The 50,402-nt window shown below is 42.9% G+C and carries 37 protein-coding genes; 24 read left to right on the forward strand and 13 right to left on the reverse strand.

Annotation, left to right across the window (positions count from 1 at the left end; all coding sequences use genetic code 11):
* Window positions 1-203: 203 nt before the first annotated feature.
* Together DSL64_RS26370 and DSL64_RS26375 are read right to left on the reverse strand one after the other, a co-directional pair.
* Complete coding sequence (locus DSL64_RS26370) at window positions 204-1,157, reverse strand: ISAon1 family transposase (protein WP_115833962.1); 954 nt, start codon at window positions 1,155-1,157, stop codon at window positions 204-206.
* A 10-nt stretch (window positions 1,158-1,167) separates the two neighbouring features.
* Window positions 1,168-1,524 (reverse strand): ISAon1 family transposase N-terminal region protein, encoded by a 357-nt coding sequence (locus DSL64_RS26375; protein WP_115833963.1) that lies wholly within the window; start codon window positions 1,522-1,524, stop codon window positions 1,168-1,170.
* A gap of 673 nt (window positions 1,525-2,197) precedes the next feature.
* Here DSL64_RS26375 and DSL64_RS26385 point away from each other — a divergent pair.
* From DSL64_RS26385 to DSL64_RS26410, 6 genes are all read left to right on the forward strand, one after another.
* Window positions 2,198-2,758 (forward strand): RNA polymerase sigma factor, encoded by a 561-nt coding sequence (locus DSL64_RS26385; RefSeq protein ID WP_115833964.1) that lies wholly within the window; start codon window positions 2,198-2,200, stop codon window positions 2,756-2,758.
* A 109-nt stretch (window positions 2,759-2,867) separates the two neighbouring features.
* A complete protein-coding gene (locus DSL64_RS26390; RefSeq protein WP_115833965.1) occupies window positions 2,868-3,995 on the forward strand; it encodes a FecR family protein in 1,128 nt (375 codons plus the stop codon).
* Window positions 3,996-4,201: 206 nt separating this feature from the next.
* Complete coding sequence (locus DSL64_RS26395) at window positions 4,202-7,852, forward strand: TonB-dependent receptor (RefSeq protein WP_115833966.1); 3,651 nt, start codon at window positions 4,202-4,204, stop codon at window positions 7,850-7,852.
* Between the two features lie 12 nt (window positions 7,853-7,864).
* Window positions 7,865-9,679 carry a RagB/SusD family nutrient uptake outer membrane protein gene (locus DSL64_RS26400; RefSeq protein ID WP_115833967.1) on the forward strand — a complete coding sequence of 605 codons (1,815 nt, stop codon included), beginning with the start codon at window positions 7,865-7,867 and terminating at the stop codon, window positions 9,677-9,679.
* A gap of 128 nt (window positions 9,680-9,807) precedes the next feature.
* Window positions 9,808-12,639 (forward strand): PQQ-dependent sugar dehydrogenase, encoded by a 2,832-nt coding sequence (locus DSL64_RS26405; RefSeq protein ID WP_115833968.1) that lies wholly within the window; start codon window positions 9,808-9,810, stop codon window positions 12,637-12,639.
* 38 nt (window positions 12,640-12,677) lie between these two features.
* Window positions 12,678-13,622, forward strand: coding sequence for a sugar phosphate isomerase/epimerase family protein (locus DSL64_RS26410; protein WP_115833969.1), 945 nt, complete (start codon window positions 12,678-12,680; stop codon window positions 13,620-13,622).
* 342 nt (window positions 13,623-13,964) lie between these two features.
* On the opposite strand, the gene DSL64_RS26415 is transcribed toward DSL64_RS26410, so the two are convergent.
* From DSL64_RS26415 to DSL64_RS26425, 3 genes are read right to left on the reverse strand one after another with little or no spacing between them, the layout of a single operon-like run.
* Window positions 13,965-14,801, reverse strand: coding sequence for a D-2-hydroxyacid dehydrogenase (locus DSL64_RS26415; protein ID WP_310587882.1), 837 nt, complete (start codon window positions 14,799-14,801; stop codon window positions 13,965-13,967).
* 1 nt (window position 14,802) lies between these two features.
* A complete protein-coding gene (locus DSL64_RS26420) occupies window positions 14,803-17,166 on the reverse strand; it encodes a M1 family metallopeptidase (protein ID WP_115833998.1) in 2,364 nt (787 codons plus the stop codon).
* A gap of 41 nt (window positions 17,167-17,207) precedes the next feature.
* Window positions 17,208-17,816 (reverse strand): HupE/UreJ family protein, encoded by a 609-nt coding sequence (locus tag DSL64_RS26425; protein WP_115833970.1) that lies wholly within the window; start codon window positions 17,814-17,816, stop codon window positions 17,208-17,210.
* A gap of 185 nt (window positions 17,817-18,001) precedes the next feature.
* Between DSL64_RS26425 and DSL64_RS26430 the strand changes: the two genes are divergently transcribed.
* Window positions 18,002-18,367, forward strand: coding sequence for a hypothetical protein (locus DSL64_RS26430; protein ID WP_115833971.1), 366 nt, complete (start codon window positions 18,002-18,004; stop codon window positions 18,365-18,367).
* Between the two features lie 103 nt (window positions 18,368-18,470).
* Here the strand turns inward: DSL64_RS26430 and DSL64_RS26435 are convergent, their stop codons facing one another.
* From DSL64_RS26435 to DSL64_RS26445, 3 genes are all read right to left on the reverse strand, one after another.
* Window positions 18,471-20,141, reverse strand: coding sequence for an IPT/TIG domain-containing protein (locus tag DSL64_RS26435; protein ID WP_115833972.1), 1,671 nt, complete (start codon window positions 20,139-20,141; stop codon window positions 18,471-18,473).
* 63 nt (window positions 20,142-20,204) lie between these two features.
* A complete protein-coding gene (locus tag DSL64_RS26440) occupies window positions 20,205-23,099 on the reverse strand; it encodes a TonB-dependent receptor (RefSeq protein WP_115833973.1) in 2,895 nt (964 codons plus the stop codon).
* Window positions 23,100-23,296: 197 nt separating this feature from the next.
* Window positions 23,297-24,787 carry a M14 family zinc carboxypeptidase gene (locus DSL64_RS26445; protein ID WP_115833974.1) on the reverse strand — a complete coding sequence of 497 codons (1,491 nt, stop codon included), beginning with the start codon at window positions 24,785-24,787 and terminating at the stop codon, window positions 23,297-23,299.
* A gap of 462 nt (window positions 24,788-25,249) precedes the next feature.
* Here DSL64_RS26445 and hisH point away from each other — a divergent pair, with 462 nt between their 5' ends.
* The 13 genes from hisH to DSL64_RS26510 all read left to right on the forward strand — a co-directional run bounded on the left by hisH (window position 25,250) and on the right by DSL64_RS26510 (window position 37,158).
* The gene (gene hisH, locus DSL64_RS26450; RefSeq protein WP_115833975.1) at window positions 25,250-25,837 is read left to right on the forward strand and encodes an imidazole glycerol phosphate synthase subunit HisH; all 588 of its coding nucleotides are present in this window, start codon (window positions 25,250-25,252) and stop codon (window positions 25,835-25,837) included.
* Between the two features lie 53 nt (window positions 25,838-25,890).
* Window positions 25,891-26,613 carry a 1-(5-phosphoribosyl)-5-[(5-phosphoribosylamino)methylideneamino]imidazole-4-carboxamide isomerase gene (gene hisA / locus DSL64_RS26455; RefSeq protein WP_115833976.1) on the forward strand — a complete coding sequence of 241 codons (723 nt, stop codon included), beginning with the start codon at window positions 25,891-25,893 and terminating at the stop codon, window positions 26,611-26,613.
* Between the two features lie 70 nt (window positions 26,614-26,683).
* A complete protein-coding gene (hisF, locus tag DSL64_RS26460; RefSeq protein WP_115833977.1) occupies window positions 26,684-27,454 on the forward strand; it encodes an imidazole glycerol phosphate synthase subunit HisF in 771 nt (256 codons plus the stop codon).
* Window positions 27,455-27,500: 46 nt separating this feature from the next.
* On the forward strand, window positions 27,501-28,145 hold the full coding sequence (gene hisIE / locus DSL64_RS26465) for a bifunctional phosphoribosyl-AMP cyclohydrolase/phosphoribosyl-ATP diphosphatase HisIE (protein ID WP_115833978.1): 645 nt from the start codon (window positions 27,501-27,503) through the stop codon (window positions 28,143-28,145).
* Between the two features lie 13 nt (window positions 28,146-28,158).
* Window positions 28,159-28,494, forward strand: coding sequence for a phage holin family protein (locus DSL64_RS26470; RefSeq protein ID WP_115833979.1), 336 nt, complete (start codon window positions 28,159-28,161; stop codon window positions 28,492-28,494).
* Window positions 28,495-28,555: 61 nt separating this feature from the next.
* Entirely contained in the window at window positions 28,556-28,894 is a 339-nt protein-coding gene (locus DSL64_RS26475; protein WP_115833980.1) for a phage holin family protein, read from the forward strand.
* Between the two features lie 96 nt (window positions 28,895-28,990).
* Window positions 28,991-29,410, forward strand: a complete 420-nt coding sequence (locus DSL64_RS26480) for a hypothetical protein (protein WP_115833981.1) — start codon at window positions 28,991-28,993, stop codon at window positions 29,408-29,410.
* The gene (locus tag DSL64_RS26485; protein ID WP_115833982.1) at window positions 29,391-30,164 is read left to right on the forward strand and encodes a phosphoglycerol geranylgeranyltransferase; all 774 of its coding nucleotides are present in this window, start codon (window positions 29,391-29,393) and stop codon (window positions 30,162-30,164) included. Before DSL64_RS26480 ends, DSL64_RS26485 begins: the two co-directional genes overlap by 20 nt.
* Window positions 30,165-30,315: 151 nt before the next feature.
* Window positions 30,316-30,498, forward strand: a complete 183-nt coding sequence (locus tag DSL64_RS26490) for a hypothetical protein (RefSeq protein ID WP_115833983.1) — start codon at window positions 30,316-30,318, stop codon at window positions 30,496-30,498.
* A gap of 68 nt (window positions 30,499-30,566) precedes the next feature.
* A complete protein-coding gene (locus DSL64_RS26495) occupies window positions 30,567-31,184 on the forward strand; it encodes a SprT family zinc-dependent metalloprotease (protein ID WP_229217239.1) in 618 nt (205 codons plus the stop codon).
* The gene (gene porU / locus DSL64_RS26500; RefSeq protein ID WP_115833985.1) at window positions 31,162-34,542 is read left to right on the forward strand and encodes a type IX secretion system sortase PorU; all 3,381 of its coding nucleotides are present in this window, start codon (window positions 31,162-31,164) and stop codon (window positions 34,540-34,542) included. The genes DSL64_RS26495 and porU overlap by 23 nt, the downstream gene beginning before the upstream one ends.
* Before the next feature lie 106 nt (window positions 34,543-34,648).
* Window positions 34,649-35,803: a type IX secretion system outer membrane channel protein PorV gene (porV, locus tag DSL64_RS26505; protein WP_115833986.1), complete on the forward strand. Its 1,155-nt coding sequence runs from the start codon at window positions 34,649-34,651 to the stop codon at window positions 35,801-35,803.
* Between the two features lie 74 nt (window positions 35,804-35,877).
* Window positions 35,878-37,158, forward strand: coding sequence for a M16 family metallopeptidase (locus DSL64_RS26510; RefSeq protein ID WP_115833987.1), 1,281 nt, complete (start codon window positions 35,878-35,880; stop codon window positions 37,156-37,158).
* 37 nt (window positions 37,159-37,195) lie between these two features.
* Here the strand turns inward: DSL64_RS26510 and DSL64_RS26515 are convergent, their stop codons facing one another.
* The gene (locus tag DSL64_RS26515) at window positions 37,196-38,509 is read right to left on the reverse strand and encodes a cryptochrome/photolyase family protein (protein ID WP_115833988.1); all 1,314 of its coding nucleotides are present in this window, start codon (window positions 38,507-38,509) and stop codon (window positions 37,196-37,198) included.
* 244 nt (window positions 38,510-38,753) lie between these two features.
* Here DSL64_RS26515 and DSL64_RS26520 point away from each other — a divergent pair, with 244 nt between their 5' ends.
* Window positions 38,754-39,611: a 3-keto-disaccharide hydrolase gene (locus DSL64_RS26520; protein ID WP_115833989.1), complete on the forward strand. Its 858-nt coding sequence runs from the start codon at window positions 38,754-38,756 to the stop codon at window positions 39,609-39,611.
* Window positions 39,612-39,687: 76 nt separating this feature from the next.
* Here DSL64_RS26520 and murA read toward each other — a convergent pair whose 3' ends face one another.
* The 4 genes from murA to DSL64_RS26540 all read right to left on the reverse strand — a co-directional run bounded on the left by murA (window position 39,688) and on the right by DSL64_RS26540 (window position 46,339).
* Window positions 39,688-40,995 (reverse strand): UDP-N-acetylglucosamine 1-carboxyvinyltransferase, encoded by a 1,308-nt coding sequence (gene murA / locus DSL64_RS26525; RefSeq protein ID WP_115833990.1) that lies wholly within the window; start codon window positions 40,993-40,995, stop codon window positions 39,688-39,690.
* Between the two features lie 107 nt (window positions 40,996-41,102).
* A complete protein-coding gene (locus tag DSL64_RS26530; protein WP_115833991.1) occupies window positions 41,103-41,828 on the reverse strand; it encodes a DUF4290 domain-containing protein in 726 nt (241 codons plus the stop codon).
* 61 nt (window positions 41,829-41,889) lie between these two features.
* Window positions 41,890-45,852: a putative type IX secretion system sortase PorU2 gene (porU2, locus tag DSL64_RS26535; protein WP_115833992.1), complete on the reverse strand. Its 3,963-nt coding sequence runs from the start codon at window positions 45,850-45,852 to the stop codon at window positions 41,890-41,892.
* Window positions 45,809-46,339, reverse strand: a complete 531-nt coding sequence (locus tag DSL64_RS26540; RefSeq protein ID WP_115833993.1) for a dihydrofolate reductase — start codon at window positions 46,337-46,339, stop codon at window positions 45,809-45,811. The genes porU2 and DSL64_RS26540 overlap by 44 nt, the downstream gene beginning before the upstream one ends.
* Window positions 46,340-46,578: 239 nt before the next feature.
* On the opposite strand from DSL64_RS26540, the gene DSL64_RS26545 reads away from it, so the two are divergent.
* The 3 genes from DSL64_RS26545 (at window position 46,579) to DSL64_RS26555 (ending at window position 50,286) form a co-directional block, all read left to right on the forward strand.
* Window positions 46,579-46,941, forward strand: a complete 363-nt coding sequence (locus DSL64_RS26545; RefSeq protein ID WP_115833994.1) for a PadR family transcriptional regulator — start codon at window positions 46,579-46,581, stop codon at window positions 46,939-46,941.
* Between the two features lie 33 nt (window positions 46,942-46,974).
* Window positions 46,975-49,506, forward strand: coding sequence for a PspC domain-containing protein (locus tag DSL64_RS26550; RefSeq protein ID WP_115833995.1), 2,532 nt, complete (start codon window positions 46,975-46,977; stop codon window positions 49,504-49,506).
* Window positions 49,507-49,599: 93 nt separating this feature from the next.
* Window positions 49,600-50,286, forward strand: a complete 687-nt coding sequence (locus DSL64_RS26555; RefSeq protein ID WP_115833996.1) for a head GIN domain-containing protein — start codon at window positions 49,600-49,602, stop codon at window positions 50,284-50,286.
* Window positions 50,287-50,402: the final 116 nt, after the last annotated feature.

Consider the following 50,402-nt stretch of genomic DNA (forward strand, 5'->3'; position numbering starts at 1 on the left):
ATCTAAAGATAATCAATTTCGAAAAAATAAACAACCCAATAAAAGCAAAAAGAGGCTGCCCTTTTGAGACAGCCTCTTTTCGCGTTATATCGTTCTAATGTTCAATCGTGATAGAAATTAGATTTGCCTGGCTACTTCTATTGCGCCGTGAAGGAAGGGAGAACCAGGAAGTTCCGGATCAAGCAGAATTCTTGGGGGGAGAGCTAGGCATATATTTTAGCTAATCTGAACATGAAGAAAGGGATGCCTCTAACACCTCTAAACTGGCTTCTTAGCGCTTTGATCTTAGCATTGAAGGATTCTGCTGAAGCATTCGTGGCCCTGTTATCGAAAAAATTCAGGATGGTCTGGTAGTGATTCTGAATAGTCCTGGCCAGTGTTCGAAAAGACTTCAATCCTGCGATTTCCACCTGATTGTACCATTGTGCCAATCGGGTAAATGCAACTCCTTTGTCTTTGGTGGAAGTAAAAATATGCGACAATTTCCTGCTTAGCTCGTAAGCCGTCTCCAGGGTTGGATACAACCGGAAGAGGATTTCAGCCCGGTGTTGTTGAGAAGGCGTCCATTTGGATTCGTCTTTAAACAGCAAGTGCCTACTTCTGGCAAGCAATTGTTTAAGAGAGTCTCCATTAGTCAATACTTCCGGAATGTATTGATTTCCAGTTTCTTTGGCCAGTTCTATTTCCTGATTCTCCCGCTCGATGGCTTCCCAGCGGTACTCGATCCGGATCTGCTGGACAGCGTCTGAGGCCAATTGCTGGACATGGAACCGATCAGAGACCAATCTGGCTTTAGGAAAGCAACGCCTGGCAATCCGCTCCATAGTCGCGGCAAGGTCCAAGGTGACCTCTTTTACCTTCTTACGCCTGGCGCCCCCAATCTTACTCAACACGTTAATCACTTTTTCACTCTCTACGCCCTTGACCATTGCTACCAATGCCCCCTTTTTACCCTTTGCCTCTTTATTGGTGATTACTGTGTAAAGCTCTCCGTGTGACAGGCTCGTTTCATCAATGCTTAAGTAGGGACCTATATTGTCCGGAAAAAGAATCCAATCCTGAGCATGGCCGAACTGATCCCATTGCCGAAAACCACTCAGATGGCCAACATATTGTTCTTCAAGCAGTTTACCGTCTAACTGGTAAAAAAGGCCCACGGTCTTACAGCTAACCGGGTAGCTGTCGACCAATATCTTTTAAAAAAGTGGCGAACTCCTTGGTCATCCGAGTCCCCTTTGCCACTTCATCCCATTCATGAAAAACGATTTGCCCCGTATCATGATTCAACCATTTACGGCGCCTCAGATGAAGAAAACAGGCCCGGCCCCGTAGCGGAAAGTCGCGGATCGTAATCGACTCAAAAAAACCTTTTGATTCTAATTTATGCCCTTCAAGGTCGTTAGGAGGGATATTTTTCTGAAATAAATACAAGTGATAGCCGTCTGGCAGGGTTTCTACCTTCTCCAATTCAAACAATTCTACTAGACCCGATGGCAACAATAATGAGAGTAATTCTTTTTCCAAAACCTTCTGTTTGGAAACAAAGCTAATCCTTTAATTTGCTCCCCCCAAGAATTCCGCTTGATCCGAAGTTCCTGAAGACTGATACGTGCGCGAAATTAGGGTTCTGATAAATTTATCAATAAGCCGTGCTATCCTGGTGGGATCAGATATTCAACTAAGAGAGGATATCTGTAATGTATTTAACGTAATAAAATTTTAAACAGCCAGATTCTGGTTTTGATCAGGCAAATACATGGCTGCCCATTGTAAATCCTCCGGTGTGGTGATTTTGATGTTTTCATAGGATCCGTCTATTAGTTTAAGCGACGTATATAAGTTGCGTTCTTCTATATATCGTCAATCATGTTTTATATACTGCATATGATGAGAAGTAGCAGTTTGTAATTACTTCGCTGAGATACAACAGGATTATTGGGGAGCATATCGTATTTTCTTGTACGGTTCAGGTTATACGTATTCAGTTTGCATCACTTGTTTGGACAAGTTTTTATTTAAAACATTATATTGCTGCCACTTTTGTTGCGCTTTATGCGTAATGGGAATAATTGACTTCGACTTGCAAGGAGACTTAGTTGCTCAAAAAGTATATCTGATAATATTAAATTGTAAAATTTTATAAAAAATCGTAGGATTGTATAACCTAACTTTAACGATCGAAACTTCTTTACTTTAAATGCTCCCTCATTCTGACCCTTCAATGGACGACTCTGAACAATGGAATGCCTTTCGTGCAGGGAGCGATGTGGCTTTTGGAGCAATTGCACGCCATTACTATCGCAGCCTGTTCAGTTATGGCCTTAAGTTTTCCAAGGACAGAGAATTTGTAAAGGACTGCATTCAGGATTTATTTCTTGAATTATGGGCTAAGCGCGAAACGCTTGGGGATACTTCTTTTGTCAAGTTTTATCTTCTAAAATCTCTACGGCGAAAGATACACCGTGAAAGTATGAAGCGTAACTGGATGGCTGATGAAGAAGAGTTGGATTTTGAATCGGAAATGACTGGTGAAACTTCCATCGAACAGCAGATCATAGAATGGGAGACATCGGAAGAGTTACTCGGAACACTGAATCAGCAAATTGTGCTGCTTACTAAGCGTCAGCAGGAAATTATATATCTGCGCTTTTTTGAGAATATGGACAACGAGTCTATTGCGCAGGTAATGTCGATTTCCAAACAGGCTGTTGCCAATCTTCTCTACCGCACTATTCAGGAGTTAAAAGATCGATTATAACTTTTTGAAGCCTCAAAAATCACTTTTCTAAGATTTTAAAATAAAAGTGAAATATTTTGATTATTTCATGTTTGGCACTGCCTATGTATAGGTAGAAACCAATTTAAACATGAATCAATACAAAGAATACGCGCTTGAAGATTTTGTATTGGATGCCCGATTTCAAAGTTGGGTACGCTATCAGAGGCAGCCGGATGTAATCTTCTGGCAAAACTTCGTGAAAGAAAACCCCTTTCAGAAAAGTGATGTCGTGCAAGCTCGTGCACTGCTTGAAAGTGTGTACCTACATTACAAAACCGATATTGATGAAGCTGAGTTGGATGAAGAAATTCAGGAGTTGCTGAATAAAGTGCGCAGTCAGAAAGCAGACGAGGTGGCTTCTCAAAGTAGGGATGATTATAATTTTTGGAAAAAATCCATTTTTTCTAACCTGTCTGCCTATCGTATTGCGGCTGTGATAGCTGTGGTCATGGGATTTGGTTTCTTATACCATCACTATAACTTTCGCAATAGTAGCTATCAGAGGCTGGTAGCCGGTAAAGAATTGGAGGAGATAAGAAATGATACAAGGACCGACAAACTGGTAAGCCTGTCGGATGGAAGTAAAGTGACACTCCGGCCAGGTTCTATGCTGAGTTATCCTGAGAGCTTCGTGGCGGATAAGCGGGAAGTGTATCTTTCGGGGGAAGCATTCTTTCAGGTTTCCAAAGATTCAAAGCGTCCATTTTTGGTATATGCTAATGAATTGATCACCAAAGTACTGGGTACAAGCTTTACGGTGAACGCAGCACGTGTGAATTCCAAAACTACAGTGGAGGTACAGGAGGGGAAAGTATCTGTTTTCAAGCAACATGATTTTCAGGCTTCGGACTTGAAAAAAACCTTTCAGACGAAAGGACTTGTGTTAACGGCAAATCAAAAGATGGTTTTGGAGAGAGAGAACGCGGAAATGCTGAAAACACTTAGTGACAAACCAGAAATTGTAATAAAAGGAGCGAATGCGGGTGTATTTGAATTTACTAATACGCCTGCCTCTCAGGTGTTGACTGACCTGAAAAGTGCCTACCAGATTGATATTATTTTTGATAAAGAATTGCTTTCAGAATGTCCTGTTACTGCGCTACTCAACAGGCAGTCACTATTTGAAAAGCTTGATATTATTTGTGAAGTGATAGAAGCCCGGTACGAGATTATCGATGGGCAGATTGTGGTGTATAGCAAAGGCTGTAAAAGTTAATCAATTATTCAATCCATAAATAAGTTTACTTAAAAACCAGAAAGCTTACCATAACTGCAAAAAAAGAGTCGGATAATGCTACCAACATCTCCGACCCCTGTTACCCCCTAATGTTGCCTTCGAACTCAACGCACATCCATTCTTTCAGAAAATGGATGCAGGGGATTGTTTTACCAAATCTAACCTTAATAAAACGTATCAAATGTATGAAAAAAGGGTACAATTATCAATTACTGTTACGGCTCATGCGCATCTCGCTGTTTCAATTAGTAATCGCTGCCTCAATAATGGGCACATCCTGGGCAAGGGAGGGCAATGCTCAAACTTTGCTTGCAAAAAAGATCACCCTGAATGTTCAGAATATTGAAGTAGGCGAATTTCTGAAAAAAGTAGAAAAGCTTACCAATGCCCGCTTCGTATATAGTGCAAGGGTGATTCAGTCCAATCGGAAAATAAGCATTTCTGCAGATCAGCAGACTGTTTCCAGAGTATTGGATGAAGCGCTTATACCACTTAATCTTAAATACAGGATTTCCGACGACCTGATCATTATAAGCCGTGTGCAAAAGGACGATCCTATTCAGGGAATCGATAATCCGGCATCTGTACAAATGAACCCGGCTTACAAGGGAAAGTCCCTGGCAGAGCGAACCGTTACTGGTACCGTAAAAGGCGACAATAACGATGCGCTCCCAGGTGTGAGTGTTGTATTAAAAGGTACACAGAAAGGGACGACGACAGATGTGGATGGTAAGTATTCCCTTGCTATTCCTGATGGTGGAGACGCAATACTTGTATTTTCTTTTGTAGGTTCTACTACGAAAGAGGTTTCCGTAGGTAGCAAAACAGTACTGGACGTGGTACTTGAATCCGATACAAAGGCATTGAACGAAGTAGTAGTTGTAGGTTATGGAACAGCGAAAAAGAAAGATCTTACGGGTGCTGTAGCGATCGTAAATGTTTCTGAGTTGCAACAGCAGCCAACTGCTCAGATCACAAGTCAGCTACAAGGCCGTGCGTCAGGTGTTACAGTTTTGGGCTCTGGGCAGCCTGGAGAAGCGCCACAAATCCGTATCCGTGGTATCAACACTTTTGGAAACAACGCTCCTCTTTACGTAGTGGATGGAGTCCCAACACAGAATATTAACGATATCAACCCGAATGACGTCGCGACCATGCAGGTATTGAAAGATGCAGGTTCGGCTTCTATTTATGGTTCACGTGCTGCAAACGGTGTAATCATTATCACTACCAAACGCGGAAATGGTAAGATCAAAGTACAGTACGATACTTACGTGGGAACGCAACGTCCACAGGGGGGAAATGTTTGGAACTTGTTAAATCCACAGGAAACTGCCCAGCTGAAATTTAATGCAATCAGAAATGTAAATCCTAACGCAACAATTGCTGATCCTTTGTACGGCAGTGGCCAAACTCCCGTACTCCCGGACTACATTACTCCTCAGGGGTTGAGCGAAGGAGATCCTCGGGTTGCTGAAGCACTTTATAATGTTAATCCTAATTATACCAGTACAGACTCATATAACAACTTTTACAGAATAGTACGTGCCAACAAAAGTGGTACAGACTGGTTTCATGAAATTTTCAAACCAGCATCAATCCAGAGCCATAACCTGGCTGTAAGTGGTGGAGGAAATCAGGGAAATTATCTTGTTTCTTTCAACTATTTCAACCAGCAGGGTACATTGCTAAATACATATCTTAAGCGATACACGATCCGTTCCAACAGCCAGTTTAATGTAAGCGAGAAGATTCGTGTAGGAGAGAATATTTCTTTCTCGGTAACGGATAACCCGCGTGTTAACTCTTCTACTGAGGGTAGCGCCATTGGTATGGCATTCCGTCAGCAGACAATCATCCCGGTATACGATATCATGGGTAATTTTGCAGGAGGTTACGGGCAAGGGCTTGGAAATGCTAAAAACCCGGTTGCAATTCAGAATCGTACCAGAAATAATACAGGACAGAGCAACCGTCTTTTTGGTAACATGTATGCAGAAATCGACTTCCTGAAAGACTTTACTTTCAGAACCAGTTTCGGTGGAGAATTATTCTCTTCTGCCTACCGCTCGTTTGCTTATCCTGAATATGAAAACCAGGAAAACCTTACTGTGAATTCATATACTGAAAATACCATCAATGGTTTTAACTGGACATGGAGTAACACTGTGAATTATCAGCATACATTCAATGATATTCATGATCTGAAAGTACTTGTTGGTGTAGAAAACTATAAAAACAGAGGTAGCATTCTTGGAGGAACCACCACAGGCTATTTCACTTTTGATCCTGATTTTACGACGCTTACGACAGGTTCAGGAACGCCTACGAACTACAGTGCAAGATTTAAGGATGGTCTGGCTTCGCTGATTGGTCGTGTAGATTATTCTTTGATGGACAAATACCTTTTGGGAGCGATTATTCGTCGTGATGGTTCTTCACGTTTCAGTACTTACCGTTATGGATGGTTCCCTGCTGTAAGTCTTGGATGGAGAGTTTCAAAAGAGCGTTTTATGGAAGATGTTACGTGGATCAACGATCTTAAATTCCGTGGAGGTTACGGGGTGATGGGAAATCAGATGAACGTAGATCCGGCAAATGCTTTCACTACTTTCGGACAAAATCGTACATCTTCTTTCTACGATATTACAGGTTCTAACTCTTCTACGATCATGGGACTTCAAAGAACCAGAATCGGGAATGCTAATGCGAAGTGGGAAAGAAACATCAACAGCAACATTGGTATTGATGCGTCGCTTTTCAAAGGCAAACTTGATCTGACTGTAGATTATTACAGAAAAGAAGTTAGAGATTTGCTTTACAATCCTGAGATCGCTGCAGCGGCTGGTTTAGGTGAGGTACCTTATATCAACATTGCAAAAATGAGAAACCAGGGTATTGACCTTGCAGCTTCTACCAATATTGACGTAACGAACGATCTTAAATTCAACGCTACTTTAACATTCACAACCTATAACAACAAGATTGTGAACCTGGCTGACGGCGTAGATTACTTCGATCAGGAAGGTCGCCGGTTCAACGGGAGTTATGTTGTACGTAATTCAGTAGGGCATTCAATCGGTCAGTTCTTCGGATACAAAGTTGATGGTTTCTGGAATTCACAGGAAGAAATTAACACAGCTAATACGCAGGCAAGACAAGCTACCGGAAACTCTTCGGCACTTTATCAGGCAGATGTAGCTGTAGGTAGATTCCGGTATGCAGATACAAACGGAGATGGTATCATCACTGCTGACGACAGAACTTACATCGGAAATCCTAATCCGAAGTTCAGCTACGGTATCAACCTGGGTGCAAACTACAAAGCGTTTGATGCAAGTATATTCCTGTACGGTTCACAAGGAAACGATATCTGGAACAATGTGAAATGGTGGACAGATTTCAATTCTAACTTCCAGGGAGCAAAAAGCCATACAGCGCTGTATGATTCATGGACACCGGAAAACCATAACGCAACAGCTCCTATCCAGGAAACTGTGGGTTCATTCAGTACATCCAATGTTCCTAACTCTTACTTCGTAGAAAAAGGATCTTACCTGCGTGCTAAGAATGCACAGATTGGCTACACGTTGCCAGCCGGATTGCTTAAAAAGGTGAGAATTGAAAAGATGCGCGTGTATGTACAGGCGGCCAACCTTTTCACTATTACCAAGTACTCTGGTCTGGATCCTGAAATTGGTACAACATCGAATACCAACAACAACGGCGGAGGAAGCTCAAACCAATCCTTCTCTTCCGGAACTTCATTCGGTATTGACGAAGGTGTTTACCCTAATCAGCGCCAGTTTTTGTTAGGACTTAATTTGACATTCTAATTCTTGATAGATATGAAATTTAAAGGTTATATACTGGCATTGTCGTTGCTGGCGACAGGTGCCATTCTGGAATCATGCAGTGACAGTCTTCTGGATATTAATGCACAAGGTGCTTTGAGTGAACAGCAGGCTTACAGCCGCGCTGGTGTGGATGCGCTTCTGGTAGGAGCTTATGCAGCATTAGATGGGCAGCAATTTGTAAACGGAGGTGCTCAGAACCTAAGCGGTACAAGTGGTTGGGAAGCAGCACCAGACAACTGGACTTTGGGAAGTATTGCCGGTGGTGATGCACATAAAGGTAGTGATGGTAGTGACCAGCCTGCTATTGATGCGATTGCTAAGTTTTCAGCTGACCCAAGTAACGGGTATTTCAACAGTAAGTGGAGAACTGTTTATGAAGGGATTAACCGCGCGAATACAGTGATCAGAGTATTGGCGCTGGTTCCTGAAATATCAGATGCCGACCGTTCTAAATTGAATGCAGAGGCTCGCTTCCTGCGCGGCCATTATTACTTCGAACTGAAGAAAATATTCAATAATGTTCCATGGGTAGATGAAACTATAGCAACTGTTGACGCTGCTAAAGTGCAGAACAACGTAGATATCTGGCCTAAAATTCAGGCTGATTTCGAATTTGCCTATGCGAATCTGCCTGCTACACAGCCATCAGTTGGTAAAGCAAACAAATGGGCAGCTGGTAGCTATCTTGCTAAAGCGCTGTTGTACCAAAAGAAATACACTGAGGCAAAAACCGTTTTCGATGCGGTGATTGCACAAGGGGTAACCAGCAATGGACTGAAATATGCACTGACGCAGAAATTCAAAGATAACTTTGATGCTGCTACGGAAAATAATTCAGAGTCGGTGTTTGCGATTCAGATGGCTGCGAATGACGGAACCAACAATATTGCGAATGCGAATCAGGGCAGTATGCTAAACTTCCCTTACGGAGACAGCCCATTCCGTTGCTGCGGATTTTTCCAACCTGCGCAGGATCTGGTGAATTCTTACCGTACCAATGCAACTGGTTTGCCACTTGTAGATGCTTATAACAATGCTGCAAACGTAGTAAAGAGTGATCAGGGAATTGCTTCCAATCAACCGTTTACTCCTGATGCAGGAACTTTGGATCCTCGTTTGGACTGGACCGTTGGTCGTCGTGGCTTGCCTTATCATGACTGGGGATACCACCCTGGCGCATCATGGATCCGTAGCCCGGGACAATCTTATGCTGGTCCTTATTCTCCGAAGAAAAATATCTACTGGCAGGCAACTCAGGACATCTACTCTGATCAGAGTTCATGGGCGCCTGGTACCGCGATTAACCTGAATGTGATCCGTTTTGCTGATGTAATTTTGATGGCAGCTGAAGTTGAAGCACAATTGAACAACCTCGCGCAAGCGCAGACTTACGTGAACCTTGTTCGTGCAAGAGCTGCTGAGCCAACTGGTTTCTTGCACAAGTATGCAAATGATGCCACTCCGGTTGCAGGTTTCTCTGCAACTCCAGCTGCTAATTACAAAATAGCAGTATATCCTGCCGGTACTTTTGCTGGTTTGGGTAAAGACGGAGCTTTGAAAGCAATTTATTTCGAGCGTAAAATAGAATTGGCAATGGAAGGGCACCGCTTCTTTGACCTGGTACGCTGGGGTATTGCTCAAACTACGCTAAACGCCTTCTTCGCTTACGAAGGAACTGTTACCAGCGATATTCGCGGAGGAAACTTTGTAGCTCCTAAAAACGAATATTACCCGATTCCACAACGTCAGATTGACCTGAGCACGCAAGGTGGAACTTCTGCACTGAAACAAAATTCCGGTTACTAATCACCGGATCTGAGAATTTAAATACTGATGGATGATTGTTGAGAGAGCCGGGTAACTTTACCCGGCAACTCTTTTTAACAGCCCATTTGTTGCGAATATTTCTCCTACTGTTAACCCGATACTGCACGATGAAAAAGAATAATCTTATTTCTACTATCAGTCGCAGCACCTTGTCTTTTACTTCATTCATTTTCATAGGATTTTTACTGGCTTTTACTATTCAGGATGAGCCACAAAAACCAGACGAAAGTCGTTTCACTCCCGTGGTGATGGCTGACGATCTGGACGAACCTATGGTGTTTGAGGTACTCAAAGACGGGTCTGTATACATTGCCGAAAGAAAGGGAGCTGTGAAAAAGTACAACCCTTCTACTAAAACAACCGATTTGATCGCTACCATTCCTGTTAATACCAAATACACCAGTGCTGAGGGTGTAGTAAGGGAAGCAGAGGAAGGACTGATGGGATTGACCTTCGATCCGAACTTTGAAAAAAATCACTGGATTTATCTGTATTACGCGCATCCGACTGAAAAGAAACATATTCTTTCCCGTTGGGATTTGGTGGATGACCAATTGGTTGAAGCTTCGAAGAAAGATATTATTGAAGTGGAAACCCAGCGCGAAGTATGCTGCCACACAGGCGGTGGTATGGTTTGGGATAAAGCAGGTAATCTGTTCCTGACTGTTGGAAACAATACAGGAAACCAACAGGCAGCACAAACAGATGAACGGCCCGGACGTGCAAGCTGGGATGACCAGGGACATGCAGGTAACACCAATGATCTGAGAGGTAAAATCCTGAGAATTCATCCTGAAGCAGATGGCTCTTATACCATTCCGGAGGGTAATCTTTATCCGAAAGGAACGGCTAAAACAAGACCGGAAATCTATTCAATGGGGCATCGTAATCCGTGGAGGATTTCGGTAGACAGTAAAACAGATTTTATCTACTGGGGCGAAGTAGGTCCTGATGCAGGAGAGGATTCTGAGATCGGTCCAAAAGGATATGATGAATTGAATCAGGCCCGGAAGCCAGGTAACTTTGGCTGGCCATGGTTTGTGGCAGATGATCAGGCATTCCCTGTTTTTGATTATGCCAATGACAAGCCTCTCGCTAAAAAAGATCCGAAAAACCTGATCAATAATTCTCCGAACAATACCGGACTGGAAAAGCTGTTACCTACCGAACCGACCTTTATTTATTATCCCTATGGAGTTTCTGAAAAGTTTCCGTTGGTGGGATCCGGTTCAAGAAGTGCAACAGGTGGGCCTGTTTATCATCGTTCTGATTTCAAAAATCCTAAACGTCCCTGGCCGGCTTATTACGAAAACAAATGGATCGCTGCTGATTTCTCCCGTGGCTGGATCATGGCCATTTCAATGAAAGAAAATGGTGATTACGAGTCTATGGAGCGCGTATTGCCGGGTTACCATCCGGTTCAGCCTATTGATATCAAATTCGGTCCGGATGGTGATTTGTACATCCTGGAATACGGTAGTAACTGGTTCCGTAAAAGTGATAACTCCCGACTAGTCAGGATTGAGTACAATGGTGGCAACAGGAAACCTGTCGTGTCTGTAGCTACTGATAAAAAGGGTGGAACTGTTCCTTTTAAAGCCAGTTTATCATCTGCAGGAACGAGAGATTTTGACGGTGATGCGCTAAAATACAGCTGGAAAGTGACCGGATCGGGTACAGCTGCTCAAACATTTACTGTTGCAAATCCTTCGGTAAGTTTCAATAAGCCTGGTGTGTACACTGCCACTTTAACGGTAACCGATTCGAAAGGGGCGAGTAATGCGCAGTCTGTTAAAATTATAGCTGGCAATGAACCTCCGAAAGTAAGTCTGGATCTCGCCGGAAATAAAACTTTCTTCTTCACTGAAAAGCCGATTGAATACAGTGTTGCGGTGAGTGACAAGGAAGATGGAAGTCTGGCAGACGGGAAGATCAAACCGGAACAAGTAGCGGTGAGTATAGATTATACTGCCGAGGGTTTTGATTATGCCGAGGTTATTCAAAGTCAGCGTAGTGTGGATGCTTCAACCCAGTTTGCTGTTGCACAAATTCTGATGAGTAAAAGTGATTGCAAGGTTTGTCATCAGCCCAATACAAAATCTGTAGGACCGTCGTTTGCTGAGATTTCCAACAAATACAAAGGACAGGCGGGTGCATTGGATTTACTGGTTCAGAAAGTACTTAAAGGAGGATCCGGTGTTTGGGGCGAGGTAGCCATGGCGGCTCACCCATCACTGCCGGTGGCAGATGCCGAAGTGATTGTGAAGTATATTTTACATAGTACAGATAAAACATTGAGCTCACTTCCCGTACAAGGGAAATATACGCCTGAAATTCCCAAGGGAGATAATGGTCATGGCTCATTGATTATCCGCGCTGCGTTTACAGACAGAGCAGTAAGTGGGAATAAAGCTATTCCTGCGCAGACTTCCGAAGAGATGATCGTATTGCGTAGTCCGGAAGTAAACGCAGCAGAAGCGCCGATTGTGAAAGGTGCCGAATTAAAGGCTCTTGGTGTAGCAGGACTTGGTTTCAGTGTGGTTGCCTATGCCAATAATCATTTGGGTTGGAAGCAAATTGACCTTGCCGGTATTTCTCAGATTGAACTGAATGCTTCTGCTCAGAAAAGAGAAGGAAGTGTAGGAGGAAAAATTGAGATCAGGCTGGACTCTCCAACAGGACAACTCATTGGTGAACAACAGGTGGAAATGGCACCGGAAGTGGATATTGCCAAAGTGATGGCTGAAATGGAAAGTGAAAAGAAAAATGCAAAACCTGGTGAGGTTGTAAAGCCGCGTAATCCGTTTGCCCGTCCGCCTGTGTTTGTAAAAATCAAAAGTACAGCCGGTAAGCGCGATGTGTATTTTGTATTTAAAAATGACAATGCAAAGGCCATTCAGCCGCTGATGTCATTCTCCAAAGTTAAATTTATTCAGTAGTCTTAATTCAATTTCTCAAACCTAATTCGAGCGAAACAATGAACACAGACAGAAGACATTTTCTAAAGCAGGCCGGAGCTGTTATGGCAGGAGGCCTTATGTTGCCAGCTATATCCAAAGCGGCTTTTCTGACAGGAGAGACGGCGGAAGCATGGCCGGTAGGGATACAGTTGTTTACGGTGTTCAAGCAGATGAATGAGGATCCGGAAGGAACGCTGAAGAAACTGGCATCAATAGGAATTAAAGAAGTAGAATCCGCTTTCAGTACACGCGGAGGCTATTACGGATATAAACCGAAGGAATTCAAAAAGGTGGTAGAAGGTGTAGGTTTGAAATGGCGTGCGCACCATGCTACCGGCGCACCTTTCAAAATGCCTCCTCCTGATAAAATGCCGAAAGGTGCAGATGGGAAGCCAATTTCTATACCAAAAATGCCTGCTATGCTGAATTTGAGAGACAACTATCAGCAGTTGTTGGATGATGCAGCAGAGGCCGGTTTGAGTTATCTGGTGTGTGCAAGTACCCCTGTAGGTAATCTGGATGAGATCAAAAATTCTATAGAGGTCTTTCAGAAAACCGGTGAAGCCGCTAAAAAGGCAGGAATTGGTTTTGCTTACCATAATCACGCAACAGAATTCGATGCGGTTGAAGGTGGAAAAACGCCTTATGAACTTGTGTTGTCACAAACAGATAAAGACCTGGTGAAAATGGAGCTCGATCTGGCATGGGCAACTAAAGCGGGTAAGGATCCTGTAGCACTTTTCAAGGAACATCCGGGCCGGTTCCCGCTGTGGCATGTGAAGGATATCAAAAGTGATCTGCAAACGATAACGGAAGTGGGTAATGGTGTGGTAGAATTCAAAAGGATTTTTGAGGCAGCTAAGATTGCAGGGCTGAAGTATTTCTTTATTGAGCAGGATATGGTTCCATCTATTGATAGCGTGGATATCGGTTACAAAAATTTAGTAAAAGTGATCGGTTAAGTATAGCCCGTTATATTCTGATTTTCTGTTTCGATTAGAATAAAATTAGAATTCTGATAAGTGCTTTTACCCTTGTAAAATAGGTATACATTGCATCAAAAAGTTTGGTTGAAACAAATCAGAGGGTTCCTTACCCGGTTTACCTCATTTGTAGGGTGATATGCACAAATGGCATCGGAAGTCAGCTTCCGATGCCATTTGTCTTTGTGCTGTATCTGATTCAAATCACGAAACCACACTCCTCGGATTCCCCTCCTGAAAAGCTTTCAGATTATCCGCTACCATTTGCAGCAAACGTGCTCTTGCTTCCAGTGTTGCCCAGGCTACGTGCGGTGTGATGACTCAGTTGGGTGCAGAGAGCAGGGGATTGTCTGCCTTCGGTGGTTCTGCGGAAAGTACATCTAATCCCGCTCCTCCAATGCGCTTCTCCTTCAAAGCGGCCGCGAGGTCTGCTTCGTTAATCAGCGGTCCACGGCCTGTATTGATCAGGATGGCGGAAGGCTTCATCCATGCAATTGTATCAGCATTGATCAGATCCTTTGTTTCATCCGTCAGCGGACAATGCAGACTGATTACGTCGCTGTTTTTGAAAACTGATTCCAGGGTTACCATCGTAATATCCGGATTGATGGTCTGCGCCGGGTTCTTACGGTAGGCAATTACTTTCATGCCTAATGCAACTGCAATTTTGGCTACCTGTGATCCTATATCACCTAGCCCCACCAGTCCCATTGTTTTTCCTGCCAGTTCGGTAAGGGGTGTTTTCCAGTAGGCAAAATCCGGAGATGCGACCCAATCTCCTTTCGCTACACTCTGGCTGTGTGTTTCGATACGGTTAACCAGCGCCAGCAATAACGCAAACGTATGCTGGGCAACGGATGCCGGGCCATACGCTTTTACGTTGGTGACAATGATATTTCGCTTTTGGGCTGCTTCAATATCGATATTGTTAAAACCTGTCGCCTCCACACCGATATACCGAAGCTTGGGAAGTTGCTCTAATATAGCTTCGGTCAGCACTACTTTATTAACAAGCAAGGCATCTGCATCTTTTGCCCGGTCAACAATTTCATCGGGAGCAGAGCGATCATATTTGGTGACATTTCCAAGTGCCTCTATAGGAGCCCAGTCGAGGTCACCGGGATTCAGGGTATAGCCGTCAAGAATTACAATATTCATACTAATCATTTTTAGGACTTGCTCCGATTTTTCCTGCACCTTCTGTTTGCATAGGGTTGGTCGGACGGGCACTTTGTTGCTGTTTGAAAATCTGGAAACGGGTTGGTTTCGGTTTTCTCGGGAAGGAATTATTCTCTGTATCAATATCAGCGATCTGGAAATAGGGATCCAGCGTCCATTGTACGACTTTCTTTTTTGTCAATACGACTTTACTGAACTGTGCATCATTAAATCTCCAGATTTCCGCCGGATAAGTTACAGTAGAATCCGTTCCGTCTTCAAATTCCATTTTGACAATCACAGGCATTACCAGCCCACCTTTGTTTTTCACGGAAAGCGTATAGAAATTGGTATTTGCTCTTACGAGTTGTCTCTCATTTTCAGATAGCCCCGACAGGTACTGCTCATATTTACTGCGATCTTTTTCTGTAACCTTGTATGGATCATACGTGTTGTAGAAATCTGCCATTGTGGAATCCTGCGCTACAACAGTCTGTCCTTTTGCAGCAAGGTCACGCTGTTTGCTGATTGTGTTCTTTTTTAGGGCAGCATCTTTTCTTGCTATCTCTTTTTCGATTTCCGGGTTTTGTGTATCAACGCTGAACCAATCCACAGACACCAAATCCTGATCTACCGGATCAGTCGTGTAAAACCATCCCTTCCAGAACCAATCCAGGTCAACTCCTGATGCATCTTCCATCGTTCTGAAAAAATCGGACGGAGTGGGACTTTTGAAACGCCATCTGTTGGAGTATTCTTTAAAGGCATGGTCAAACAGCTCTCTTCCCATCACGGTTTCGCGAAGTATATTGAGCGCTGTAGCAGGTTTGGAATAAGCATTCGGCCCGAGACCAATTACGTTTTCCGCAGAGCTCATCACCGGCGAAAGTACCGATGGGTCAGAAGACATGTATTCTACGATCTGACTCGGTTCTCCGCGACGTGTAGGGTAGTTGTAATCCCATTCTTTCTCTGCCAGGTACTGGCAAAATGAATTCAGACCCTCATCCATCCACGCCCATTGTCTTTCATCCGAATTCACGATCATCGGAAAGAAGTTGTGACCTACTTCATGTATAATCACGCCGATCATTCCGTATTTGGTCGCCTCCGAATACGTACCATCTTCTTCCGGACGACCACCGTTGAAACTGATCATCGGATATTCCATTCCGCCGCCTGAAGTTGCATGGCAGGAAATAGCAACCGGATAAGGATATTCAAATGTGCGGCTTCCGTAAGACTTCAGCGTGTGCTCAACGGCTCTTGTAGAGTATTGCTCCCAAAGCGGATTTCCCTCTTTAGGATATACCGACATACACCATATTTTTTTCCCGTTTTTGTAAACATCACTTTGCATTGCATCCCAGATAAACTTCCGGCTGCTGGCAAAGGCAAAGTCGCGTACATTGTCTGCTTTGTAAATCCAGGTCTTTTTGCCTGCATTTTTATTCTCTCTTTTCTCAGCTTTTTCCGCTTCAGCCTGTGTTACGATTAGTACAGGATTTTTGGAAGTTTCAGCCTTTTTTAAACGTTGTTTCTGAGCAGCAGACAGTACCTGCGCATAGTTCTGGCACTCTCCGGTAGCAGCTACAATATGATCTGCAGGAGTGGTAATGGCCACTTTGTAGTTACCGAAGATCAGAGCAAATTCACCCTGTCCCAAAAACTGTTTGTGGTTCCAGCCATTCACATCGTCGTATGGAGCGAGGCGAGGAAACCAATGTGCGATGAAATAGTTGAAATTACCATCTTTTGGAAAATACTCATATCCGCTGCGGCCGTAGTAAGGCGTAATGTTATAGGCCCAGTCAACGCTGAATACCAGATTGGTTCCCGGCTTCAGAGAGACTGGCAAGTCAATACGCATCATGGTATTGTTGATGGTATAAGGAAGTGCTTTACCTGCCTTGTCTTTTACTGAAGCAATTTCGTAACCATATTTCTTGTCAGGATCGAGAGCAAGATTCTGGCCCGTAGTAAACGTCTGTATCTGCGCAGAACTCATTCCTCTGCTATTGACTGTACCTGTTTTGGAACTCGCACCGATCGCATCATTTTTGAAAAGATTCTGATCCAGCTGCATCCAGATATACCGGAGCTCATCAGGGGAATTGTTGTAGAAAGTGATCGTTTCAGAACCTATAATACGGCGTTTGTCGTCGTCCAGTTCCGCTTTGATATCGTAGTCAGCTCTTTGCTGCCAATATTCCTTTCCCGGAGCGCCGGATGCAGTACGATACGTGTTCGGTGTGGGCAGGGTGGTGCCCAATTGTTCAAATCTGTCATTGGCTTTTAGCGCAGGAGACTGAGCCAATGAAGCCGTTGAATACAAAAAGATGATAAAGTGAAGGAGTCGTTTCATTGTAGCGAATACAGAATAATTGGTGGTCGAGAGGAATAACATTAAATGATGGTTGATAAAAATTCATTGTTGATGATCAGAGACAAGGCCATGCCGGCGATGATCCCCGAAAGGATATGTACCCAGCTGACTCTCGCTACACGAACAATTTCAACCAGTACAAAAGCGATGGTGAGTACTATAAAAACAATGATCAATTGCCCCAGTTCCAGACCGATATTAAAGCCTAATAACGGATTGACAATATCGGCTTCCTTGCCCAGCAGCGCGCGGAGGTAATTGGAAAATCCCAGCCCATGAATAAGACCGAATAGCAAAGCCAGAAAATAGCGGCCATTTACACCTTGTGATGCATTCCGGTTTCTGCTTTTTATGTCTTTATAGCTAAAATTGATAGCTGCCGTAATCACAATAGTAATTGGTATCAGCAGTTCGATAACATCCGGATTGACGCTTACAAAACCTAATGTAGCAAGAGCGAGTGTCACTGAATGCCCTAGTGTGAAGGCGGTAACCAATATGATGACCTTTTTCCAGTCTACCAATGTGTAAACCGTACAGAGGGCCATGATGAAAAGAATGTGATCGTATCCTTTGGAATCGGTAATGTGTTCAAAACCCAGTTGGAGGTAAGCCAGAAACTCGGACATGTCAGGAATTTAGGAGTAGAATATTACTTGTCAGGACAAAGATTGATTACCCGAAGATATTGCATTCCGTTTAGTAATGCAACCGAAGGTTAGATACATAAAAAATATACTTCCGGTTTTTAACCGTTAGAGGAGAGGGGATTGTTTTTGTAAATTGTCTTAAGTAATATCTATCAAAAACATCTATGAAAAGAACATTTCTGCTCATTGCATTACTTACATCCAGTATTCTTTCCTTTGGTCAGGTGATTGTTGGGGAAGTGGATATTAATCAGATTGATGACCTCGAAGTCATAGAAGTTCTGGTTGACAACCGATCTCTGATCAGATCAGTAGACGTTATGGTGGATTACGGACATTTGCAAAATGAAGTGAACGCTTGGGGGAAAAGGTTGGAATCAAGGATTACAGATCCTGATACCAAAGAAAGGATGGTATTTAAGTCTTCTGCCCATGTGATCAATTTTTTGGAAAAACGTGGCTGGAAGAATTATAGTGTAGTCACAAGAGAAGGCGTTTTTTACTATTATTTCAGATGGAACAAGGAGTAATTCTCTAAATCGGACAGTGAAGAAATAAAAAAAAACCGGAAGCATGTGCTTCCGGCTTTTCTGAATTCTGACACCAATTATAAGATTTTTATATCTCTCCTTATTAGTTGTAAGGAGTATTTTGAGGATCGAAGTTAGTCCAGCCTGTAGTCCAGTCTGTAGTTCCGAATGCACCTCTGAAAGTTTCTTTCGTGAAGAATGCATCAGCTCCTTTTCCTTCCCATACTGCATCTTTCAACAATGGTGAAGTTGCTTGTGGCAAGAACTTAGGACCAGCCAATTTGAAGTTATCAGCATTCAATAGAAGCGTTGAAACATCTGTAAGGATTGTATTCTTACGAGCTGTTGCACCGAAGTAAGCCTGAGCTTGCGCATCAGAAACTCCTGTTGCTCCTCTGTCGCCACGTACTGGAATAGTCGTGTTAGCAAGTACAATGCCTTTCAAATCCAAAGTACCCGCAGTTGCGTGTGCCAAAGTATTTGCACCATCCAAACGAAGTCCTTCAGGGTATCCTGCAAATACAGAGTTGAAGATTGAAATGTCTGTATTACGACGAAGGTGCATTGCTGATTGATATGGTCCGCTACCTGAGATTGTATTTGTGTGAGGCGTTCCTGTGAATGCGAAGTTACTCACGTTTGCAAATACCGGAGCTGTCAAAGGCAATCCGTTGTTAGGACCTGTAGCAGGTTCTCCTGAACCACTGAAGTTGTCTGACTCGAATCCGTTTGATCCTGACTGATCTGCAAAATCCGGGTCACGAAGTGAAACTGCATACTGTACTTTACCAGTATATCCCCAGTCTGTATCCCAGTCATCATCCCATCCGCGGAAAGCCACAAGGTGTTTTGCATTTACAGTTCCACCGAACCATTCGAAAGAGTCATCACCACTGTAAGAAACCTGAACGTTGTCTACTACTGTACCTGAACCTACTGCATAGAATGTAATACCGTTGATCTCGTTACCAGCTGTCAATGCAATACCTGGGAATTCGATACGTACATATTTAAGAATACCTGAGTTATCGTCTGCGATATTATCAGCACCCAATTGACCTGAAATACCACCTTCAGCACCTTGGCTGGCCAAACGGTTGTGAGGAGCTTTACCCATGATCACAACACCACCCCAGTCACCATGCTTACGTGCACCAGGAGCTGCGTTAGATGTGAAGACGATTGGCTCAGTAGCAGTACCTTCTGCGATTATTTTTGCACCAGCGTTGATGATCAAAGTTCCGCCTTTGCCAAGTCCGCTTGGATCCAAGGCAACACCGCCTCCTTTAATGATTGTTCCAGGTTCAATTGTCAACGTAGCACCTGATGTTACGTATACAAAACCTTTAAGAAGATAGATTTTATCCTTCGTCCATTTTTCACTTGCAGATATGTTACCTTGTTTTTCAATAACTGCACGAGCTGACAAATCAAAGTTAGCAGCACTCTTTACAGTTTTACCACCAACTGTTACTGAGATTAAACCAGAAGTTGCTCCAGCAGGAACAGTTACCTCAAGAGTTGTAGCAGTTGCTGCGCTTACTACTGCCGGAGTTGTATTAAATAATACGGTGTTGTTAGCAGGAGTTGTATCAAACTTTGTACCTGTGATCACAACTTTGGTACCTACAGGACCAGATGCAGGTGCAACTGTTTTAACAGCAAGTACTTCTTCAATTGGAGTTGGTTTCTCTTCGTTGTCACAAGAGGTAGTGGCAGCGAAAAGCCCTCCCAGAATGAATAGGTAATACAACCGTTTTTTTAGGATATTCATAGCGAATTTAAATTGGTTTGCAAAAGGGGATAATTGTGGAAATATTTAAGTACTCGTGTTGATTTAAGGTATTACTGTTCTTCTTCCGAATGTATAGGCGGCAGTCAGGGTGAAGTAGCTGCCACGTCTGAACTTGCGAATGTCCTGATCAGCGTTAGCAGAGAGAGACGTTACGTCTTTTCCAATTTTACCGTCGCGGTTGAAGTCCTGAGCAAAACGAACCGGTTGGTTCAGGATATCCTGAATCCCTAATCTGATTTCCAGGTTCTGTTTGATTTTTTTGCTGATGTTCAGATCAATTACGTTTCTTGGAGTTTCATATACAGTTGGATTGTTCTGGTTTCCTACTGCAAATATTCTCTGACCAAACACGTTATAAAGCAAGTTCCACTGCCATCCTGATACCGGATCAGCATAATATACTCCGGCATTGATCAAGTAAGGAGACTGGTTAGCCATAGGACGTTTTTTGTCTGTTAAGCCAGTCAGGTCGTAGTTTTGAATTTCTCCACCCAAGTCAGGGCCCTGTACAAAATCTCCCAGATTTACAGTACTCTTAATCACAGATACGTTACCAACCAGCGTAAGGTTTTGGATGAAAGGACTCACAGAGTTAGCAAAGCCTTTACGGATTTCCATTTCAACTCCATAGTTCTGTGCTGTTCCTGCATTGATGAATGTGTAAGCAAGTCCGTTACCACCCACTGGCAGAAGGAATGATTCAATCGGGTTTTTAAAATGTTTGTAAAATCCTGTTACCGATATCAACTCATTAGCAGTTGGATAAAACTCCCATTTCGCATCAAGGTTCTGAATTTTTGCGGTTTTCAAAGTGGTGTTACCTCTGATGTCAGCCTGCAGGTTGAAGTCATAATAGGCGTAAGGAGCAAGCTCGCGGAACTCAGGACGGTTAAGCGTCGACGAGAAAGCAAGTCTGAAATTCTGCTTTTCGGATACTTTGTAAGTGAAGTTGATAGAAGGAAGAGGGATAAAGATTTTGTTGTTTACCAACTCTCTTTTCTGATTAACTACTACTGAGTGAAGTTGCTGATTGTTGTATTCTCCACGAAAGCCAATTGTCATAACTGCTTTTCTGCCGAAATTCAAGTCTCCGCTCAGGTACGCAGCTGTATAATTGTTGATACCTTGGTACGAGTCCAGATCTCGCGTTCCATCTCTCATAGTCAATCCCCCAGTTTGTCCGTTTATATTTTCAGGATTAAAAATGGAGCCAATGCCTTGTGTCAATATTGCACTTGCATTCCCGATATTATTGTATCCGTAGAAATGAGCCTCATAATCACGATCCTTTCTTTCTCCGTAAACTCCGAAGCGGATACGGTTTGGTTCACGGTCTGAAGGGTTGCCAAAAGCATGTTCACCATTTACAGAAAGTGTAAGTACGCGTTCACCCAATTTTGAGAAGAAGTGACCTACTTCATTTGCTGTTGGATCGTTAGGTGTTACAGCCTGGAAAGGTGCAGGTTGTCCATCGGCCCCTACCGCATCGGTCAGGCGTTGGAAGCGAATTCTTTTCCAATCAGGTTCCCAACGACCCGTGTATCCGAATCCTGTAATCCAGTTCAATTTTGTAAGTTCTCCGAACTTGTGATCACCTGAAACCTGCGTGGTTACAATCGTTCTGTTTTCAAATCTCTGAGAGTAGCTAAGAGCATCGTATCCGTCAACTACTTTTTGTCCGTTACGAACTACCGTTTCAGTATTTCCAAGTTGATTAAACAATGTTTTCCATTCCATTGTAAAATCCGGGTTGAAGCGTAGTGTCCAGTTATGAAGTACGCCTATTCTTGACTGACGTTGGTAGTTTGAGTCTGTATATTTTTCGAATATTTCGTTCGCCAATACACCGTTTTGGTAAAGTTTCAGATCTACATCTGCAAGTTGGTTTGTTAGCGAGTAGTTGACGTTTGTGATGTTACTTACATCGATATTACCGATGTTAAAACGTTTCCCCATGTTGAATGCAAGACGCATATCAGGAGCAATGTTAATGTCTTTCAATGCCCAACTGTTTGGGAAAAGTCTTGCGAATGAAGCTCTTTCCTGATTATTCAGAACGTTGAAATCTGCTGAACGTGTAGGGAATGCACTTGAACGCATCTGATCCTTTCCCCAAAGTCCAAGGAAATTTGCGCCGCTTCTGGTGTGGGTCTGGGCACTCTGTAGAGTAGTATTTTGACGGTAACCTATGGTTGCGGCCGCATCAAAGAAGTTTTGGTCAGGACGACGTTTTGTATAAATCTTGATAATACCTCCTGCAAAGTCACCAGGCGATTCAGCAGATCCGGATTTGTAAACAATCATTCGGTCAATGATATTGCTTGGTACAAGATCAAATGAGAATGAACGGGTATCTACTTCCGAAGAAGGAGTAATTACATCATTAATCAAAACCGCATTGTATCGTGAACCTAGTCCACGAATCATCACGAAGCGGTTGTCTACAATGCTTACACCTGGTACACGACGAATTGCCGCAGCTGCATCACGATCCTGTGATTTCTGAATTTGTTGTGCTGAAATACCTACCGCAATTGGCTTAAGTTGCTTTATTTCACTGATAACAGCTACCTCTGTGTTGGTTGCGCGAGCACCCCGTACAACTACTTCCTGGAGTGCAGTTCCTTCTTCATCCATCTCAGTATCAATTACTGTAATGTTTCCGGACTCTACTCTGACATTTGGTATTTCCTTGGTTTTGTAGGAAACAAATGAAATGATAATCTTGTGTGATCCTGATGGTACCGCAGCTAAGCTAAAACTTCCGTCAACGTCAGCAGCTGCACCAATTTGAGTTCCTTCTACGAGAACTGTGGCACCGATAAGTGCATCTTTAGTTTTTGCGTCTTTGATAAAACCGCGGATTGTACCCGTCTGAGCAAAAGCAAACGACGCGGAGAGGAAAAACAAGAGGAGTGTGGTAATTCTGGTTTGCATACTTTTTTTAAGGTGTCATTTTGATGACACAAAAGTAGACTGCCAATATTACCTCAATGTTAACTGTATGTTACGTATCGATTATTAAAGTTCTATGTTTTTTATTGAAAATCAGTGCTTTATATTTTTGTCCTTAAAAGTATATGTACCTTATATGGCCTGAAACGCTTGTCAGGCCGTATTTGAGGGTTTTTGTACTATTCAATTATCCCATTCCCTTCTCCGCTTTTGAAATTATCCAGATCATAAACAAATCCATTAATAATAGCATACCTCACTTTCCCTCCCTTTTTCAGGATAAAAGTAGCTGTATTGCCTAAGCCTGGTGTGCCGGAAGGAGCTGCCTGGCCGTTCCGGAGAATATGAAGAGGGGAGGTGGTGAAGTAGAGCCCCAGTGACCTTGTATTGCTATCCGGTGTTAGTCGTACATAAGTGTAGCCTTCCTTTAAAAGGTTGAGCGCATTAAGCTTACTGATTTCGCTGACATTCTTATAGGTTGTGGGATATACCTTTCCTTTTTCAATGGTAAAGCCCTGTGCATCCAGCTCCTGACTGCCGAATTGTGGATGCAGGTCGCCGAAATCTTCAATCTTGCTGTAGTAAAAAAATTTGCTTGCGTTGGAATAACTCACTTCATTGCGGTTGATTCCCAAGTCGGCAGTAAAGGATTTGCCTGCTTGCTTCACAGTAGCGTTACGTACTACCAAATCATACAACCATTTTCCGTTTTCCGGTATTTTGTAATAATCGTCGCGATTCTCTTTGGTAAGAGAGTTGTCGGCGATTACATCCAGTGCCGACAGTATAGACATGAAATTGAGCTGACGTATATATTGTTTTTCAGGATCCCCCACATATCCTCCCGATTCAATCAGTACCAGCGTTGTTCCCCATTTCTGAACATTGTCTCCGAATCCGCGTGGTTCGTGGTCGTCGCTGTAACGCGCTACCTGGCCGGGAATATACTTTTGCAGGATTTTATTCATTCCTACAATAAGCTGCATAGAGCGCTCACGCACCGGATTGATTGATAATTCGTAATCATAGGATGTAGCTAGGAAAGAGATCGTTGCGACTTTTGCACTACGTCCTGCAGAGTAGCGCGGACTCTGGTCGTGGAGGTTAAAGCCATAGTCCGGCTTCAGTTTATCTACCAATCCTTTTAATATTTGTGCTTCGGGTGTTTGTCTGGCGGCAGCATCTCTGTTCATATCAATGCCTTGCATAGTTCGGCGCTGGTAGCGTTCAGCTCCGTCAGGGTTCAGCATAGGGACAAAATACAGGGTTGTATTATCCAGAATCTTTTTGCGCAAAGCATCAAATCCATCATTTTTGCCTTCAAAAAAATTGAACATATCAAAGCTTGCCATGGTGGCGGTTGGTTCGTCTCCATGCATCTGGGTCCAGAGAAGTACTTTTTTAGAACCTTTCCCCAACTTAAGCATCTGAATATTTCTGCCTTCAAAGGATTGCCCTGCGCTTTCTACACTGTACAGGGAATTGCTTTTTCTCTTTTCAATCAATGGAAGTATATCCTTTTGTTTAAAGCGGCGCTGCGTCAATGTGGCTTCCTTGTAATTTTTGTGTGCATCAAAAAGACGTTTTGCCTGGTCGGCAGACTGTGCAGAAGAATCGATGGTTGTCAAGGCTGTAATGAAAAAAATGAACGGCTTTATGGATAATTTCATAGTATGAGTATTAGGTCGCTGTGATCGGCGCACTTACATATTAATAAAAAACAAAGCTTACTTCAGTTTGTAACGATCATGAATGCAATTTACACATCAGAAGGATGGTTAGGATACTTTTCAGGTGTTTTCTTATGTGCATACTTACACCACATAAGAGAATGCGCTTATACATTCTAACGAAATTTTAATATTATATTTAAGTAAACGGCTTTAATCTGAGTCAAAAAATGTATACATTTGCCTCATGATAATAGCTAAAACACATCATCAATCTCATCATAGCCATATGGCTTTCGGACGTCTTGGATGATATGTTTTTGCAAGTAGTGTTGTAATAAGGTTGAATACATAGTATCCCAGAAGCCCGATTTTTAAAAATCGGGCTTTTTTTGTTAACATTCGTCAGAGGTGCTGCCGGATTGCATGGTGAATACCTCTTTTTGTCGTCCATTTTCTAACATGAAAACTGTAATAATTAAATACAACGCGGGAAATGTACAGTCGGTGATGTACGCGCTTGACCGTATAGGAGCCAGTTACATTTACACGGATGATGAGTCTGAAATACGCTCGGCCGACAAAGTGATTTTTCCGGGAGTAGGTGAAGCCAGTACAACAATGGCTTATCTGAGAAAAACAGGGTTGGATAAAATTATTCCCTCCTTAAAGCAACCGGTTTTTGGGACCTGTGTGGGTATGCAGCTGATGTGCCGGTTTTCGGAGGAGAACGATACAACATGTATGGGTATTTTCGACGTGGACGTGAAACGTTTTCCCGCTACGCCCGGCTTCAAAGTGCCACATATGGGATGGAACAATATCTCAGATTATAAGGGAGCTTTGACTGAAGGATTAGCTGACCAGACCTATATGTATTTTGTACATAGCTATGCAGCAGGAATATGCGACTATACAGTGGCCAGCTGTGACTACGTTCTGCCTTTCAGTGCCATGTTACATAAGGATAATTTCTATGCAGCTCAGTTTCACTGCGAGATCAGTGGCAATGCAGGGCAACGGATTATCGAGAATTTTCTAAAAATCTAATTTGGTCTGACAGACTATATACTTCTAAACCCGGTACCATTTGCCGGAACAATATGATCGAAATTATACCTGCTATCGACATGATCGAAGGGAAATGCGTAAGGCTGACCCAGGGGGATTATGGAAAGAAAACAATATATAATGAAAATCCGCTTGAAGTAGCACTGGAATTTGAAGATGCCGGTCTTAAAAGATTACATCTTGTAGATCTTGACGGGGCAAAGGCCAAGAAGGTGATCAACTGGAAAGTGTTGGAAAAAATTGCTTCAAAAACCAGTTTACATATTGATTTTGGTGGAGGTGTACAGTCGGAAGAAGACATACGTATTGTATTCGATAGTGGAGCAAAGCAGGTAACTGGTGGAAGTATTGCTGTGAAACAACCGGATTTGTTCAAGGAGTGGTTGTCGGTATATGGAGGAGAAAAGATCATTTTGGGAGCTGATGCCAAGAATGAAAAGGTTGCTGTGAGTGGTTGGGAAGAAGGAACGCAACTGTGGGTCTATGATTTTGTTGAGCAATACGTGGAGCTGGGGGTAAAATATACGATCAGTACAGACGTGGCCAAAGACGGACTTTTGCAAGGGCCTTCTTTTGATCTGTATAAAAACTTGCAGGATAAATGTCCGGACCTGAAAATTATCGCAAGTGGCGGAGTAAGTGGTATGGGTGATGTAGAAAAGCTGGCTGAAATGAATATATATGGCGTGATCATCGGAAAGGCGATTTACGAGAATCGGATCACACTCCAGGATTTAAAGAAATTTGTAGCCTGATGCATATCGGCTCTTTATTAGATATACCTGAAAGCTGTTTATCAGCAGTATTGCTAACCTCAGAATAAAAATGCTTACAAAACGCATTATCCCTTGTCTGGATGTAAAAGAAGGGCGGACTGTGAAGGGAGTTAATTTTGTCAATCTTCGTGACGCCGGGGACGCTGTTGAACTTGGCGCGATGTACGCAGCTCAGGGAGCCGACGAACTGGTATATCTGGATATTACTGCGACAGTAGAGGGGCGCTCTACTTTTATTGATCTGGTAAGAAGGGTTGCTCAAACGATCAATATTCCTTTTACAGTGGGCGGCGGGATTTCATCCATTGCAGATGTATCGGCGCTTTTGCACGCAGGTGCTGACAAAGTTTCTATTAACTCGGCCGCTGTACGTAATCCTGACCTGATCAATGAGCTTTCACTTGAATTTGGTAGTCAGTGTATTGTCGTCGCAATTGATACAAGGTATGTGGAGACTTCCAATGGAATGCAGCATATTGTGCATACACACGGAGGACGAAAACCAACCGAAATACAAACGCTGGCCTGGGCAAAGGAAGTGGAAGAACGCGGTGCAGGTGAAATCCTTTTGACATCTATGGATGCGGACGGGACCAAGAACGGGTTTGCACTGGAACTTACAGCTCAGATTTCGGGAGCAGCAAATATTCCTGTGATTGCTTCAGGAGGAGCCGGAACAATGGAGCATTTTTACGATGTATTTACAACGGGGAAAGCGGATGCCGGTCTGGCAGCAAGTATTTTCCATTTCAGGGAAATTGATATACCTGATTTAAAACAATATCTGGCGGGTAAAAATCTGCCAGTCAGGATTTTGTAGATTTAAGGCAAAATTTTAGAACCGGGACTTCTTACAAACACAAAAAATGAGCGATTTTAAAACTGAAGATATAATTGACACACCAGATTTTTCTAAATCTGCTGACGGACTCATCCCTGCGATTATCCAGGATGATCATTCGGGTAAAGTATTAATGCTGGGTTATATGAATGCCGAAGCATTGACAAAAACACAGGAGGAAGGCACTGTCACTTTTTACAGCCGTAGTAAACAACGCCTTTGGACAAAAGGGGAAACGTCGAATAACTTCCTGTTTGTGAAGGATATCTTGGTGGATTGCGATAAAGATACGATCCTGATCAAAGCTACTCCGGCAGGACCTACATGCCATACCGGAGACGACACTTGCTTTGGGGAAAAAATTGGCCAGGATTCACGAATCGGGGAAGCGGCTTTCCTTAATTATCTGCAAAAGCAGGTGATCCGTGAAAGGAAGTTAAATCCTTCAGAATCGTCTTATACAAGCAGCCTTTTCAAGAGTGGTATCAATAAAATAGCTCAGAAAGTAGGTGAGGAAGCAATTGAAGTCGTAATTGAAGCGAAGGATAACGATGACGATCTGTTTAAAAATGAAGTTTCGGACATGCTCTTTCACTTGCTAGTCCTTTTAGAGCAAAAAAACATTGACTTAGATGATGTAATTAGCGTACTTCGTAGCAGACACTCTTAAAACCATAAAGAATATGAAGTTAATAATACGTCTGCTAATCAGTACATTAGCAATACTTGTTGCTGCCAATATTATTCCCGGTGTGCAGGTTGTGGATACAACCACTGCCATTATCCTGGCCATTGTATTGGGTATATTGAATACATTTCTGAAGCCCGTATTACAGATTCTTGCTCTTCCGATCACAATTCTGACACTTGGGCTGTTCTATTTCGTTATCAACGTATTTATTATCTTTTTTGCTGAATATCTTGTCCAGGGCTTCTCGGTCGACGGGTTTATTCCTGCTTTGCTTTTTGGTCTGGTAGTTTCAGTTGTATCCGGTATCCTTGGTATGTTTTTAGATTAGTGTTAATCGAAAGTCAGTCGGAGATTGAAGGAAATTACACATGAATTGAAAACTACAGGACATGATAAGTCAACTCGAAGAAATAAAAGATACGCTCTTCAAGTATTTTGAAACCCGAATCGATTTATTTAAAATCGAGATCAGAGATAAAGTAGAGCGTACGGTTGTAACAGCATTGTATGGAGGGGTACTGGTATGTATTGCACTTGTTATTCTGATACTGCTTGTAATTTTACTAGGAACATTCCTGAATAAATGGTTGGAAAGCGATTACCTGGGATATGTAATTCTACTTGGTTTTTTTGTGCTTCAGCTTGTTTTATGGCTTGTTTTTAAAGAAAAACTGATCGGAGCAATCCGCAAATTCATAGTGAAGTTTGTGAGCGCCAGACAGGATTAATGCTTTGGAAGTGCCATTTTTTAAATAAATTTCCCGTAAATTGTTATTTTTGGGGCCTATAAGGTTCGCTACGGGCACACTTAAACAGGAGTAAAAATGAGTCAATTGCCAGATTCGTCGATAAAACTGTCAAGACCCTTTTCGTCTGATACAGATGAAGAATTGCAGGTGCTGATGCATGACGCGAGTGTTTATCGCGAAAAGCTGGAAGGCCAATGGGATGACCTGAAAACGGATGCCAAAGAATACGGAAAACAGGCATTGATTATAGGTGGGGTTGTTACTACCACTTTTTTGGTGCTGAATGCTTTACTGCCCGATACAGGTAAGAAAAAGAAAGTCGTTAAGCTAGCCGAACCGGAACCGGAGGTTAAAAAGATAAAGTATAAAAGTCAAAATACGGTGGTGAGTGCCGTTCAAAGCTTAGCCTGGACACTGGCAATGGGATGGGCGCGAAATAAGCTTAAGAATTATATTGCAGATGACCGTAAATCGAATGAAAGCAGCGAATCATAAAATTGCAGAACTTCTTTCAGTAAGAAGTGTTGACAAAATAAAGTCATTTGCTGTACTTATTGATCCTGATAAAGTTAATTTCGACACATTTCCCGCATTTCTGAAATCTGCGGAGCAACATGGTGTAGACTTTTTTTTCGTAGGCGGAAGCCTCATTACTGATTATTCGATCAGGGAACTTGTTGCAGCCATCCACGATCATACCAATATTCCTGCTATTCTGTTTCCGGGAAGCAGCCTTCATATTGATTCCTCAGCAGATGCCATCCTGTTTTTATCACTGATTTCGGGAAGAAATCCTGATTTTTTGATCGGCCAGCAGGTTGTTGCAGCTCCATTATTAAGACAAAGCGGAATAGAAATATTACCTACAGGTTATATGCTGATAGAAAGTGGGCGTATGACCACGGTTTCATATATCAGTAATACTACACCTATTCCACGTAATAAGCCGGGAATTGCCGCATGTACTGCACTTGCCGGTGAAATGCTTGGATTGCGTAACATATTTCTGGATGCTGGTAGCGGGGCGGAATATCCTGTCCCTGGTCCTGTAATTGCCGCTGTGCGGCAGACGGTTACTACGCCTATCATCGTTGGTGGAGGTATCGATTCCTACGAAAAAGCTTTTGCCGCACTGGAAGCGGGAGCAGATGTGGTGGTGGTAGGTAATGGAATAGAACAAAATCCCGAACTTCTTCCGGAAATTGCTGCGAGCGTAAAGACTTTCAATAGTCAATTGTTGAAAGCTTAGGAGAGATATAGAAGAATATATTGTACTTATTAAAGGGTTTGAGGTAATTTCTAAGGAAATTTTAAGTTCTTAGAAAAATACAATCCAAAAAGTTGGGATTATTGATATCTATCATATTACCTTTGCATCGAACCTTAATTACACCCAAGAAATGAAAAAAATATTTGCTCTTGCGTTTGTTGCCGGGATGGTAGCTTTCGCTTCTTGCACAAGCAAGCCAGCTGAAGAATCTGCTGATACTACTGCTGTAACTGTTGAAACTCCAGTTGATACAATCGCTGTTGATACTGTTGCTGCTGATACTGCTGCAGTTGATACTGCTGCTGTGAAGTAATTCACCAGAGACTTGTAAAAGTTTTGAAAAGCCCTATGAAAATAGGGCTTTTCTGTTTTTATTTAAAAATGAAACATAGCGTAACTTTTGAATCTTATGTTCCCAAGGCCTCCGTTGCCTGGTGTCAACATCTGTTTGAAAACAGCGACTTTGATTTTTTTCTTGCTCGTCCACGTAGAACAAGACTTGGAGATTTTACTATAAAAAGAGGATTCAGGCCACGTATTACAGTCAATGTAAATCTGAACGCCTACAATTTCCTGATTACTTATCTCCACGAGGTTGCACACTACATTGTGTATAAAAAATATAAAAGTACTTCCCGCAACAGAATTGCACCTCACGGGGTCGAATGGAAGAGGGAGTTCAGAGCACTTCTCTTGCCGGTAATGAATGAGGGTATTTTTCCGTCTGATGTATTGGTTCCTTTGTTAAAATATGCAGTAAGTCCCAAAGCCTCTACCGGTGCAGATCAGGATTTGTATAATGCATTAAAAAAACATGACGACCCATCCATTACTTTAAATAAAACGGCACTGATTCACCTCGCCGATGGCGCCGACTTCGTTTTTCAAAATAGATTGTTCATCAAAGGAGAGGTGCGCCGTACGCGTGTACTCTGCATTGATAAAGTTTCCCAAAGACGTTATACAATTCCTGCCCATGCGCTGGTTGAAGCATGCTGACATAGTAAGAATTCTTTCGTTATGGTGTATTTTGGCTCATGTCGTTTTCATGACGAAAGCCTATGCCCAACCGACAGCACTTTTTCCATCAGGACAGGTATTTAAAATCGGTATTACCCAAACTGGTGTCCACAAAATCGATCAGGGTTTCCTGAGAAAAATGGGCGTGGATTTGACCGGGATAAATCCTGACCAAATCCGGCTGTTTGGCAATGGTGGCTCCATGCTTCCTCAAAAGAACTCAGAATATCGTCCCAATGGACCGCTGGAAAACGCAATATGGATTCAGGGAGGAGAGGATGGAAGGTTCGATGCAGGAGATGGAATTTTCTTTTATGCTGAAGGGCCACATGTCATTACACAGGATACTGCTGCACGCCGACTTCGTCATCAGATCAATTATTATTCGGATACTACTTTCTATTACTTATCAATAGGTGCAGAAAATGGGTTGCGGGTCAAAAACTCACCGCTTATTGTTGCCGGAAAGACCGGAAGTATTGTGTCCGGTTTCTCTGACTATTGGTTTCATGAAAGTGAACTTGTAAATCTCCTGAAATCCGGACGGGAATGGTGGGGAGAGTATATTTCAGGTTCGGCTCCATTTTCAGTACAGACTTCGTTACCAGGTGTAATACCTGGTTCTGATATGTATTTTTCAGGTTCGGCGCTCGGTGCTGCACAAGTTGCCACCAAATTTTTATGGCAGGTCAACGGGCAACTACTTGGAGAAAGTCAGGTGAGAGCTGTGGGCGCTGGTACGTACGATATTAAAGGGCAGCGAAGCGATGCGGGTTATAAGGCTACAGCAGCTGTGAATAGCTCAACCGTTACTTTGGGCGTAAGCTACGATAGAAACGGACAGTCCTCTGCACTGGGATATCTCAATTATCTGGCCATACAAACACAACGGGAACTTGCAGGATATACACAACAACAGGTGTATCACTTCTTCCCTGATGCGCAGGATACGGTTACTTATCAATTCAAAAATATTCCAGCTGACTTTTTAGTGTGGGATATTACAAATAAGCTGGAACCTGCTTTACTTCCGCTAACCAACGCAGAGGTTTCGGTTTCAAAAGGTAGGACTTACAGAAGATTAACTGGTTTTAGTCCGGCGCAGGCTTATGTTCCCGACTCCTGGCAAAATGTACCGCCGCAGGTTCTTGCTCAGTCTGCAGCTCCGGATTTACTGATTGTTACCGGAGAAGCCTGGAAAAAACAGGCGCTGCAATTGGCATCTTTCCGTGAAGAAAATAATGGGCTGGCCACACTTGTAGTTACACTTCAGGAGATTTACAACGAATATTCGTCAGGCAAACCGGATGTGTCTGCTATCCGCGATTTTGCCAAAAAACTTTACGACAAAGAGAAAGGTAAGCTCAAATACCTGCTTCTGTTCGGAGATGCATCTTACGATTATCGTAATATACTGAAAAGCCAGTCTGCATCTACCCAGCAAAATCTGATTCCCGTATATGAAAGCAGAGAATCCTTAGATCCGGTATATACCTATTCTTCCGATGATTATTTTGGTTTTATGGAAGCCAATGAAGGTGAATGGATTGAAAGCGGTGCAGGTAACCATAGTTTGGATATAGGTGTGGGCCGGTTGCCGGTTAAGTCAGTTTCAGAAGCACAAACCGTGGTTGACAAACTGATCAGGTATGGTTCGGATACATATGGAAAAGGTTTGTGGAGGAATAAAATCGCATTTGTGGCGGATGATGGTGATGGGAATATACATCAACGGGATGCAGACTCACTTGCAAGCATGTCATCAGGTTCGTTTTTTACTTCGAGAATATTCCTGGATGCTTATCCTCAATCGGTAAGCGAATTGGGACAGCGGGTGCCAGCTGTAAATGAGCAAATACGTAGAAACATTAATGAAGGTGTACTTGTACTAAATTATACAGGTCATGGCGGTACCAGTGGCTGGGCTGAGGAGCAGGTACTCACAATTGGTGATATGCAGTCGGTACGGGGTATGGACAATTTACCTTTACTCTTAACAGCAACCTGTGATTTTGGCCGGTACGATGATCCTTCCGTGGTGTCCGGAGCCGAATTAATGGTGCTCAGTCCACGGGGAGGCGCAATTGGTGCAATCAGTACAACCCGACCGGTATACTCCAGCACAAATTTCAGGATCAATAAATCATTTTATGATGCGCTGAACGCATCCGTCCCGTCAACAAAAATTGGTTCGATATTCAGGGGTACAAAAAATAATGGTCTATTCGAAGTCCTAAACAGGAATTTTACACTTCTGGGCGATCCCTCAATGCAACTGGCGGTAGCAAAAAAGAAAATCCGGTTTAAAACTGCACCGGATACATTGCGTGCATTGGACAAGGTGAGTTTAGAAATGGAAGTTTTTGATGTAGAAACAAAGCAAACAGATAGTAACTTCAATGGCGTCGCACGGGTTGTGATTTATGACAAGGAAATCACTTTCAGAACATTGGGTAATCAGGATGATCCTGAAAACTACAGTGAATTCAGAAGTAAGCTTTTTGAAGGAGATGTTACCGTTCGTAACGGAAGATTAACCTGTGCATTCAATATGCCAAAAGATATGGACTACCGTATTGGTTTAGGAAAAGTGAATGTATATGCTTCTCAGCATGACGGCCTTTCTGATGCGGGAAGTCAGCTAAGCATTGTCACTGGCGGAAGTGCGGCTATGAATATTGATCAGACTCCACCTAAGATTGAAGCATGGCTTAATGACGAAATGTTCAGATCTGGTGACGTAGTGGGTAGTTCTTCCGTATTAAAAGTAAAATTAAGTGATGAAAGCGGAATAAATGTATCCAGAGCAGGAATAGGACATGATATTACACTTACTGTCAATGATACATTGGTGCTGACATTAAATGATTATTACGTAGCCGATCTTGACAGTTACCAATCAGGAAGTATTACTTACCCATTTGAAAATCTTGCACCAGGTTCGTATCAGATAAAGATAAAAGTATGGGACATATATACTAACTCATCGGAAATAGCGTTCGGTTTTCAGGTGCGAGCTTCTGATGGCATCAAATTGCAGGAGCTAAAGGTTTTTCCTAATCCATTTCAAAAGGATTTATCTTTTGAACTTTCGCATAACAGACCTGATGAAGATATTGAAATTTTTTTCAGGTTATTTACGCAGAACGGGCAGAAATTGGGAGAACTTAATTGGCGATATTATTCAGGAGAACAGCGTATCCTTCAGTCACTGATGAATACGAGCCTGGATGGTTTTTTACAAAAATTGACAGCATATATGTATTCAATTGAAGTCAGATCACTGAAAGACAACTCGGTGGATAAACGGGGCGGCAGGATCTTCCGTTCTCCATAGATTTAATAAAACTTATTATTTATTTTACGATTAATTATCTTTCATTGTACTTTTGACCCTATAAAGAAGCTGACACAAGGCACTTCCTATCGCAAATCCAATTTCTATGAGACTTTTTTTTCTAAGTTTATCCTCATTACTAGTATTAACAAGCGGGGTTTTAAAAGCCCAGTCAGACACACTAAGAATCCCACACTCTCCACTATCCTTTTTAACATTTGCCCCTGATGCAAGAAGTGCTGCAATGGGTGAAGCAGGGGTAGCATTGAGTCCTGACGCCAACTCAACGTATTGGAATGCTGCCAAGCTTCCGTACAATTCAAAAGATTTCGGAGTTACTGCTTCGTACACTCCCTGGTTAAGAAACGTTGTTGACGATATGTGGCTGGGTTACTTATCAGCTTACAAAAAAATCGGAGACAAACAGGCTGTTGCTGCTTCGATCAACTATTTCAACAACGGAGAGCTTGACCTTCGTGATGCTGTTGGTAATAGTCTTGGTTATTTCTCTTCAAGAGAATTTGCTTTAAACGGTACTTATTCACGTCAATTGAGCAAGAACTTCTCGCTTGGTTTGACTTTGAAATATATCTCTTCTAACCTGGCTGGAAACGCCGTTATCAATGGTGTATCTCTTAAAACGGCCCGCACTGCTGCCGGTGACATCAGTGCATTCTATAGAAAGGAATTAAGAAATGAAGATACAGGAGGTGAGTTTACCTGGTCTCTTGGCGCTGTGCTTTCTAACCTGGGTGGTAAAATCAACTATGGTGCAGGTACAGAAACAGAAAACTACATACCTACAACTTTGAAAGTAGGTGGCGGACTTACATTCTCTGCTGACGGTCGTAATAAATTTAATGTTATTGCCGATTTGAGTAAACTGATGGTTCCTACTCCTGATGGCGTAACAAGAATCAACACAAGTAAAGGTTCTCTAGGCGCTGCATTCGGTTCATTCTCTGATGCTCCTGGCGGATTCCGTGAAGAAGTTCAGGAAGTAGCGATTGCTGTGGGTGCTGAGTACTGGTACAATGATATTTTTGCAATTCGTGGTGGATACTTCGGAGAAAACAAAAATAAAAGTGGTCGTAAATTCTTCACAGCAGGTGCTGGTATCCGTTTCGCAGACCGTTATGCTGTAGACTTCGCATATATGTTCCCTGTTGCACAAAACAGCCCGCTTGCACAAACACTTCGTATCTCTCTTGGACTTTATCTGAACAAAGCTGAGAAACTTGATTTGAGTGACGAAAACTAAGATATAGTATTAGTAAAAATATGGAAGCGAATGGCGTTATTGCAACACCATTCGCTTTTTTGATTTAATCAGTTATGCCTCTAGACCGAACCATTGCTCCCGCTTTTAAAGTTATCAAATCAATACATTTGCCCGAAACCCAGACTCAGCTTCTGGATAATGGTATTCAGTTACACGTCATCAATATTGGTGAACAACCTGTGGTAAGGCTGGAGTGTATTTTTGAAGCCGGAAGCTGGCAAGAGCACGTAGCGGGTGCATCTTCTTTCTCAATCAAGATGCTTGCGGAAGGAACGGTTAAGTATTCGTCTTCGGAAATCAGTGAGGCATTTGACCGTATAGGAGCATTTACAGACTTTACGCATACTGCTGATCGTGTAGGGATTACAGTATATTGCTTGTCAAAGTTCTTGCCGGAAGTTTTGCCTCTGGTGCAGGAAATGATGCAGCATGCCGTTTTCCCGGAGAAGGAGCTGGAGAAATTGCGAAACATCACACTTCAGAATCTGAGGGTGAACAAGGAAAAGACTTCTTATCTGGCTACAGTTGCTTTCAGAGAAGGGCTTTATGGTAACAAACATCCCTACGGGCAAAGTCAGAATGAAGATGCTATTGAATCGTTGCAACAGCAGGATATTATCGATCATTATAGCAAGTTTGTGAAAAATGGTAAACATACAGTCATACTGGCGGGGCAAGTAAATGATGCAGATATTGCGGCAGTGAGGGAGCATCTTGGTATTAATACCAGTTTTAATGAACCGTCTGTTGCGTTGCGTGGTGGAGAAGAAAACTATCAGGGCAGAGCGGTATTGCTAGAAAAAGCAGATGGTTTGCAGTCGAGTATACGGATCGGCCGCCGGTTATTCACTCGTCATCATCCTGATTATTTCAAAATGCTGGTTACCAATGAAATCCTGGGTGGATATTTCGGCTCTCGGCTCATGAAGAATATTCGTGAAGAAAAGGGGCTTACCTATGGAATATCATCTCATTTGGTAACGCTTCGTAATGATGGCTATTTTATGATCGGGACTGACGTGAAAAAAGAGTTCACGCAACAAACCATCGATGAAATAAAAAAGGAAATTACATTACTTCAGACTGAACCTGTTGGTGCAGAAGAACTTCAGACTGTAAAGAACTTTATGTCAGGAGAATTTGCAGGATCTCTGAATACAGCCTTTGAAGTTGCCGACAGACGTAAGATATTATTACTGGATGGGCTGCCTGCGGATTTCTTTAATCAATACATTGATCAGATACATGCTACGACCAGTGAAGATATCATGAAAATGGCTAAAGCCTATCTTAATCCGGCCGATATGCTGGAAGTCGTAGTAGGAGGGAAGTAACATGATTAATATTGGGATTGAGAGAAATAAGCATCTCTCAATCTTTGTTTAAAGCGGTTTTATATGCCTTCAAACACCTCTCTCTGGCGAACTTATGCTCAACGATAGGAGTCGGGTAATCAAGACTGTTTAATTCAGGAACCCATTTTTTGATATAGACTCCTTTGGAATCGAATTTTTCTGCCTGGGATGTTGGGTTGAATATTCTGAAATAAGGAGCAGCATCTGTACCGGATCCTGCCGCCCACTGCCATCCGCCATTGTTCGCAGCCAGATCATAATCCAGAAGTTTCTCCGCGAAATAAGCCTCTCCCCAGCGCCAGTCGATCAGAAGATGTTTGGTCAGAAAACTGGCCGTCACCATCCTGACTCTGTTATGCATGAAACCGGTTTCATTGAGTTCATGCATGCCGGCGTCCACCAGAGGATAGCCTGTTTTACCTTCACACCAGGCTTTGAATTCCTTCTCGTTGTTGCGCCATTTAATATTATCGTATTCTGCGCGAAATGCCTGTCCCTTGCCCACCTTCGGAAAGTTCCAGAGTATCTGATGGTAAAAGTCCCGCCAGATGAGTTCGTTCAACCAGGTTTCGCTATGTTCATAAGCTTTTCGTGCCATTTCACGAATACTTACGGTTCCAAAGCGCAAATGTATGCCGATGTGTGTAGTGCCTTCGATAGCTGGGTAGTCACGCTGGTCTTCATATTTTTCAAGTAATTCTTTTCGTACAGTTGAAGACGGAGCCGGCTCATCAGTAATGTTGAAGCCCATTTCTTTGAGAGAAGGTACTGCCGTAATTTTCTTCTGCAGGAAGTTTTTAAAATACTTTTTCGTCGGGTAAGACGAGAGAAAAAATTCATTTGCTTTTGCTTTCCATGCTCTGCTATATGGAGTGAAAACTGTATAAGGGGTATTTTGCCCTGTCAGAATCTCATTTTTTTCAAAAATTACCTGATCCTTAAACGTTTTGAAAAGGATTTCCTTTTTGGCAAAAATTTCACCTAAAGCACCATCACGCTCAGTAGCGTAAGGTTCATAGTCATGATTGGTATAAACTTCGGCAATCTCATATTCATTCAGTATCTTATCCCATACCGTCTGTGGTGTTCCATATTCGACTAGCATTCCTGATCCCAGCTCATTAAAAGCTCCCTGCAGCTCAGAAATAGTCTGGTGAATGAAGTTAACGCGCCGGTCATGTTTGTTTTCGAGTGCATCCAGGATTTTTTTGTCAAATATAAAAAGAGGCAATACCGGATATCCTGAACGTAAGGCATGATAGAGGCCTGCGTTGTCATGGAGCCTGAGATCGCGCCGAAACCAGAATAGAGCAATTTTATTTTTTGACATGGGAATAAGATTCTTTGACTGGTAAAACTAATGTAAAATACTTTGCCATAGACATTATTAGGCTGTGTCCGGACGAAATGGGTATATATTGGTAGTAAATAGATTTCCGGTTACAGTTTATGATCTGCTATTCTGATTAACAGGTTGTATATTTACATGCTAAAAATGGCGTTGAAATATAGTATGACGTGATTTTTTGCTGATATAAGTTTTACTCAAACATTATACTTTTAAAATTTAACCTATGAGATTGAACCTGACCGCTATTTTGTGTCTGCTCAGTATGCTCGCCTTCGCTCAAAAAAAGAGTGATAAGCAAGAATGGAAACAATTGTTTAACGGCAAGAATCTGGATGGCTGGGATGTGAAAATCCGCGGTAACGATCTGAATGATAACTTCGGAAATACGTTCAGAGTGGAAGATGGAAAACTCGCAGTACGCTATGATGGATACGACGATTTCAAACAGAAATATGGTCACTTGTTCTATAAGGAGGAATTCTCCTATTATCGCATCGCTGTCGAATATCGTTTCGTAGGTGAGCAAGCTCCGAAAGGAGAAGGCTGGGCGTGGCGTAACAGCGGAATTATGATACATGGTCAACCAGCTGCAACTATGGGGAAAGACCAGGATTTTCCTGCTTCTATCGAGGTACAGTTACTTGGAGGGGATGGTAAAAAAAGAACTACCTGCAACCTTTGTACGCCTGGAACGAATGTAGAAATGAATGGAAAGCTGTTTACGCCGCACTGCATCAATTCAAAATCTCAGACTTACAATGGAGATCAGTGGGTGCGTGCAGAGGTATTGGTGTTAGGTGATTCATTGATCCAGCATTTTGCAAATGGTGAAATGGTGCTGGAATACAATAAGCCACAATATGGCGGAGGTAACGTAAGTGGGCACGACGCCTCTTTGCTTGTGGATGGCAAGTTGCTTGATCATGGTACAATCTCGCTGCAAAGTGAAAGTCATCCTGTTGAGTTTCGTAAAGTAGAGCTACTAAATTTAAAAGGATGTATGGACCCGAAAGCTAGTAATTATAAGTCCTACTATGTGAAGGCTGATAACAGTGCCTGTACTTACGGTAAGAAAAAGTAATTCTGAAACTGGTCAAAAAACAAAAATGGGAAGCGACTGCAATAGTAGCTTCCCATTTTTTATGTCTTGATTATAATTATAGACGAACGATTTCTGCTCCGATGGCATTAAGACGGGTATCAATATTCTGATATCCGCGGTCAATCTGTTCGATGTTATCAATGATACTGATACCTTTTGCAGAAAGTGCCGCCATGAGAAGCGCTACACCCGCACGAATATCAGGAGATGTCATACGAATTCCTCTGAGTTGCGTATCACGGTTATGGCCGATTACGGTTGCACGGTGCGGGTCGCAAAGGATAATCTGAGCACCCATTTCAATGAGTTTATCGACAAAGAACAAACGGCTTTCGAACATTTTCTGGTGAATCAGAACGGTTCCTTGTGCCTGAATGGCTGTCACCAGAACGATACTCAGCAAGTCTGGCGTAAAACCAGGCCATGGTGCATCTGCTACAGTAAGTGTAGAGCCATCCATGTAATTTTCGATACGGTAGCGTTCCTGAGCAGGTACAAAAATATCGTCACCTCTGAACTCCATTTGAATTCCAAGTTTCTGGAATACATCCGGTATAATTCCAAGCTGGGGGATCTGGCAATTCTTAATCGTAATCTCTGATTGCGTCATAGCAGCCAAACCAATGAAGCTGCCGATTTCAATCATATCAGGAAGCATCGTATGTTCCGTTCCCGAAAGTTGATTGACGCCTTCTACCGTAAGCAGGTTGGACGATATACCTGAAATTTTCGCACCCATCCTGTTCAGCATTTTGCATAGTTGCTGAAGATAAGGTTCGCAGGCAGCGTTGTAGATAGTAGTCGTTCCTTCTGCCATCACAGCTGCCATCAATACGTTGGCTGTTCCCGTTACAGAAGCTTCATCCAGCAGCATGAACGCACCTTTCAGATTGGCTGCATCTACTTTGTAAAAACCTCCGTCTTCTCCATCGTAGCTGAATTGCGCACCCAGTTTCTCGAAACCAAGGAAGTGCGTGTCCAAACGACGACGACCGATTTTATCACCGCCCGGACGAGGAATACGTCCTTTGCGGAAACGCGCAAGCATCGGTCCGAGTAGCATCACAGAACCTCTCAGTGCCGCGGCTTTCTGACGAAAAGAATCCGATTCCAGGTACTCAAGGTTAATATCATCTGCCTCGAAACGAATGGATGATTCGCTCAGACGGGTACGTCTCACCCCCAAATCACCCAGCAGATCAATCAGCTGATTGACGTCACGGATGTTTGGAATGTTATGAATTGTAACCGGTTCTTTGGTCAGCAATACAGCACAAATAATCTGCAATGCTTCGTTTTTGGCGCCTTGTGGCACAATTTCACCTTTAAGGCGACGGTCACCGGTAATTTTAAATGAGGCCATTTGTATATCTGGCAGCGCTAAGGCTGCAAAGTTTTAGAGACGGTATTTACCGCCATAGGTTAGAATCTATTGAATTATAATCACCAGACCGGAGTATGAAGAAAGGATCAGATACCTGGTTTTCTACGATTATTATTATTGTTGTTATTCCGGTTGTTATTATTGTTGTTGTTCCGGCCTGAGAACTTATTGTTATTTGGTCGGTTACGATTGTTATTCTGGTTTTGCCGGTCCTGATTATGATTTGGCTGCGCCTTGAAGCTCCCCTGATGGTTTCCTCTATTGCGTTCCTGACTGCTGTTACGGTCTTTTGGAGATGCATCAACAGGACCATTTTTGCGGATATAATCAATCTCTTCTTTCAGTTTACCCTTAGCAAGCTGATCGAGCTGTCCCAGCAATACGTGATCTTCCGGATTATCTTTATTCCATGTATTAAAGAAAGAGCGCATGAGTCGGAAAATGTAGGAAACAAATGCAAGTCTGTCTTCTTCGTTTTCTGTATTTACAGCTTTTTCCAGTAAAAGGTCAATATTTCTTCCGTAGTGACGGTAGATCAGGTTGTGCTGATTGTATCCGACAGTAAGTGGTTTTTTTCCCAACGACTCCTTCGAAGGAGGAGGAAATGGGCTGTCTACATCCAGTTCAAACCCTGATATAATGTACAGGTCATCCCAAAGCTTGTTGGTATAATCCTGATTGTCTCTCATGTTTGGGTGTATTTGACGCATGAGCTCTACCAAAATATGTGCGTAAAGCGTGCGTTTTGTCCGATCTTCTATCTTAACGATATGTTCGGTGAGTTTCTGGACGTTGCTGCCGTATTCTTTCAAGGACTTGAATTATTATTTGTAATGGACAAAAATAAGAAGATTTACGGAAAGAAAATGATCTTTATCGCATGAGGATGAGTTTGCCGCTCCGGTTCACATCAGGTGCAAATGAAATAGCTGTTTTCCCGGAAGATATCTCCAGCTTATAAAAATAAATTCCGGACGGTAAATCTGCCGGTTCCCAGATCATTTCACTGATACCGGAATGAAGCAAATGGAGTTGTTGGGCAATAATTCTGCCGTAAATATCCGAGATAGTGATATTCATTTGTTGGGCTGGAAGAGATCCCAGACTTGTGACCTGAAAGCGGAAATAAGTATGCGAAGGATTGGGAGCGATCAGTACTGATTTGACAAGTGCTGTTTCTGAAACTTTAAAGCGGATATGGTATTCAGGTGTTCTGTTGTTACTACGGTCGCGCCCTGTTACTCTCAATACATAATTGCCTGGAGTTAAAACAGGAAGCTTGTTAAGCGTAATGCTGAGCTGATTGGGTAGACCTGATTGAACGACTGCATCTTGCAACCCGATTCTCTTTTCGGAACATTGCAGGCAGTCTTCTTTCAAATATACCCATAGGCCCGTTGTGTCGGTCATAATGAGGAAAGGATTTTCGTCATGAAGTGTAATTCTGATTACCGGAGATGCAGATGTTTCTTCTCCATTGGTGATGATGCGACCATCAAAAGTAACAAATAGCAAAGGAGGCGTTTGATCGGGAGTCACGGAAAATGAAAAATGAACTTCATTGTTGTGACTGAGCAACTCCGGTAGACTGTCCGCATTGAAAAGAATTGTGATACGATGGTTGCCTGCAGTTCCTGTGGTGGGTATTGCTAAACTAAATGAAACATTGGTGTAGGGCTTTATCGCAGCTATCTTTTGAAATGATATGGCCGTGCCGGTCGGTGAGGAGTGGGTGACTTTTACAAGCAGGGAGTCAGTAAAGGGAATGGTAGTGATATTTTGAAACAAGGCCTTACAGCGAATCGAATCTCCTTCCAACAGCCGTATCTTCTGATCCCTATTTGCAAATGCAATTCCCTCTGGTAAGGACAGACTTTCAATATGACCGGGATTAAATAGTATCTGATGACTTACAGATGGTCGGTGGGGATAAGCAGGAACGTATACACGCCAGTAAACATTGGTATCTCCATCCGGAACGGTGAACCGTAATCTGGCAATGCTTTGCTTTAACGGCACCATTTGTTTTTGAGCAGAGTTAAAAGTGAGAGAAGAGTCCCACTCGAATATGAGTTGGTCCGAGAGAATTTCAGGAGTTATCTGAGCGACGAGATCAACAGATTTCTGGCTGGTTGTGAAACCTGATACTGGTAATAGCGGAAATGCACCTCCTTGGGGAATGGACTGTATGATCTGTAAATGGTTATTTCTTTTTGACTCTTCCTGTAACTGGTTATCAGGGTCGATGGTGGCGTGGAGGTAGAGATTAGCTGATCTACTGAGCGGATTTTTGATCCTGATTGAAACTGTGTCTGCTAGAGCAACTGCATGTCTGGCTTCGATGTGAAGCACTTGATTTGTAGCATCTGAAATGGCAAGTTGATAAGGTTGGCTGCTATATCTGCCATGATTGTTGATAACCAGCCGTATATCCAGAGAATCGCTCCATGTTGAAATGTTACCGTAGTTTTGATCTGATATACTGCTGGCAGATGAATCAAAAGCATAGTCGGGCAGGGTAGCAGGAAAAATACGGATCGCCGGGTCTCCATGCAGGTTCATTTGTTGAGAGGTAATGAGATCGGATAACGTATGATGTGATTTCAGGTTTCTTCTGATTGCTTCCCGCTGTATGATTCCGAAAGGTTGACTCGTGAATATCGAGTCAGCTAAAACTTCGTAGATCGACGCCGTGTAGTTTTTTAAGGCAGTGGAGCTTCCGTTGAATGTGTGTGCTAGGAACAAAACTGCACCTCTATCCGGTGTTAAAATCCAGTCTGAGCTGATTGTTTTATCTGAATAAAATATACTGCCGGAAGCACATCCGTTGGCGATCACGGCTGGATAATAGGGTTTGTTACGATATGCACGAGTTTCATCTGAAACATAACCGATATCCACATCCGTAACGTCTATTCCGGAATGACCAAACAGGGTAACCAGCGCAACTCCTTTATTTAATGATTCCTCAATAGGTACGTATTCAACAGGTTCTTCGGTCGTTTTTGTTTTACTCTCAACCCGGGCTGCCAGGTAAGAAGTGTTGAGATTTTTGCTAAAAGTGTTCATGTAGCTGCTGAAAGTGTCTATTTCTTTGTAGGTTCTTCCACCACTTACATGAAGTACTCTTTTTCTCCACGGAGCGGATGGCGCCTCAGCCTCCATTTGTTTTACCTTGCGAAGATATATATCGACTTCCTCAGCTGTATTGGCATTAATTCTTCCAACAGCCACGACGGGAACATTTGGTAAAAAGCTATCAATTTGCATCGCCAAAGCAAGATCAGAACCGGGCCAGCCGGCATTTGGAATCATATCCTTTCGTTTAAGATCTATGGTTTTTCGTGAAGTTTGCGGATCTGCAGCTCTGCCGATGATCATCAGGAATTTTAGTTTACCGCTGCCGGAAAGATGTTCGATCATTTTCCTGATTCCTGCGGGGCCCGCTTCTCCTCCGTTGTAATGATCGTATACATCCTGAATATTCAGAATTGCTGCTTTGTAGCCTCCTCCTTCCACGGACGATCTGTACGTTGCGTATGCCTTGACAGGATCTGATCCATCTTTCGTTCTTCTTACCTCAGGATGTGTGAGAATAAGATAGTCGGCTGATATTATTTCAGGTTGAAGAAGATTTACAGGAGAAATGTGATTTACTTTCTGATACTGCCGAACTGCAATGATATGCTGCGCTCCGGATATGGGCATACCGATCGGCGAAGAAACTACCGTTTGGCTATTGAAGGGATCAGTGATGTCATAAAATTTCCAACCAGATGTGTTTCCTGTTTTTAGAAAACGGTTTTGCGTGTTGGTATTAAAATGCAAAGATTTGATTTCATCTGTTGCCGGAAGCTGGGCTTGTTGAGGGAAGCGCCACTTTATATACGAAATAGAACTTGTGCCACTGTCAGCGTGAACGGTAATGGAGAGTTTATTTCCAGTGGTAGTCGCTTTATCCAGATCTTCTTTCTGAAGTTGAAGTAAAAGAGTTTGAGGTTGGTAGTCAGTGAGTGAGATGGTAGCTAATTTTCTGCCGGGATTTTGGGAAGTTCCGGTGAAGATTTCGAGTCGATTTTGTCCGGCAGCTCGTCCGACTACTGTGATCTGTATAGTGCATTTTTCAATCAGATCCCGACGGAGGTTAGTCGTATTGATATCAATATTTTGCCAGGTATTCCTAAGAAGCGGACCTGTCCATCCTTCTCCAACATCATAAGCTGTAATGGCCATCCCGTCGTTAAAACCGGTTCCGGTCGGATAGAAAGCGCCCGTATTATAATGACTATTAAAAACGATCTCCTTTTCTTCCAGGTGGTAATCGAGTGTATCGGTAATGGAATGAGATAGGGTGGGACTTATTCTTTTTCCTAACTGACCGTCGTTATGCCAGGTAAAAAAATAACTGGCAGTATCGGAATAGAGCGGATAACTGCCGAAGGGCATGGCTTTGGGATATACATATAAAACTGAGTCGGATACTCCATCATTTCCTTCAGCATAAAAACGGATCATATCCTGGTCATGCAGCTGATCCTGACTCTTGTTTAGCACCTCAATAGCCAGCTCTTTTTCCCTCCGAAATATTTGAATGGAGCCTGGTTTTATTTTGTCAGTTGAAAGTCCGGCAGCTCTGAGCTCCTGTCCGGTGACACTATAGAAACCGGCTTTGGTTACGGCTAATTTGAGATATGTTCGGGAAGGAATAGTCCACGGTTGCGCAGGAATATTTTGAGAGAGCGCAACGGATGAAAGCAGAATGATGAAAATAAACAGGAAGCCAGCAAATGAATTACTGGCTGCTTTCTTCTGCGTTATCTGCTTCTTTTCGTACATACACGTTCATCGAAAAAGAGTATTCATGTTCTTCGTCAATGCCGTGGTATTCGGAGGATTGCATTTCCCAGTCTGCCAGACTTACCGTCGGGAAAAAAGCGTCGCCTTCAATGTGGGCATGAACGATGGTGAGGAACAGCTTTTGTGCCTGTGAGATCAACTGTGCAAATACGGATGCTCCTCCAAGTACAAATACTTCATTCTCATCCGAAAGTAACGCCAGAGCATGTTCCATATCCGGTGCGTATTGGGTGTTGCCCTGGTCAGTATGATCGCCATGATTTGACAGGATCACATTTCTATAAGTGGAATGCAGGGCGTCCGGCGCTTCATAGCTGGTTCGTCCCATCAGAAATGCTTTTCCTTCTGTTACCTTCCGGAAGTTTTTCCACTCATCGGGCAGGTGCCATGGCAGGCTGTTTTGATTTCCGATAACATGGTTTTCACTCATGGCGGCGATCAGATATAGGGCAGGTTGTTGTTCCAAAATGAGCTTTTGTTTACGATGAATTTTTTGAAAATATAATCCAATTGAGGCACAATTCTAAATCATCATCTATGGAGGCCGGTCAGGGCTGATTATCAACCGTTCATCATACAGAGAAAATAATTTTAGCATAGTACCTTGCATCACAAAGTACCTGTGTATACCTTTGTTATGTAGAAAGTGAAAATCTTATCTATTAGCCATGAAATAAAAGTCATTAATAAACACATGAACCCAATATGAATATTGAAAATGCCCAAGTGCAGATGCGGAAAGGGATCCTGGAGTTCTGCATCCTGCACATCATATCACGAGGCGAGGTATATGCTTCTGATATGTTGGATGAGCTGACCTCGGCACGGATTATGGTGGTAGAGGGAACGTTGTATCCGTTGCTGACACGGTTGAAAAATTCGGGCTGGCTGGATTACAAGTGGGTAGAATCTTCATCGGGACCTCCGAGAAAGTATTACGTATTGACGGATGAGGGGAAGGTATTTCTGGATGCAATGCAGGCTACATGGTTTGAGCTGGCTGATTCTGTGCAAACGGTGATCCGCCGTAGTGAAGAGTTTAGCAAAAATGGCTCGCCCAATCCCTAACTGATCAATTAAAGACATTCGATTCATATAATCATGAAAAAGACAATTAGCATAAATATAGGTGGCGTCATCTTTCACATTGAAGAAGATGGCTACGAAAAGCTAAAAGGATATCTTTCGTCAATACAAAAGTACTTTTCATCTTTTGAGGACAGCACTGAAATTCTGGCGGATATAGAAGGGCGGGTTGCAGAGCGTTTTTTGAACAAACAAAAAACGGAGTCCAAGCAGGTTATTTCATTGACTGATGTAGATGAACTGATCGCTGCGATGGGAACAGTAGCAGACTTCGAAGCCATTGAACAGTCTGAAGATCTTATTTCTGAACCACTCACATCGACTAGCCAGAAAAGTGGTACAGAACAACAGTTCGACGCGGCCTATTCAGCACCAGCTACTCAGCCGTCGAAAGGTACAGGTCCGCGCAAGTTGTTCCGTGATCTGCGGAGAAAACTGATAGGTGGCGTAGCCGCGGGGCTTGCGCATTATTTTACTATTGATCCGCTTTGGATAAGATTGCTATTCCTGATGATGGTAATGGGCTTTTTGCCTCTCCAGGGTGCTATGAACCTGAACATGGAAGATTTCTTCGGTCCATTGGCTGGTTTGAGTATGCTCGTATACATAGCGATGTGGGTTGCTTTTCCAGGCTCTGTTACACTTGAAGAGGATACAAAAATCAAGAAGTTCTATCGTGACCCGGATCGTAAAGTCGTAGGTGGTGTAGCTGCCGGTGTTGCATCTTATTTCGGAGTCGACATAGGTGTAGTGCGCTTTGTGTGGGTAATCTCTATTTTCTTGTTCGGAACAGGGGTATTGGCCTATATCATACTTTGGGTAATCGCACCCGTTGCGAATACACTCACCGAAAAAATGGAGATGCAGGGAGAGCCTATTACCTTGTCCAATATTGAATCCAATATCAAGCAGAGCCTGAATCTGGATGAGAAAGGTGGGGAAGAAAACGGAATAACAAAGCTTTTGCTATTACCTTTTCGTGCCATAGCGCTTGTTATCGGAGCTTTAGGGCGAATTCTAAAAGGAATCGGTCCTGTACTCAGGATTTTCATAGGGGTGATATTGGTTGGAATTAGTGCTTTGTCGTTATTGTTTCTTCTCATCGCCGGAGCTGCTCTTTCAGGTCTAGCGAGTGTAGATGCTCTTGATGGTTTGCCGGGCCCGGTTTTGATGCTCCAGGAATTCCCAACAAGCCTAATTCTTTCATGTATTCTCGTGACGGCAGTTCCATTGATCACCGTATTGTTGCTCGGATTAACACTTCTCTCTAATAGAAAAATCGTAAGCGGTTCAGTTTGGCTGACATTACTCGGATTATGGGTTGTAGGAATTGTGATCAGTACGATTCAGGGAATCGCGTTCCAACGTAATTATGCGAAAAGAGGAGAACATACTGAGATCACTTACCATGCGGTGCCGGCAGGTTTACTGACGTTGGATCAGGACGATACCGATCCGGACGAGAATATCGACTTGAATATCAACCTGGCGGGAATGGCTGAAACGGACAGTCTGAAAATAGAAAAGACCATCTCAGCAAGGGGACGTAACCGTGAGGATGCGGAAAATAATGCTTCCAAAATCAGCTATGACGTTGAGATTAAAAATGACTCTGTGTTTTATTTCCATGAAGGGCCGGCCATGGGCAAATCAGGCCCATTCCGCGACCAGCGCATTGATGTGACCATGTATGTTCCTTATGACAAACCATTTGCGATCACCCGTAATTTCTGGTATGCGGTTTCTCACTATAACGGAAATTACAACCACCTTGATAGTTACGACATGCATAGTGACGATGTAAATTGGAATTCGCTGCGTTGGGTAGTGAAGCGCGACTCTGGCCTGGTTTGTATAAACTTGCCGGAGCAGTTTATCCGGAAACATGAAAACAGGGAAGAAGATGGTCAGGATTATTCCTCTTTCGGAAATGAAGATGGAGACGTAAATCTCGGTGAGCGTGGCGAATACATCAAACAGTTTTCTGTTCCTGATTTCCAGAAGATAGATATGGGCGGAGCTTATGCCATTAGTATTCGTAGAGGTGATGAGTTCAAAGTGTCTGCCGACGGAGAGGAAAGCGATGTGGAAGATCTGACAGTTAAAGTTGAAAACGGAACTCTGATCGTAAAACGTAAGTCAGGATTTAATCTGTTTGAAAACAGAAAATGGAATAGAATCGGGGTGGTTATCACAATGCCGACTGTAGAAGAACTCTCATTGTCGGGTGCTAACAAAGCAAGAGTGTCTGGCTTTGATAACCTGAATAAATTGAACATTTCAATTTCAGGGGCCTCGAAAACAGAGATTGATGTCACTGTGAAAGATTTGACAGTAGACTTGACAGGAGCTTCTAAGGCAACATTAAGGGGAAGGGCTGAATCTGCGAATCTGGATCTTACTGGTGCCTGCAAGCTTGACGCGACCGGCATGCAAATTACGAGAGCAGATGTGGACGCTTCCGGAGCTTCAAAAGCGCAGTTGGGTATCATTCGTGATATCAGAAAGAGTACCAGCGGCGCCAGTAAAATCAGTGTTCAGGAATAGAATACCACCAGGTGCCGAAGAAATAATCAGCTCTGATGCAACTTCGGTACCCGTAATTACATCTTTGGACTATATTCAAAAAAATAACAGGTCATGAAAGGATTCCTATTCACCGGCATTTTTGCCATTCTGCTGTCAGCAAGCGTGTATGCACAAGACAGTCGCAATTTCCAGGTTTCTGGTTTTAACAAGCTATCCATGGGTAGTGCTTTTAAAATAGAAGTAAAACAAGGAAGCAGTTTCAGTGTAAATACGACAGGAAGAAGTGAGGATTTAAATGACCTGGAAGCAAAGGTTTCAGGAGGTGTGCTCAGGTTGAGCTATAAAGGAAATAACTGGAGTAAAAATCGTAAAACGGTGAATGTGAATATCACGATGCCGTCGTTGCAGGGAGTTGATTTCTCAGGAGCAAGTCAGGCGAATGTGGCTAAATTCTCAGGCGTTACCAATATGGCTATTGAAGTGTCAGGTGCATCAAAAGTCAATATGGAACTTGCGTCTCAGAAAACATCCATTGATCTTTCCGGTGCCTCATCTCTTACGCTGACAGGCCATAGTGATGTTTTAAATGGTGAAGTTTCCGGTGCCTCTTCTTTCAAAGGACGTGATTTTCAGTCGAAAGAAGTAAACCTTGAAGCATCCGGAGCCAGTAGCGCAGCAGTAGTAGCCGACAATGCATTACGTGCAGAAGCCAGTGGTGCAAGTAGCATTAAATATTCAGGAAAAGTGAAGAATGTACACGCAAGTACATCCGGAGCCAGTTCTGTGAAAAGAGAATAATGAAGGTTCAATACGTAGTATATGTATCAATTGCAGTTTAGAGGCTGTCTCAAAAGGGCAGCCTCTTTTTGCTTTTATTGGGTTGTTTATTTTTTCGAAATTGATTATCTTTAGAT

Origin of the sequence: Dyadobacter luteus, from assembly GCF_003383615.1 — a bacterium.
GTDB lineage: Bacteria > Bacteroidota > Bacteroidia > Cytophagales > Spirosomataceae > Dyadobacter > Dyadobacter luteus.

Bases quoted from the DNA above. Each gene is read 5' to 3' on its own strand.
- DSL64_RS26385 (WP_115833964.1), top strand. From the start codon at position 2,198: ATGCTCCCTCATTCTGACCCTTCAATGGACGACTCTGAACAATGGAAT.
- DSL64_RS26390 (WP_115833965.1), top strand. From the start codon at position 2,868: ATGAATCAATACAAAGAATACGCGCTTGAAGATTTTGTATTGGATGCC.
- DSL64_RS26395 (WP_115833966.1), top strand. From the start codon at position 4,202: ATGAAAAAAGGGTACAATTATCAATTACTGTTACGGCTCATGCGCATC.
- DSL64_RS26400 (WP_115833967.1), top strand. From the start codon at position 7,865: ATGAAATTTAAAGGTTATATACTGGCATTGTCGTTGCTGGCGACAGGT.
- DSL64_RS26405 (WP_115833968.1), top strand. From the start codon at position 9,808: ATGAAAAAGAATAATCTTATTTCTACTATCAGTCGCAGCACCTTGTCT.
- DSL64_RS26410 (WP_115833969.1), top strand. From the start codon at position 12,678: ATGAACACAGACAGAAGACATTTTCTAAAGCAGGCCGGAGCTGTTATG.
- DSL64_RS26415 (WP_310587882.1), bottom strand. From the start codon at position 14,801: ATGAATATTGTAATTCTTGACGGCTATACCCTGAATCCCGGTGACCTC.
- DSL64_RS26420 (WP_115833998.1), bottom strand. From the start codon at position 17,166: ATGAAACGACTCCTTCACTTTATCATCTTTTTGTATTCAACGGCTTCA.
- DSL64_RS26425 (WP_115833970.1), bottom strand. From the start codon at position 17,816: ATGTCCGAGTTTCTGGCTTACCTCCAACTGGGTTTTGAACACATTACC.
- DSL64_RS26430 (WP_115833971.1), top strand. From the start codon at position 18,002: ATGAAAAGAACATTTCTGCTCATTGCATTACTTACATCCAGTATTCTT.
- DSL64_RS26435 (WP_115833972.1), bottom strand. From the start codon at position 20,141: ATGAATATCCTAAAAAAACGGTTGTATTACCTATTCATTCTGGGAGGG.
- DSL64_RS26440 (WP_115833973.1), bottom strand. From the start codon at position 23,099: ATGCAAACCAGAATTACCACACTCCTCTTGTTTTTCCTCTCCGCGTCG.
- DSL64_RS26445 (WP_115833974.1), bottom strand. From the start codon at position 24,787: ATGAAATTATCCATAAAGCCGTTCATTTTTTTCATTACAGCCTTGACA.
- hisH (WP_115833975.1), top strand. From the start codon at position 25,250: ATGAAAACTGTAATAATTAAATACAACGCGGGAAATGTACAGTCGGTG.
- hisA (WP_115833976.1), top strand. From the start codon at position 25,891: ATGATCGAAATTATACCTGCTATCGACATGATCGAAGGGAAATGCGTA.
- hisF (WP_115833977.1), top strand. From the start codon at position 26,684: ATGCTTACAAAACGCATTATCCCTTGTCTGGATGTAAAAGAAGGGCGG.
- hisIE (WP_115833978.1), top strand. From the start codon at position 27,501: ATGAGCGATTTTAAAACTGAAGATATAATTGACACACCAGATTTTTCT.
- DSL64_RS26470 (WP_115833979.1), top strand. From the start codon at position 28,159: ATGAAGTTAATAATACGTCTGCTAATCAGTACATTAGCAATACTTGTT.
- DSL64_RS26475 (WP_115833980.1), top strand. From the start codon at position 28,556: ATGATAAGTCAACTCGAAGAAATAAAAGATACGCTCTTCAAGTATTTT.
- DSL64_RS26480 (WP_115833981.1), top strand. From the start codon at position 28,991: ATGAGTCAATTGCCAGATTCGTCGATAAAACTGTCAAGACCCTTTTCG.
- DSL64_RS26485 (WP_115833982.1), top strand. From the start codon at position 29,391: ATGAAAGCAGCGAATCATAAAATTGCAGAACTTCTTTCAGTAAGAAGT.
- DSL64_RS26490 (WP_115833983.1), top strand. From the start codon at position 30,316: ATGAAAAAAATATTTGCTCTTGCGTTTGTTGCCGGGATGGTAGCTTTC.
- DSL64_RS26495 (WP_229217239.1), top strand. From the start codon at position 30,567: ATGAAACATAGCGTAACTTTTGAATCTTATGTTCCCAAGGCCTCCGTT.
- porU (WP_115833985.1), top strand. From the start codon at position 31,162: ATGCGCTGGTTGAAGCATGCTGACATAGTAAGAATTCTTTCGTTATGG.
- porV (WP_115833986.1), top strand. From the start codon at position 34,649: ATGAGACTTTTTTTTCTAAGTTTATCCTCATTACTAGTATTAACAAGC.
- DSL64_RS26510 (WP_115833987.1), top strand. From the start codon at position 35,878: ATGCCTCTAGACCGAACCATTGCTCCCGCTTTTAAAGTTATCAAATCA.
- DSL64_RS26515 (WP_115833988.1), bottom strand. From the start codon at position 38,509: ATGTCAAAAAATAAAATTGCTCTATTCTGGTTTCGGCGCGATCTCAGG.
- DSL64_RS26520 (WP_115833989.1), top strand. From the start codon at position 38,754: ATGAGATTGAACCTGACCGCTATTTTGTGTCTGCTCAGTATGCTCGCC.
- murA (WP_115833990.1), bottom strand. From the start codon at position 40,995: ATGGCCTCATTTAAAATTACCGGTGACCGTCGCCTTAAAGGTGAAATT.
- porU2 (WP_115833992.1), bottom strand. From the start codon at position 45,852: ATGTACGAAAAGAAGCAGATAACGCAGAAGAAAGCAGCCAGTAATTCA.
- DSL64_RS26545 (WP_115833994.1), top strand. From the start codon at position 46,579: ATGAATATTGAAAATGCCCAAGTGCAGATGCGGAAAGGGATCCTGGAG.
- DSL64_RS26550 (WP_115833995.1), top strand. From the start codon at position 46,975: ATGAAAAAGACAATTAGCATAAATATAGGTGGCGTCATCTTTCACATT.
- DSL64_RS26555 (WP_115833996.1), top strand. From the start codon at position 49,600: ATGAAAGGATTCCTATTCACCGGCATTTTTGCCATTCTGCTGTCAGCA.